The sequence below is a fragment of the Bacillus sp. FSL W7-1582 genome (genome assembly GCF_038593325.1).
GTDB classification, from domain to species: Bacteria; Bacillota; Bacilli; order Bacillales; family Bacillaceae; genus Bacillus; species Bacillus altitudinis.
Genome location: NZ_CP151987.1, coordinates 589,704 through 646,953 on the forward strand (window position 1 = coordinate 589,704; position 57,250 = coordinate 646,953).

At 41.4% G+C, this 57,250-nt stretch carries 57 protein-coding genes, 4 tRNA genes, 3 rRNA genes, 1 pseudogene and 1 other annotated feature (2 of these 66 only partly in view); of the genes and pseudogenes, 40 read left to right on the forward strand and 25 right to left on the reverse strand.

What is annotated here, in order from left to right; translation table 11 throughout:
• From NSQ11_RS02945 to NSQ11_RS02955, 3 genes are all read left to right on the forward strand, one after another.
• Positions 1-300 carry the 3' portion of a nitroreductase family protein gene (locus NSQ11_RS02945; protein WP_008346699.1) on the forward strand. 324 nt of this gene lie to the left of the window's left edge, so the window shows 300 of its 624 coding nt (coding positions 325-624); its start codon lies beyond the left edge, outside the window; the stop codon is at positions 298-300.
• A gap of 17 nt (positions 301-317) precedes the next feature.
• The gene (locus NSQ11_RS02950; RefSeq protein WP_024719164.1) at positions 318-1,370 is read left to right on the forward strand and encodes an LLM class flavin-dependent oxidoreductase; all 1,053 of its coding nucleotides are present in this window, start codon (positions 318-320) and stop codon (positions 1,368-1,370) included.
• A 349-nt stretch (positions 1,371-1,719) separates the two neighbouring features.
• A complete protein-coding gene (locus tag NSQ11_RS02955; RefSeq protein WP_008346693.1) occupies positions 1,720-2,013 on the forward strand; it encodes a hypothetical protein in 294 nt (97 codons plus the stop codon).
• A gap of 43 nt (positions 2,014-2,056) precedes the next feature.
• Here the strand turns inward: NSQ11_RS02955 and NSQ11_RS02960 are convergent, their stop codons facing one another.
• Positions 2,057-2,611: an XRE family transcriptional regulator gene (locus tag NSQ11_RS02960; protein WP_025206820.1), complete on the reverse strand. Its 555-nt coding sequence runs from the start codon at positions 2,609-2,611 to the stop codon at positions 2,057-2,059.
• A 116-nt stretch (positions 2,612-2,727) separates the two neighbouring features.
• Between NSQ11_RS02960 and NSQ11_RS02965 the strand changes: the two genes are divergently transcribed.
• The gene (locus tag NSQ11_RS02965; protein WP_007496397.1) at positions 2,728-3,315 is read left to right on the forward strand and encodes a LysE family transporter; all 588 of its coding nucleotides are present in this window, start codon (positions 2,728-2,730) and stop codon (positions 3,313-3,315) included.
• Positions 3,316-3,319: 4 nt separating this feature from the next.
• On the opposite strand, the gene NSQ11_RS02970 is transcribed toward NSQ11_RS02965, so the two are convergent.
• A complete protein-coding gene (locus NSQ11_RS02970) occupies positions 3,320-3,871 on the reverse strand; it encodes a GNAT family N-acetyltransferase (protein ID WP_008346688.1) in 552 nt (183 codons plus the stop codon).
• Between the two features lie 127 nt (positions 3,872-3,998).
• On the opposite strand from NSQ11_RS02970, the gene NSQ11_RS02975 reads away from it, so the two are divergent.
• Complete coding sequence (locus NSQ11_RS02975; RefSeq protein WP_041092893.1) at positions 3,999-4,184, forward strand: CsbD family protein; 186 nt, start codon at positions 3,999-4,001, stop codon at positions 4,182-4,184.
• A 149-nt stretch (positions 4,185-4,333) separates the two neighbouring features.
• A complete protein-coding gene (locus NSQ11_RS02980) occupies positions 4,334-4,996 on the forward strand; it encodes an O-methyltransferase (protein WP_098680561.1) in 663 nt (220 codons plus the stop codon).
• 35 nt (positions 4,997-5,031) lie between these two features.
• Here NSQ11_RS02980 and NSQ11_RS02985 read toward each other — a convergent pair whose 3' ends face one another.
• The gene (locus tag NSQ11_RS02985) at positions 5,032-5,352 is read right to left on the reverse strand and encodes an AzlD domain-containing protein (RefSeq protein ID WP_008346681.1); all 321 of its coding nucleotides are present in this window, start codon (positions 5,350-5,352) and stop codon (positions 5,032-5,034) included.
• A complete protein-coding gene (locus NSQ11_RS02990) occupies positions 5,349-6,074 on the reverse strand; it encodes an AzlC family ABC transporter permease (RefSeq protein WP_007496390.1) in 726 nt (241 codons plus the stop codon). Before NSQ11_RS02990 ends, NSQ11_RS02985 begins: the two co-directional genes overlap by 4 nt.
• A 296-nt stretch (positions 6,075-6,370) precedes the next feature.
• Between NSQ11_RS02990 and NSQ11_RS02995 the strand changes: the two genes are divergently transcribed.
• Complete coding sequence (locus NSQ11_RS02995; RefSeq protein ID WP_342501256.1) at positions 6,371-7,246, forward strand: DMT family transporter; 876 nt, start codon at positions 6,371-6,373, stop codon at positions 7,244-7,246.
• Between the two features lie 79 nt (positions 7,247-7,325).
• Complete coding sequence (locus NSQ11_RS03000) at positions 7,326-8,345, forward strand: S66 peptidase family protein (protein WP_125590250.1); 1,020 nt, start codon at positions 7,326-7,328, stop codon at positions 8,343-8,345.
• A gap of 38 nt (positions 8,346-8,383) precedes the next feature.
• Here the strand turns inward: NSQ11_RS03000 and gltP are convergent, their stop codons facing one another.
• Positions 8,384-9,634 carry a glutamate-aspartate/proton symporter GltP gene (gltP, locus tag NSQ11_RS03005; protein ID WP_024719154.1) on the reverse strand — a complete coding sequence of 417 codons (1,251 nt, stop codon included), beginning with the start codon at positions 9,632-9,634 and terminating at the stop codon, positions 8,384-8,386.
• 369 nt (positions 9,635-10,003) lie between these two features.
• Here gltP and NSQ11_RS03010 point away from each other — a divergent pair.
• The 12 genes from NSQ11_RS03010 to tsaD all read left to right on the forward strand — a co-directional run bounded on the left by NSQ11_RS03010 (position 10,004) and on the right by tsaD (position 19,253).
• Positions 10,004-10,080 (forward strand) — tRNA-Arg (locus NSQ11_RS03010).
• A gap of 15 nt (positions 10,081-10,095) precedes the next feature.
• A tRNA-Gly gene (locus tag NSQ11_RS03015) sits at positions 10,096-10,169 on the forward strand.
• 134 nt (positions 10,170-10,303) lie between these two features.
• A 16S ribosomal RNA gene (locus NSQ11_RS03020) occupies positions 10,304-11,852 on the forward strand.
• Positions 11,853-12,034: 182 nt separating this feature from the next.
• A 23S ribosomal RNA gene (locus tag NSQ11_RS03025) occupies positions 12,035-14,965 on the forward strand.
• Positions 14,966-15,026: 61 nt separating this feature from the next.
• Positions 15,027-15,142: ribosomal RNA gene (gene rrf / locus NSQ11_RS03030) — 5S ribosomal RNA — on the forward strand.
• The 16S, 23S and 5S rRNA genes sit together here with 4 tRNA genes alongside, the layout of an rRNA operon.
• A 17-nt stretch (positions 15,143-15,159) precedes the next feature.
• Positions 15,160-15,236: transfer RNA gene (locus NSQ11_RS03035), tRNA-Met, on the forward strand.
• A gap of 49 nt (positions 15,237-15,285) precedes the next feature.
• A tRNA-Asp gene (locus NSQ11_RS03040) sits at positions 15,286-15,362 on the forward strand.
• Between the two features lie 279 nt (positions 15,363-15,641).
• Positions 15,642-16,619: a thiamine-phosphate kinase gene (thiL, locus tag NSQ11_RS03045; protein ID WP_099496348.1), complete on the forward strand. Its 978-nt coding sequence runs from the start codon at positions 15,642-15,644 to the stop codon at positions 16,617-16,619.
• A gap of 12 nt (positions 16,620-16,631) precedes the next feature.
• On the forward strand, positions 16,632-17,108 hold the full coding sequence (gene tsaE, locus NSQ11_RS03050) for a tRNA (adenosine(37)-N6)-threonylcarbamoyltransferase complex ATPase subunit type 1 TsaE (protein ID WP_007496038.1): 477 nt from the start codon (positions 16,632-16,634) through the stop codon (positions 17,106-17,108).
• Positions 17,089-17,778, forward strand: a complete 690-nt coding sequence (gene tsaB, locus NSQ11_RS03055) for a tRNA (adenosine(37)-N6)-threonylcarbamoyltransferase complex dimerization subunit type 1 TsaB (protein ID WP_061418121.1) — start codon at positions 17,089-17,091, stop codon at positions 17,776-17,778. The genes tsaE and tsaB overlap by 20 nt, the downstream gene beginning before the upstream one ends.
• Positions 17,779-17,803: 25 nt before the next feature.
• Entirely contained in the window at positions 17,804-18,232 is a 429-nt protein-coding gene (gene rimI / locus NSQ11_RS03060) for a ribosomal protein S18-alanine N-acetyltransferase (protein ID WP_008344382.1), read from the forward strand.
• Positions 18,225-19,253: a tRNA (adenosine(37)-N6)-threonylcarbamoyltransferase complex transferase subunit TsaD gene (tsaD, locus tag NSQ11_RS03065; RefSeq protein ID WP_024719329.1), complete on the forward strand. Its 1,029-nt coding sequence runs from the start codon at positions 18,225-18,227 to the stop codon at positions 19,251-19,253. Before rimI ends, tsaD begins: the two co-directional genes overlap by 8 nt.
• A gap of 468 nt (positions 19,254-19,721) precedes the next feature.
• Here tsaD and abc-f read toward each other — a convergent pair whose 3' ends face one another.
• Positions 19,722-21,644: an ABC-F type ribosomal protection protein gene (abc-f, locus tag NSQ11_RS03070; protein ID WP_342501257.1), complete on the reverse strand. Its 1,923-nt coding sequence runs from the start codon at positions 21,642-21,644 to the stop codon at positions 19,722-19,724.
• Between the two features lie 138 nt (positions 21,645-21,782).
• On the opposite strand from abc-f, the gene moaC reads away from it, so the two are divergent.
• The 4 genes from moaC to tatC are packed head-to-tail and all read left to right on the forward strand — an operon-like array spanning position 21,783 to position 23,921.
• Entirely contained in the window at positions 21,783-22,274 is a 492-nt protein-coding gene (gene moaC, locus NSQ11_RS03075) for a cyclic pyranopterin monophosphate synthase MoaC (RefSeq protein WP_026050052.1), read from the forward strand.
• Between the two features lie 15 nt (positions 22,275-22,289).
• Positions 22,290-22,943 (forward strand): redox-sensing transcriptional repressor Rex, encoded by a 654-nt coding sequence (locus NSQ11_RS03080; RefSeq protein ID WP_008355687.1) that lies wholly within the window; start codon positions 22,290-22,292, stop codon positions 22,941-22,943.
• 27 nt (positions 22,944-22,970) lie between these two features.
• The gene (locus tag NSQ11_RS03085) at positions 22,971-23,150 is read left to right on the forward strand and encodes a twin-arginine translocase TatA/TatE family subunit (RefSeq protein ID WP_008344374.1); all 180 of its coding nucleotides are present in this window, start codon (positions 22,971-22,973) and stop codon (positions 23,148-23,150) included.
• A 6-nt stretch (positions 23,151-23,156) separates the two neighbouring features.
• Entirely contained in the window at positions 23,157-23,921 is a 765-nt protein-coding gene (gene tatC / locus NSQ11_RS03090) for a twin-arginine translocase subunit TatC (RefSeq protein WP_096881072.1), read from the forward strand.
• 39 nt (positions 23,922-23,960) lie between these two features.
• Here tatC and NSQ11_RS03095 read toward each other — a convergent pair whose 3' ends face one another.
• From NSQ11_RS03095 to NSQ11_RS03105, 3 genes are read right to left on the reverse strand one after another with little or no spacing between them, the layout of a single operon-like run.
• A complete protein-coding gene (locus tag NSQ11_RS03095) occupies positions 23,961-24,587 on the reverse strand; it encodes an NUDIX domain-containing protein (RefSeq protein WP_254506420.1) in 627 nt (208 codons plus the stop codon).
• A gap of 57 nt (positions 24,588-24,644) precedes the next feature.
• Positions 24,645-24,839, reverse strand: coding sequence for a YdiK family protein (locus tag NSQ11_RS03100; protein WP_017366710.1), 195 nt, complete (start codon positions 24,837-24,839; stop codon positions 24,645-24,647).
• Positions 24,836-25,570, reverse strand: coding sequence for a CPBP family intramembrane glutamic endopeptidase (locus tag NSQ11_RS03105; RefSeq protein ID WP_045034403.1), 735 nt, complete (start codon positions 25,568-25,570; stop codon positions 24,836-24,838). Before NSQ11_RS03105 ends, NSQ11_RS03100 begins: the two co-directional genes overlap by 4 nt.
• A 228-nt stretch (positions 25,571-25,798) precedes the next feature.
• Here NSQ11_RS03105 and groES point away from each other — a divergent pair, with 228 nt between their 5' ends.
• The 4 genes from groES to NSQ11_RS03125 all read left to right on the forward strand — a co-directional run bounded on the left by groES (position 25,799) and on the right by NSQ11_RS03125 (position 29,236).
• Positions 25,799-26,083 carry a co-chaperone GroES gene (gene groES, locus NSQ11_RS03110; protein ID WP_003214120.1) on the forward strand — a complete coding sequence of 95 codons (285 nt, stop codon included), beginning with the start codon at positions 25,799-25,801 and terminating at the stop codon, positions 26,081-26,083.
• A 56-nt stretch (positions 26,084-26,139) separates the two neighbouring features.
• On the forward strand, positions 26,140-27,774 hold the full coding sequence (gene groL, locus NSQ11_RS03115; protein WP_007496015.1) for a chaperonin GroEL: 1,635 nt from the start codon (positions 26,140-26,142) through the stop codon (positions 27,772-27,774).
• A 375-nt stretch (positions 27,775-28,149) separates the two neighbouring features.
• Complete coding sequence (locus tag NSQ11_RS03120; protein ID WP_008344363.1) at positions 28,150-28,602, forward strand: MarR family transcriptional regulator; 453 nt, start codon at positions 28,150-28,152, stop codon at positions 28,600-28,602.
• A gap of 22 nt (positions 28,603-28,624) precedes the next feature.
• Positions 28,625-29,236 (forward strand): FMN-binding negative transcriptional regulator, encoded by a 612-nt coding sequence (locus NSQ11_RS03125; RefSeq protein ID WP_254506418.1) that lies wholly within the window; start codon positions 28,625-28,627, stop codon positions 29,234-29,236.
• 35 nt (positions 29,237-29,271) lie between these two features.
• On the opposite strand, the gene NSQ11_RS03130 is transcribed toward NSQ11_RS03125, so the two are convergent.
• Positions 29,272-30,150: a D-alanyl-D-alanine carboxypeptidase family protein gene (locus NSQ11_RS03130; protein ID WP_216099561.1), complete on the reverse strand. Its 879-nt coding sequence runs from the start codon at positions 30,148-30,150 to the stop codon at positions 29,272-29,274.
• A 205-nt stretch (positions 30,151-30,355) separates the two neighbouring features.
• Here NSQ11_RS03130 and NSQ11_RS03135 point away from each other — a divergent pair, with 205 nt between their 5' ends.
• Positions 30,356-30,781: a hypothetical protein gene (locus NSQ11_RS03135; RefSeq protein ID WP_335358152.1), complete on the forward strand. Its 426-nt coding sequence runs from the start codon at positions 30,356-30,358 to the stop codon at positions 30,779-30,781.
• 45 nt (positions 30,782-30,826) lie between these two features.
• Here NSQ11_RS03135 and NSQ11_RS03140 read toward each other — a convergent pair whose 3' ends face one another.
• From NSQ11_RS03140 to NSQ11_RS03150, 3 genes are all read right to left on the reverse strand, one after another.
• A complete protein-coding gene (locus NSQ11_RS03140; protein ID WP_041506691.1) occupies positions 30,827-31,177 on the reverse strand; it encodes a DUF4064 domain-containing protein in 351 nt (116 codons plus the stop codon).
• Positions 31,178-31,315: 138 nt separating this feature from the next.
• Positions 31,316-31,783, reverse strand: coding sequence for a hypothetical protein (locus tag NSQ11_RS03145; RefSeq protein ID WP_017366718.1), 468 nt, complete (start codon positions 31,781-31,783; stop codon positions 31,316-31,318).
• 321 nt (positions 31,784-32,104) lie between these two features.
• Positions 32,105-32,779 (reverse strand): hypothetical protein, encoded by a 675-nt coding sequence (locus NSQ11_RS03150; RefSeq protein WP_048002244.1) that lies wholly within the window; start codon positions 32,777-32,779, stop codon positions 32,105-32,107.
• Positions 32,780-32,988: 209 nt separating this feature from the next.
• Here NSQ11_RS03150 and NSQ11_RS03155 point away from each other — a divergent pair, with 209 nt between their 5' ends.
• Both NSQ11_RS03155 and NSQ11_RS03160 read left to right on the forward strand, forming a co-directional pair.
• Positions 32,989-33,357: an RlpA-like double-psi beta-barrel domain-containing protein gene (locus NSQ11_RS03155; RefSeq protein WP_003213878.1), complete on the forward strand. Its 369-nt coding sequence runs from the start codon at positions 32,989-32,991 to the stop codon at positions 33,355-33,357.
• 73 nt (positions 33,358-33,430) lie between these two features.
• Positions 33,431-34,480 carry a hypothetical protein gene (locus NSQ11_RS03160; protein ID WP_035391488.1) on the forward strand — a complete coding sequence of 350 codons (1,050 nt, stop codon included), beginning with the start codon at positions 33,431-33,433 and terminating at the stop codon, positions 34,478-34,480.
• A 214-nt stretch (positions 34,481-34,694) separates the two neighbouring features.
• Here NSQ11_RS03160 and NSQ11_RS03165 read toward each other — a convergent pair whose 3' ends face one another.
• The 3 genes from NSQ11_RS03165 to gabP form a co-directional block, all read right to left on the reverse strand.
• On the reverse strand, positions 34,695-35,069 hold the full coding sequence (locus tag NSQ11_RS03165) for a carboxymuconolactone decarboxylase family protein (RefSeq protein WP_007496965.1): 375 nt from the start codon (positions 35,067-35,069) through the stop codon (positions 34,695-34,697).
• 262 nt (positions 35,070-35,331) lie between these two features.
• Positions 35,332-36,861 carry a multicopper oxidase gene (locus tag NSQ11_RS03170; RefSeq protein ID WP_342501258.1) on the reverse strand — a complete coding sequence of 510 codons (1,530 nt, stop codon included), beginning with the start codon at positions 36,859-36,861 and terminating at the stop codon, positions 35,332-35,334.
• 97 nt (positions 36,862-36,958) lie between these two features.
• A complete protein-coding gene (gabP, locus tag NSQ11_RS03175; RefSeq protein WP_024719380.1) occupies positions 36,959-38,347 on the reverse strand; it encodes a GABA permease in 1,389 nt (462 codons plus the stop codon).
• A 482-nt stretch (positions 38,348-38,829) separates the two neighbouring features.
• Here gabP and NSQ11_RS03180 point away from each other — a divergent pair, with 482 nt between their 5' ends.
• From NSQ11_RS03180 to guaA, 5 genes are all read left to right on the forward strand, one after another.
• The gene (locus NSQ11_RS03180) at positions 38,830-39,729 is read left to right on the forward strand and encodes a cation diffusion facilitator family transporter (protein WP_008344349.1); all 900 of its coding nucleotides are present in this window, start codon (positions 38,830-38,832) and stop codon (positions 39,727-39,729) included.
• A gap of 102 nt (positions 39,730-39,831) precedes the next feature.
• Positions 39,832-40,794, forward strand: a complete 963-nt coding sequence (locus tag NSQ11_RS03185) for a MoxR family ATPase (RefSeq protein ID WP_171465042.1) — start codon at positions 39,832-39,834, stop codon at positions 40,792-40,794.
• Positions 40,791-41,981 (forward strand): DUF58 domain-containing protein, encoded by a 1,191-nt coding sequence (locus NSQ11_RS03190; protein WP_342501259.1) that lies wholly within the window; start codon positions 40,791-40,793, stop codon positions 41,979-41,981. Before NSQ11_RS03185 ends, NSQ11_RS03190 begins: the two co-directional genes overlap by 4 nt.
• 9 nt (positions 41,982-41,990) lie before the next feature.
• Positions 41,991-44,198 (forward strand): transglutaminaseTgpA domain-containing protein, encoded by a 2,208-nt coding sequence (locus tag NSQ11_RS03195; RefSeq protein WP_342501260.1) that lies wholly within the window; start codon positions 41,991-41,993, stop codon positions 44,196-44,198.
• Between the two features lie 184 nt (positions 44,199-44,382).
• The gene (gene guaA / locus NSQ11_RS03200; protein ID WP_342501261.1) at positions 44,383-45,924 is read left to right on the forward strand and encodes a glutamine-hydrolyzing GMP synthase; all 1,542 of its coding nucleotides are present in this window, start codon (positions 44,383-44,385) and stop codon (positions 45,922-45,924) included.
• An 88-nt stretch (positions 45,925-46,012) separates the two neighbouring features.
• On the opposite strand, the gene NSQ11_RS03205 is transcribed toward guaA, so the two are convergent.
• From NSQ11_RS03205 to NSQ11_RS03220, 4 genes are all read right to left on the reverse strand, one after another.
• Entirely contained in the window at positions 46,013-46,489 is a 477-nt protein-coding gene (locus NSQ11_RS03205; protein ID WP_025206842.1) for a YbaK/EbsC family protein, read from the reverse strand.
• A complete protein-coding gene (locus tag NSQ11_RS03210; protein WP_202734676.1) occupies positions 46,471-47,580 on the reverse strand; it encodes an AraC family transcriptional regulator in 1,110 nt (369 codons plus the stop codon). Before NSQ11_RS03210 ends, NSQ11_RS03205 begins: the two co-directional genes overlap by 19 nt.
• On the reverse strand, positions 47,581-49,239 hold the full coding sequence (locus NSQ11_RS03215) for a 2-isopropylmalate synthase (protein WP_322536257.1): 1,659 nt from the start codon (positions 49,237-49,239) through the stop codon (positions 47,581-47,583).
• Between the two features lie 57 nt (positions 49,240-49,296).
• Positions 49,297-49,561 (reverse strand) — a binding site (T-box leader).
• A 226-nt stretch (positions 49,562-49,787) separates the two neighbouring features.
• Positions 49,788-50,675 carry an AraC family transcriptional regulator gene (locus NSQ11_RS03220; RefSeq protein WP_322536258.1) on the reverse strand — a complete coding sequence of 296 codons (888 nt, stop codon included), beginning with the start codon at positions 50,673-50,675 and terminating at the stop codon, positions 49,788-49,790.
• Positions 50,676-50,787: 112 nt separating this feature from the next.
• Here NSQ11_RS03220 and NSQ11_RS03225 point away from each other — a divergent pair.
• Together NSQ11_RS03225 and NSQ11_RS03230 are read left to right on the forward strand one after the other, a co-directional pair.
• A pseudogene (locus NSQ11_RS03225) lies at positions 50,788-51,143 on the forward strand (GMP synthase (glutamine-hydrolyzing)); the annotation flags it as partial.
• A gap of 162 nt (positions 51,144-51,305) precedes the next feature.
• A complete protein-coding gene (locus tag NSQ11_RS03230; protein WP_144495360.1) occupies positions 51,306-52,331 on the forward strand; it encodes a restriction endonuclease PLD domain-containing protein in 1,026 nt (341 codons plus the stop codon).
• Positions 52,332-52,348: 17 nt separating this feature from the next.
• On the opposite strand, the gene NSQ11_RS03235 is transcribed toward NSQ11_RS03230, so the two are convergent.
• The 4 genes from NSQ11_RS03235 to NSQ11_RS03250 all read right to left on the reverse strand — a co-directional run bounded on the left by NSQ11_RS03235 (position 52,349) and on the right by NSQ11_RS03250 (position 56,079).
• Positions 52,349-53,596, reverse strand: a complete 1,248-nt coding sequence (locus tag NSQ11_RS03235) for a DNA cytosine methyltransferase (protein WP_144495363.1) — start codon at positions 53,594-53,596, stop codon at positions 52,349-52,351.
• A gap of 12 nt (positions 53,597-53,608) precedes the next feature.
• A complete protein-coding gene (locus tag NSQ11_RS03240) occupies positions 53,609-54,751 on the reverse strand; it encodes a DNA cytosine methyltransferase (RefSeq protein ID WP_144495366.1) in 1,143 nt (380 codons plus the stop codon).
• Entirely contained in the window at positions 54,744-54,965 is a 222-nt protein-coding gene (locus tag NSQ11_RS03245; RefSeq protein ID WP_144495369.1) for a helix-turn-helix transcriptional regulator, read from the reverse strand. The genes NSQ11_RS03240 and NSQ11_RS03245 overlap by 8 nt, the downstream gene beginning before the upstream one ends.
• A 547-nt stretch (positions 54,966-55,512) precedes the next feature.
• Positions 55,513-56,079 (reverse strand): GNAT family N-acetyltransferase, encoded by a 567-nt coding sequence (locus tag NSQ11_RS03250; protein WP_322536259.1) that lies wholly within the window; start codon positions 56,077-56,079, stop codon positions 55,513-55,515.
• 131 nt (positions 56,080-56,210) lie between these two features.
• Here NSQ11_RS03250 and NSQ11_RS03255 point away from each other — a divergent pair, with 131 nt between their 5' ends.
• The gene (locus tag NSQ11_RS03255; RefSeq protein WP_059376179.1) at positions 56,211-56,780 is read left to right on the forward strand and encodes a hypothetical protein; all 570 of its coding nucleotides are present in this window, start codon (positions 56,211-56,213) and stop codon (positions 56,778-56,780) included.
• A 45-nt stretch (positions 56,781-56,825) separates the two neighbouring features.
• Here NSQ11_RS03255 and NSQ11_RS03260 read toward each other — a convergent pair whose 3' ends face one another.
• On the reverse strand, positions 56,826-56,999 hold the full coding sequence (locus tag NSQ11_RS03260) for a Fe3+ hydroxamate ABC transporter substrate-binding protein (RefSeq protein WP_322536260.1): 174 nt from the start codon (positions 56,997-56,999) through the stop codon (positions 56,826-56,828).
• Between the two features lie 178 nt (positions 57,000-57,177).
• Between NSQ11_RS03260 and NSQ11_RS03265 the strand changes: the two genes are divergently transcribed.
• Positions 57,178-57,250: the start of a sigma-70 family RNA polymerase sigma factor gene (locus NSQ11_RS03265; protein ID WP_041087054.1), read on the forward strand. Its footprint extends 473 nt past the window's final position; the window shows 73 of its 546 coding nt (coding positions 1-73); it begins with the start codon at positions 57,178-57,180; the stop codon falls past the right edge of the window.

A 57,250-nucleotide genomic window follows, 5' to 3' on the forward strand; every position in this document is an offset into this window, starting at 1 on the left:
TATGAGGAAATGGTCAGAGAGACGATGAGTTTTTATGTGCAGAGAGGATCAGACTTTCAGAAAGAAGAGGCGATTCGAAATGCTTCATTATCTGCCATGCTATTTATGCTTGCCGCCAAAAACAAGGGATGGGATACTTGCCCAATGATCGGCTTTGACCCCGAAGCAATGAAAAAGGTGTTAAACATCGAATCAGATTTGGTTCCTGTATTAATGATTACACTCGGAAAAGAAAAAGTAGAGAGCAGACAAGCGAGAGGCTACCGCAAGCCGGTCTCTGAATTTGTGACATATTTATAAGATAGGGGGTTCCATTCATGGAACTAGGAATTAGTACATTTGTAGAAACAACACCTGATTTTCAAACAGGAAAAACAGTCAGCCACGCACAGCGCATTCGTGAAGTAGTAGAAGAAATTATTTTAGCAGATCAAGTGGGTCTCGACGTTTTTGGTGTAGGAGAGCATCATCGTGAAGATTTCGCCGCATCAAATCCAGCAGTCGTATTAGCAGCTGCGGCAACGCAAACAAAGAATATTCGTCTGACAAGTGCCGTAACTGTTCTTTCATCGGCAGATCCTGTTCGTGTGTTTCAAGATTTTGCGACATTAGATGGCCTTTCTAACGGGCGTGCAGAGATCATGGCTGGCCGTGGATCATTTATTGAATCGTTCCCGCTTTTTGGCTATGACTTAGATGATTATGAAGAATTATTTGAAGAAAAACTAGATTTACTGTTGAAATTACAGCAGTCAGAGCGTGTGACGTGGAGCGGTAAGCATCGTCCTTCCATTCAGGATGTCGGCGTATACCCAAGACCTGTTCAAGATCCGCTTCCGATCTGGATTGGCAGTGGAGGAAACAGAGAATCTGTCGTACGTGCTGGATTATTAGGATTACCACTTGTCCTTGCCATTATTGGCGGCAGCCCTAGACAGTTCGCACCGCTCGTGCAGCTCTACAAGCAAGCTGCGATTCACGCTGGACATGACCCTGAGAAATTAACGGTGGCATCCCATTCACATGGATTTGTTGCGGAGGAAACAGAATTGGCAGCAGATCAATTCTTCCCTTCTACACAGCATGTCATGAATACATTAGCAAGAGAACGAGGCTGGGGACCTTATACCCGTTCTACATTCGATGCAGCAAGAACATTAGAAGGTGCATTGTATGTAGGAGATCCAGATGCCGTGGCAGAGAAAGTGATACATCTGCGAAAAAATGTAGGCATTACGCGCTTCATGCTGCACGTACCGGTCGGTTCGATGCCGCATGATCAAGTGCTGAAAGCTATTGAGTTATTTGGAAAAGAAGTGGCTCCTAAAGTAAGAGAAGAGGTTGCCCGCTGGGAAGCCGAACAAGCATAACAAAAAAGTCGATCAAGTGAATAGGCTTGATCGACTTTTTCTTATGCTTAAGGATCAATAACACATGGTTTCACTGTAGGGCATGAAGCAGCAGAAGCAAATGGTGTGGCCGTCAAGGTGAAGAGGAAAACAAGTTGAAAACAGATAAGCCATTTTTTCATGAAATCACCTCCGTTATCAATTGTTTCACTAGAACGAGGTGAGGATAAAAGCATAGAAGTATGTAACACCCTCTATCCAGCATAAGACAATCATATCATAATTTTCAAAAAAATGAAAAAATAACTTACGAAAGTTCTAAATTATGGTATGGTTAATATGTTCAACAAAAAAAGGGAGGGATTTTTGTATGAAAAAGGTCATAACTTCTGTTTTGGTTGGAGCAATTGTTTTAACGGGTGCGGGTGTCACCGCTGTCCCGGTAGAAGCGAAGGGGAAAGTAAACAGTGAAGTTACGGTACAAGCAAGTCGAACCGTCTCGGAAACGAGAACATATACGACGTCAAACATCCCATCAAGTATTACATATGCAAAGGATGGATGGGTCGGTATTCTCTATCAATCGTCAATTGAAGAGTTAGGTTTAGGAAAATATAGAGTTACCTTTACTGGAACGGTTGTACGCGATCCAGGATTTAATTAAATAAAATGTAAAGCTGACAGGTGGACAAGCCTGTCAGCTTTTTTTAATGGGGATAATAAAGAATCATTTGCATCCGTACCATCTGTTCTCCTGATTGTTTATACTCATGGGCACGGTCAGCTTTAAACCGAATCGAGTCGCCAGCTTGTAATGTGTATTGCTCATCACCGATTGATAAATCAAGTGCTCCCTCAAATACGGTAATCAATTCCTCTGTACCGCCGATATGTTCTTCCGCACTTAACGACCCATGAGGATCAATTTCTACCTGATAGACTTCAAATTTTCTCAGGTCATCAAATGGGAACGTCGTATATACCCGATACCTTCCCTCGTCCTCTGTTAAAACTTGTCCTTCTTCTTTTCGCACAAACTTAATCTCAGGCTGCGGTGCGTATATGAGTTCACTAAAAGACACCTTCAACCCATTGGCAATTTTCCACAGAGTGGTGATGGTCGGTGTGGATTCTCCTCTTTCGATTTGCCCAATCATCGTTTTACTCACACTTGTTACCTCAGCCATCTTTTCTAGGCTTAATTTCTTTTGCTCTCTTAGCAGTTTGACATTTCTAGCAATAATCGATTGTACATCCTCCATCAAAAAAAAACTCCTTTCTGAATTTACTTTATAACGACTGAAAAGTACAATAAAACGTAATATATACACAATAAAGACTTTTAAGTCTAAATAACGTATGAGAAGGAGGTAACAGTTTGATTGTTTCCATGTTGATTTATGCTTTTGTTACCAGCTTTACCCCTGGGCCGAATAATATCATGGCGATGGTCTTTACGAATAAATATGGGGTCAAGCAAACATTTCGATTTTGTTTAGGGGTTGGGATCGGATTTTTGGTCATTTTATGTTTGAGCGGTTTCTTCAATATGATTCTTTATCAAGTCATGCCGAAAATCGGCTGGGTCATGGCCTTCATCGGAGCCGGTTACATGATCTATTTGGCTGTTAAAATCATGAGAAGTAAAGGCGGAGATGACGAAACACTAGACCGCTATAATCATTTTATTCCGGGGATGCTGCTGCAATTTATTAATCCGAAAGCCATCTTGTATGGGTTAACCGTCATTTCCACTTTTGTTCTGCCGTATGGACAGTCCAATATGCAATACATGTTGTTGACGTTGATTCTCGCCATCATCGGTTTTTTAGGCACATTTAGCTGGAGTTTATTTGGCTCTGTATTCAAGCGTTTTTTGACTCTTTATCAGCGGCCGTTCCAGTTCGTCATGGGGCTGCTGCTTATGTATAGTGCGATTTCGATGATCTGGAGTTATGTCATGTAAGCGGTCAGGAGACTGGCCGCTGCCTGCCCATCACAACCGTATCATAATACATGCCGTCCGCCAGCCGTTTATCTTTTTTTAACAAGCCTTCAATCTCAAAGCCATAGTGTTCATATAAACGAATGGCTTTTTGATTGGTTTCCATTACTTGAAGTGACATCTTTTGAATGCCTTGCTGATCTGCCCAGTCGATCGATGCAGCTAAAAGTTCTTTCCCGATGTGATAGCCCCAAGCGGCCTTCTGTACGGCGACGCCAAACATTACTTTGTGAGCAGAGCGCTTAAGAGAATGCCCTTCGCATCTTGAAAAACCGACAATGTCTCCTTCAATATCTGCAACTAAAAAGAGATGACGGCATTCCTTGGAATCCTCTTGAATCAACGCCTCGAACCCTTTCTCATCAATAAAAGCTTCACCCGGTTCACGATCTAAATATTCGGTTTCACCATCGATTTTCAGTCTGAGAGCTGATAACTGTTTGGCATCTGCTAATGCAGCAGAGCGAATACGATAAGTCACACCACGTACAGTGAACATACTTTCAGAAATGATCATTGAACAGACCACCAACCTTTCATTCCATTATGTCTATCATACCTGAAACGCGCACACAGCACACTCAGATGTTTTGTCATGTGCAAAAAGGCTAAATAAACAGTATCAAACGTGGAGGTGGAACAAAATGAGTGAACAAAATGGACATATGGATAAAGCGAAAGGAAAAACAAATCAAGTCAAAGGTCAAGTGAAAGAAAAACTTGGCGAAGCGACAGATCATGAAAACCTGAAAGCAGAAGGAAAGAAAGATCAAGTAAAAGGAAAGCTTCAAGATAAAAAAGGTGAGGTGAAAAATAAGCTGAATCAGTAGTTTGCGTATACTTACACTCGCCCCATGTATCCATCATCACATTCCTTTCATCAATAAAATCAATAGGTGTGTGAAAAGAATTGATTATAAATTCTCGCTTCCGTCATGTAGACTTTAAATAGAAGACATGAACAAGGGAGATGGATGACTTGGAGCAAGTATGGGGGAAAGTTGACGAGTATATCAAAGACAAATTGATGGCTAAAGATGACGTATTGGAGCAAACTCTTATCAAGAATAAGCAAGCCGGGTTACCAGAAATAGATGTGTCGCCGGCCCAAGGAAAACTGCTTTATTTGTTAGCAAAAACCAAGGGTGCAAAGCGCATTTTAGAAATCGGTACACTTGGCGGTTATAGTACCATTTGGCTTGCCCGTGCACTTGAATCGGGTGGAGAACTCATGACATTAGAGGCTGTCAGTCATCATGCAGAAACAGCACAGCAAAACATAGACAGAGCAGGCCTAGCAGAACGTGTCACCATTTTACAAGGAAAAGCGTTAGATACTTTATCTCAGTTAAAAGAGCAGGATACGCTCCCGTTCGATTTGATTTTCATTGATGCAGACAAACCAAACAACCCGCAATATCTGAAGTGGGCGTTACACTTCTCAAAAAAGGGAACAGTCATTATTGCAGACAATGTAGTCAGAAATGGAGCAGTTCTTCATGCCTCTGATCAAGATGAGCGAGTGAAGGGAACGCGTGAATTTTTCGATTTACTCAAACAAGAGTCGAGAATTGAGGCAACCGCTATTCAAACTGTTGGCGAAAAAGGCTATGACGGCTTTGTATACGGTATCGTAAAATGAAAAAAGCTTAACCGCATCCGGTTAAGCTTTTTCTATTAGAAAAACCATCTAGCTGTGCCCATCAGCATGACGCCTACTAGAACGGTGAGGGACAAGCTTTTTGTCCAAACAGCGATTAACACAGTTGGAACCAAGACAGCAAGGTACATCCAGTGAATGGTGACGCCTGCTGTAGTATGTATGAATAGATGCTCTGCAATCAAAGCGGTAAATATACAAATGGGGATAAATGATAACCATTTGAGCACCACTTCTGGCATCTGTATACTCCTTACAAATAAAAATGGAACGACTCTTGGGATGATGGTCACAATCATACAGCCAAGAATGAGCCATAACATAAAACTGCTAATCATTTATCTGTCACCACCCCAATAGTGGCAACAAGCACAGTTGCCAACAAAACAGCCACGTGTGAAGGAACAAAATGAAGCAGCACAAACATCGCAACAAACATATATAAAACAAGTGATAAGCGATGGGTGAGCTTATTTTTTGGCACCGTCTGTAAAGAAAGAATGAGCAGCGCAGCAAACATCGCGGATAGGGCAAAATCAAGACCAAGCGCCTCTGGATTTGAAATCCAGTGTCCGAATATTCCGCCAAGTGTACACGCAGCAATCCAGCATAAATAAGCTGTAATGTTCAGTCCATGCATCCATCTGTTATTCAATTTTCCTTGCTGTGCTAATTTATTCATCGCTACGCCAAAGGATTCATCAGTAAGCAGAAGACCAAATCCGATGTTCTGCTTTACAGAGTAGCGTGTAAAATGAGGGGCAAGCGTAAGACTGAGTAACAAATGCCGTAAATTGACAATGAACGTGGTGAAAATAATAGCGGAAAGGGGGCTTCCTGTCACAAGTAATGCACAGATGATAAACTGTGAAGCGCCAGCATATATAAAGATAGATAACAGCGCGATTTCCCATATACTTAACTGCGAACTAATGCCAACAATTCCAAAGGCAAACCCAATGCTCATATAACCAAGCAAGGTTGGCACACAATCTTTTATTCCCTCAAGAAACGGTTCGTTTCCAGCAGTGGGAATGTGTTTCCTAGCTTCAACATCCAAATACCTCTACTCCTTTTCTGTGTAAACATCAATTGTTTTACTTACTATAAGAAAACGAATACATCATGTCAATCCTATTGAACTTCTATTATATGAAGAAACGTGGCGATAAAAAAGGATTGAAGTGAACCAGATTTTGTTATAAAGTAATCAGAAAATAAACACAATTGGGGTGACTGATATGCAATGGAAGCCTTTATTTGAACATGATGTACCAAATCACCTCCGTCCATAACGGAGAGTGATCTCCGTTTGTGGATATCGCAGTGAATATATCCAGTAACGGAGGGGAAAAAATGAATGAAAAATATATAGGAGCCCTTTACTTAACGTTAGCTGCTAGTATTTGGGGCGGTATGTATGTAGTGGTCAAAGTAACAGTTGCGGTGGTCCCGCCACTTGAGCTCGTCTGGATGAGATATGCAATAGCTGGAGTCGTTCTTGTGTTCACGATTTGGCGTTTGGGCTACTCTTTTCGGTTAGACAAAAAGGATATCCGGCTGATTGTGGCGATTGGATTGATTGGCAACTTTCTTTCGATCGTGACCCAAGAAATTGGCACAATGTATACGTCTGCACAAATGGGTGCCGTCATCACATCGGCCACACCTGCTTTTATGGTGCTTTTCGCTTTCTTTCTATTAAAAGAATCTTTCACAATGAGAAAGTGTGTCTCCATTCTGCTTGCTACAGTAGGTGTGCTGACGATGATTGGGCCTGTCGCTGTTCAAACGGATGAGTTTGTTGGTGGTCTTTCACTGGTTATTGCTGCATTAACATGGGCACTCATGTCTGTTCTTTTGAAACGAGTTCCAGGAAAGTATCCTCAAGTAGTGACGACAACATATGCGATCATTGTGGCCTTTATCGTATTAACACCACCTGTCTTGTTTCGTTTGCCTCATCTGGATGTGCATCAAATGGCAAGACCGGAAATATGGGGCGGCATTCTGTATCTAGGTATCATCTCAACGGCCCTTGCTTTCTTTTTGTGGAATAGAGGGCTTCAACTGATGGACGCTTCAAGCGGTGGTCTGTTTTTCTTCTTTCAACCAATCGTTGGTACGGTCCTTGGATGGCTGTTTCTAGGTGAAGAGATGGGCTTACGTTCGTTTGTTGGGATTTTGTGTATTTTCGCAGGTGTATATACTGTCCTGCGTCAGAGAGAGTAAGACGAGATTCCCCTTGAAGAAGGGGAATTTTCTTTACAATGAATAGATGAGAGATTCATAGAAGGTGGAGGTGAGCAGGATGATCCAGTATCCATTTTTGCAAAAAGGACAAACGATTGGGGTGACAGCACCGTCCTCAGGTGTACAACCCTCTTTGCATGAGATGTTTCAACTGTCTTGCGATCGGATGAAAAAAAGAGGCTATGAAGTCATATGTGGAGAGACAGTATGGCAGCAGGAAAAAGCGAAATCAGCCCCTGCAATCAAGCGAGCAAATGAGTTACAGTGGATGATGACTTGTCATGAGATTGACCACATCATCCCGCCATGGGGCGGACAGCTGCTTATTGAAGTGTTAGAGCATCTTGATTTCTCAGTGATGCAAAAAAAGTGGATTCTTGGTTACTCAGATACAAGTCTCCTTCTATTAGCTTTGACATTAAACACAGGCATTGCGACAGCGCATGGACCGAACCTTGTGGATCTTCAGGGGGAAGAGCTTGATCAGGTGACTTCTATGTGGGAACAAATACTTTCCACTCCAGAGAAAAAGGACGTTACTCAATTTTCTTCTGATATGTATCAAAAGGAATGGCAGTATGACCATCCAAGCATTCATGTCTTTCATTTAACCGAACCAACCGCATGGCGTACTGTTGATCACTTAGAGACGACGATGAAGGGAAGACTGATGGGTGGCTGTATTGATGTGATTCGGCACTTAGCTGGCACGCCTTTTGGAGATGTCAAAGCTTTTCAAGAAACATACCTGAAAGGTGAACCCATTCTATGGTATTTTGAAAACTGTGAATTAAATGCTGCGAGTATGAAGAGGTCTCTTGTCCAATTAAAACTAGCAGGCTGGTTTGATCATTGCTCTGGCATCATGTTTGGCAGGAGTGCAGTGGACACTCCTGTGGAAGGATATGAATATACGGATCTATATGAAGAATTGCATAAGGAATTACAAATACCAATTGTTTACGATATTGATTGTGGACACGTACCGCCTCAAATGACCCTCATTAACGGAGCATATGCGGAGGTGCAGTTGCAGCAAGAAGGTAAAGCCGTGCTGAAGCAGACATTTTTGCCATAAAAAAAGGAAAGGGCGACCCCTTTCCTTCATAAAAAACATTACATTCCTTTTGTTTCTTCACCTGCTTTTGGAACTTCCCATGCAGACTCTCGGAATACTTTTTCCCATTTAGAAACAACAATACAGGCAACCGCATGTCCAGGAACATTCACGCCTGTTCGAGCCATATCCATAATCCGGTCAACCCCGGCGATAATAGCGACACCTTCTGCTGGCAGACCTACTGCATGAGCTGTTGCCAAAAGAACGACAAGTGAGCCAGACGGGACAGCTGCAATGCCTTTACTTGTTAAAACAAGGACAAGCATCATGAGGAGCTGCTGTGATAAACTCATATCGACGCCAAACGCTTGTGCAAGAAACACACAGGAAACCGATAAATATAAACTTGAACCATCACAATTAAGAGAAAGACCTGACGGGATGACGAAGGAAACAATTCTTTTCGGACAGCCGTATTTCTCCATCCGTGACATGAGCTGTGGAAGAACAGTTTCTGTACTTGTAGTAGAAAAGGCCACTAAAAACAAATCCCAAATCATTTTCAACACTTCGAAGTAGTTAAAACGGAAGATCAGTGCGACAAGAGGGAACAAAACAAATAGAATAATAAACAATCCTAAGAAGACAGTGCCAACAAGTTTCATCATAGGAATGAGTAAAACAATGCCGTATTGTCCGACAGAAGCTGCCATTAATGCTAAAACTCCAATAGGAGCTGTCACCATGACCATTTGTGTGAGCTTAAACATAATTTGTGCTACTGATTCAAAGAAGGTAAGGACAGGAGCGGAAGCTTTCCCAATGCCGCTTGCGGCTACACCGAATAAAATAGCGAAGAAAATCACTGCTAGTAAATCATTCTGAGCCATGACATCGATGATATTGGTTGGAATGATGTCTAAAACCATCTGTTTAAAATCGACGACCTTTTGAGTATAACCATCGAGTTCCCCAATATCTTTCTTAGCTAATTGAGAGAAATCGAGTCCAACGCCTGGCTTTAACACGTTGGCCAATAAAAGCCCGATTCCAAGAACGATGGTCGTAATGACTTCAAACCAAATGATTGTCTTTAATCCGAGACTACCCATTTTCTTCATTCCACCACTGCCAGCTGCGCCGATGACAATCGTAGAGAAAACAATAGGGACTACAATCATTTTAATCAATCGGATAAAGCCATCCCCAATGGGCCGCAGTGCCATTCCAAAATCAGGGAAGAAGTGGCCGATAAGAGCTCCTATCACCAAAGCGATCATGATTTGAAAAGCGACAAACTTTTTCATCATCTCCTACCTCCTTTAAATGCATGGAAAATATTAAGAATTTTCCAATAAATAAAAATTCTAGGTGACCATGTTTTGTCCTCCTTTGGATTTAGAAAGATTTTATTTAAGAATCATTAGAATTATGAAGAAAGAAATGAAAATAGGGCGATTGAAACTCTATTTATCTAACAAAAGAGCACTTCTTAAAAAACATGAAACTTTTTTAGAAAAATGTATTGACCCTTTTGCGTGATTCATGGTATATTTTTATTCGTCGCTGATGACGCATCTGAAACACTGATGCTCAGACAGATACGATAAACAAACTTCAAAAAGATGTTGACTTAATAAAAACGATATGTTAAGATAATTAAGTCGCCTGATTAAGCGCCCGTAGCTCAATTGGATAGAGCGTTTGACTACGGATCAAAAGGTTAGGGGTTCGACTCCTCTCGGGCGCGCCAATAACATTTAACCACGCGGGTGTAGTTTAGTGGTAAAACCTCAGCCTTCCAAGCTGATGTCGTGAGTTCGATTCTCATCACCCGCTCCATTTTAAAAGATGATCTTTGAAAACTAAACAAGACAAAACGTACCTGTTAATTCGAGTTTTTATAAAAAAATCCTATGATACTTCATAGGTAGTCAGTCAAACGCTGACGAAAAACAAAACTTCGGTTTTGTACTTTTTCGGAGAGTTTGATCCTGGCTCAGGACGAACGCTGGCGGCGTGCCTAATACATGCAAGTCGAGCGGACAGAAGGGAGCTTGCTCCCGGATGTTAGCGGCGGACGGGTGAGTAACACGTGGGTAACCTGCCTGTAAGACTGGGATAACTCCGGGAAACCGGAGCTAATACCGGATAGTTCCTTGAACCGCATGGTTCAAGGATGAAAGACGGTTTCGGCTGTCACTTACAGATGGACCCGCGGCGCATTAGCTAGTTGGTGAGGTAACGGCTCACCAAGGCGACGATGCGTAGCCGACCTGAGAGGGTGATCGGCCACACTGGGACTGAGACACGGCCCAGACTCCTACGGGAGGCAGCAGTAGGGAATCTTCCGCAATGGACGAAAGTCTGACGGAGCAACGCCGCGTGAGTGATGAAGGTTTTCGGATCGTAAAGCTCTGTTGTTAGGGAAGAACAAGTGCAAGAGTAACTGCTTGCACCTTGACGGTACCTAACCAGAAAGCCACGGCTAACTACGTGCCAGCAGCCGCGGTAATACGTAGGTGGCAAGCGTTGTCCGGAATTATTGGGCGTAAAGGGCTCGCAGGCGGTTTCTTAAGTCTGATGTGAAAGCCCCCGGCTCAACCGGGGAGGGTCATTGGAAACTGGGAAACTTGAGTGCAGAAGAGGAGAGTGGAATTCCACGTGTAGCGGTGAAATGCGTAGAGATGTGGAGGAACACCAGTGGCGAAGGCGACTCTCTGGTCTGTAACTGACGCTGAGGAGCGAAAGCGTGGGGAGCGAACAGGATTAGATACCCTGGTAGTCCACGCCGTAAACGATGAGTGCTAAGTGTTAGGGGGTTTCCGCCCCTTAGTGCTGCAGCTAACGCATTAAGCACTCCGCCTGGGGAGTACGGTCGCAAGACTGAAACTCAAAGGAATTGACGGGGGCCCGCACAAGCGGTGGAGCATGTGGTTTAATTCGAAGCAACGCGAAGAACCTTACCAGGTCTTGACATCCTCTGACAACCCTAGAGATAGGGCTTTCCCTTCGGGGACAGAGTGACAGGTGGTGCATGGTTGTCGTCAGCTCGTGTCGTGAGATGTTGGGTTAAGTCCCGCAACGAGCGCAACCCTTGATCTTAGTTGCCAGCATTCAGTTGGGCACTCTAAGGTGACTGCCGGTGACAAACCGGAGGAAGGTGGGGATGACGTCAAATCATCATGCCCCTTATGACCTGGGCTACACACGTGCTACAATGGACAGAACAAAGGGCTGCGAGACCGCAAGGTTTAGCCAATCCCACAAATCTGTTCTCAGTTCGGATCGCAGTCTGCAACTCGACTGCGTGAAGCTGGAATCGCTAGTAATCGCGGATCAGCATGCCGCGGTGAATACGTTCCCGGGCCTTGTACACACCGCCCGTCACACCACGAGAGTTTGCAACACCCGAAGTCGGTGAGGTAACCTTTATGGAGCCAGCCGCCGAAGGTGGGGCAGATGATTGGGGTGAAGTCGTAACAAGGTAGCCGTATCGGAAGGTGCGGCTGGATCACCTCCTTTCTAAGGATATATGGAGCAGCGTACGTTTTTCGTCTTGTTTAGTTTTGAAGGATCATTCCTTCAAACATGTCTCTAGCGAGACAGGATTGTTCTTTGAAAACTAGATAACAATAAGTAATACATTCACATTGAATGCAATGCAAAGTTCATCACACATAGTGATTCTTTCTAAAGTAAGAAATGGTTAAGTTAGAAAGGGCGCACGGTGGATGCCTTGGCACTAGGAGCCGATGAAGGACGGGACGAACACCGATATGCTTCGGGGAGCTGTAAGCAAGCTTTGATCCGGAGATTTCCGAATGGGGAAACCCACTGCTCGTAATGGAGTAGTATCCATACTTGAATACATAGAGTATGAGAAGGCATACCCGGGGAACTGAAACATCTAAGTACCCGGAGGAAGAGAAAGCAAATGCGATTCCCTGAGTAGCGGCGAGCGAAACGGGAACAGCCCAAACCAAGAGGCTTGCCTCTTGGGGTTGTAGGACACTCTATACGGAGTTACAAAGGAACGATATAAGCGAAGAGGTCTGGAAAGGCCCGCCAAAGAAGGTAACAGCCCTGTAACTGAAATGTTGTTCTCTCCAGAGTGGATCCTGAGTACGGCGGAACACGTGAAATTCCGTCGGAATCCGGGAGGACCATCTCCCAAGGCTAAATACTCCCTAGTGACCGATAGTGAACCAGTACCGTGAGGGAAAGGTGAAAAGCACCCCGGAAGGGGAGTGAAATAGATCCTGAAACCGTGTGCCTACAAGTAGTCAGAGCCCGTTAACGGGTGATGGCGTGCCTTTTGTAGAATGAACCGGCGAGTTACGATCCCGTGCAAGGTTAAGCAGAAGATGCGGAGCCGCAGCGAAAGCGAGTCTGAATAGGGCGCATGAGTACGTGGTCGTAGACCCGAAACCAGGTGATCTACCCATGTCCAGGGTGAAGTTCAGGTAACACTGAATGGAGGCCCGAACCCACGCACGTTGAAAAGTGCGGGGATGAGGTGTGGGTAGGGGTGAAATGCCAATCGAACCTGGAGATAGCTGGTTCTCTCCGAAATAGCTTTAGGGCTAGCCTCAAGGTAAGAGTCTCGGAGGTAGAGCACTGATTGGACTAGGGGCCCCTACCGGGTTACCGAATTCAGTCAAACTCCGAATGCCGATGACTTATCCTTGGGAGTCAGACTGCGAGTGATAAGATCCGTAGTCGAAAGGGAAACAGCCCAGACCGCCAGCTAAGGTCCCAAAGTATACGTTAAGTGGAAAAGGATGTGGAGTTGCTTAGACAACCAGGATGTTGGCTTAGAAGCAGCCACCATTTAAAGAGTGCGTAATAGCTCACTGGTCGAGTGACTCTGCGCCGAAAATGTACCGGGGCTAAACGTATCACCGAAGCTGCGGACTGTTCTTACGAACAGTGGTAGGAGAGCGTTCTAAGTGCAGTGAAGTCAGACCGGAAGGACTGGTGGAGCGCTTAGAAGTGAGAATGCCGGTATGAGTAGCGAAAGACGGGTGAGAATCCCGTCCACCGAATGCCTAAGGTTTCCTGAGGAAGGCTCGTCCGCTCAGGGTTAGTCGGGACCTAAGCCGAGGCCGAAAGGCGTAGGCGATGGACAACAGGTTGATATTCCTGTACCACCTCCTCACCATTTGAGCAATGGGGGGACGCAGGAGGATAGGGTAAGCGCGGTATTGGATATCCGCGTCCAAGCAGTTAGGCTGGGAAATAGGCAAATCCGTTTCCCGTGAAGGCTGAGCTGTGATGGCGAGCGAAATTTAGTAGCGAAGTTCCTGATTCCACACTGCCAAGAAAAGCCTCTAGCGAGGTGAGAGGTGCCCGTACCGCAAACCGACACAGGTAGGCGAGGAGAGAATCCTAAGGTGATCGAGAGAACTCTCGTTAAGGAACTCGGCAAAATGACCCCGTAACTTCGGGAGAAGGGGTGCTTCTTAGGGTGTTAAAGCCCCGAGAAGCCGCAGTGAATAGGCCCAGGCGACTGTTTAGCAAAAACACAGGTCTCTGCGAAGCCGTAAGGCGAAGTATAGGGGCTGACGCCTGCCCGGTGCTGGAAGGTTAAGAGGAGCGCTTAGCGTAAGCGAAGGTGCGAATTGAAGCCCCAGTAAACGGCGGCCGTAACTATAACGGTCCTAAGGTAGCGAAATTCCTTGTCGGGTAAGTTCCGACCCGCACGAAAGGCGCAACGATCTGGGCACTGTCTCAACGAGAGACTCGGTGAAATTATAGTACCTGTGAAGATGCAGGTTACCCGCGACAGGACGGAAAGACCCCGTGGAGCTTTACTGCAGCCTGATATTGAATGTTGGTACAGCTTGTACAGGATAGGTAGGAGCCTTGGAAACCGGAGCGCTAGCTTCGGTGGAGGCATCGGTGGGATACTACCCTGGCTGTATTGACCTTCTAACCCGCTGCCCTTATCGGGCAGGGAGACAGTGTCAGGTGGGCAGTTTGACTGGGGCGGTCGCCTCCTAAAATGTAACGGAGGCGCCCAAAGGTTCCCTCAGAATGGTTGGAAATCATTCGCAGAGTGTAAAGGCACAAGGGAGCTTGACTGCGAGACCTACAAGTCGAGCAGGGACGAAAGTCGGGCTTAGTGATCCGGTGGTTCCGCATGGAAGGGCCATCGCTCAACGGATAAAAGCTACCCCGGGGATAACAGGCTTATCTCCCCCAAGAGTCCACATCGACGGGGAGGTTTGGCACCTCGATGTCGGCTCATCGCATCCTGGGGCTGTAGTCGGTCCCAAGGGTTGGGCTGTTCGCCCATTAAAGCGGTACGCGAGCTGGGTTCAGAACGTCGTGAGACAGTTCGGTCCCTATCCGTCGCGGGCGCAGGAAATTTGAGAGGAGCTGTCCTTAGTACGAGAGGACCGGGATGGACGCACCGCTGGTGTACCAGTTGTTCTGCCAAGGGCATCGCTGGGTAGCTATGTGCGGACGGGATAAGTGCTGAAAGCATCTAAGCATGAAGCCCCCCTCAAGATGAGATTTCCCATTCCGCAAGGAAGTAAGATCCCTGAAAGATGATCAGGTTGATAGGTCTGAGGTGGAAGCGTGGTGACACGTGGAGCTGACAGATACTAATAGATCGAGGACTTAACCTATATTCTAATGTGAAAAATGAACATTGTTATCTAGTTTTGAGAGAACATTCTCTCCATCAGGTTTGGTGGCGATAGCGAAGAGGTCACACCCGTTCCCATACCGAACACGGAAGTTAAGCTCTTCAGCGCCGATGGTAGTTGGGGGTTTCCCCCTGTGAGAGTAGGACGCCGCCAAGCTTGTCATTTTATATCGTCGCGGGGTGGAGCAGTTCGGTAGCTCGTCGGGCTCATAACCCGAAGGTCGCAGGTTCAAATCCTGCCCCCGCAACCAAATTATTTTACCTCTTAAATAGGGAGTACTCATTGAGTACAGCCAAAATGGTCCGGTAGTTCAGTTGGTTAGAATGCCTGCCTGTCACGCAGGAGGTCGCGGGTTCGAGTCCCGTCCGGACCGCCATTTTTATGACTTGTAAACGAAAACGTATAGTTTCGTTTTTTTTTTATGTCTTTTTCTTTCAATAAGTATCCTAGATGCAATGAAACTCCTTGTGTTTGGCTACACTAAATGTGATAAGAAAAGATCATGACTTCAACAAACAACGCCTGGTTTTTTTATACCAGGCTTTCTTTATATCGTTTTTAGTTGGAACCGAGGCTCATATTCGCTACACTAATACTAACTGTGTCTGACATCATGTTTGCTCAATCAGTTGATTGTATGAAGGGGCTGTCTTTTATGGATGAATTTGATCTTATTCGCCGAATTACACCAAAAGAAACGCATCAGCGTTCTTTGGTCATGGGCATCGGTGATGATGCTAGTGTTTATCAACCTCATTCACATTGTGAAGAGGTCGTTTGTGTTGATACAATGGTAGAGCATGTCCATTTTCGATTTGATTTTTCCACACCCTTTGAGGTTGGATTTAAAGCGCTGGCAGTGAATATCAGTGATATCGCAGCCATGGGAGGAACCCCTAAGTATTATCTTGTATCAATTGCGATCCCGCCTCATGGGGATGAAGCAATTATCGCAGCTTTTTACGAGGGAATGAAAGCATTGGCTGACACATATCATATGGATTTAATCGGTGGAGATACAGTAGCCACCCGCAGTGACTTTGTCATCACAGTAACGGTCATTGGTGAGATTCCAAAGGGAACAGCCTGTTACCGTCATAGTGCTCAGACAGGAGACATTGTCTTTGTCACAGGTGAACTAGGTTCATCAGCTGCTGGGCTATCCCTTTTAATGAATGAAGTAAATGCTGCACATTCGATTGACACTGCTTTTTTTCTAGAGCGACACAAAATGCCGCAGCCGCATATTGCTGCTGGCCTTATTTGTTCAAGCTTCCCCCGGGTGACCTTGAATGATGTGAGTGACGGATTAGCGAGTGAGCTGAACGAAATAGCGGAGGCCAGTCGTGTAACGCTGGAAATTGAGGCTGATCAACTCCCAAAACATCCACATCTCCCGTTGTTACATAAAGAGTGGATGGAATGGGTCTTGTTCGGTGGAGAGGATTTTGTCTTAACTGGTACGATCCCTGAAACGGATTGGAAGCGATTTGAGACGCAATGTAAAAAAGAACACATTCAGGTCACGCGTATTGGACAAGTCAAAGATGATCGAGCGTCCAGCGTTATTTTAAAAGACCATGATCAACAAACAATTTTAATGAAAAAAGGATATAATCATTTTAAGAAATGAGGTGACTCCACCATGAAGTTAACGTGGACAACAAAAGGTGCGGATGAGACGAAACGAATTGCTGCTGCCTTGGCTACACTTGTGATGCCCGGCGATGTCTTAACATTAGAAGGAGACTTAGGCGCAGGTAAAACGACTTTTTCAAAAGGTTTTGCAGAAGGCTTAGGTATTACCCGTATCGTCAACAGCCCTACTTTTACAATTATTAAAGAATATACGGATGGCAGACTGCCACTTTATCATATGGATGTGTATCGTATGGAAGATGCGGAAGAAGATATTGGACTGGGCGAATATTTTGAGGGGGAAGGTGTATGTTTGGTTGAATGGGCACATCTCATTGAACCTCAATTGCCTTCATCGTATTTAAAAATTGAAATGCTGAGAACAGAACGTGAAGAAGAACGTCATCTCACGTTTTATGCAAAAGGGGAGCGCTATGAGGCCCTTTGTAAGGAGATGAAAGACATTGACCATACTGGCAATTGATACGTCAAACCATACACTCGGAATAGCTCTTGTCCGTGATGACACTGTGGTTGGGGAAAGTATTACGTACTTAAAGAAGAATCATTCAGTCCGTGCAATGCCGACAGTTGAAGCACTGATGAAAGAATGCGGCGTAGCACCGAACGAATTAAGCAAAATTGTTGTAGCCAAAGGACCCGGTTCTTACACTGGCGTTAGAATCGGTGTGACCATTGCAAAAACACTTGCTTGGACGCTGTCTATCCCGATAACTGCTGTTTCAAGTTTAGAAACGCTGGCGGCAAATGCTCGATATTTTGATGGAATGATTTCTCCTATATTTGATGCAAGAAGAGGACAAGTTTATACAGGGTTATATACATTTGAAGGTGGAAAGATAAAAGAAGCGAAACCAGATCAAAATATCCTGCTCACTGATTGGCTTCAAGAGCTGAAAAAGGAAGGGAACTCTGTTTTATTTCTTGGACATGATGTGCATCTTCATCAAGAGAATGTTCTCTCCATACTTGGAGAAACTGCTGTGATCGCAGACGAGGCATTTCATAACCCAAGACCTTCAGTGCTCGCATTTTTAGGGGCAGACCGCCCTGCTGAAGATGTCCATCAGCTTGTTCCTAATTATATTCGTTTGGCAGAAGCGGAAGTGAAATGGCTTGAAGGACAAAAATAATCTCAACACAGTAGAGATGCGAAGAATGACAGTAGAGGACATCCCAGAGGTATATACGATTGAAGTGCATTCGTTTACAGCGCCTTGGAAAAAAGAGTCGTTTGTCTATGAAATTCTCCATAACCAATACAGCCATTATTTCCTCATTGAAGAAGATGGTCAGCCTGTTGGGTATTGCGGCGTTTGGATTGTCATGGATGATGCACAAATTACGAATATTGCGATTCTCCCTGAACACCGAGGAAAAGGATATGGGGAAGCGCTGCTTCGATATGTCATGGAATTTTGCAAAGAAAAAAAGACAGATCATCTTTCACTAGAAGTGCGGGTATCAAATACGCCAGCACAATCCCTTTATGAAAAGCTAGGTTTTAAACCAGCTTCTATTCGAAAGAATTATTATACGGATAACGGGGAAGATGCATTAGTCATGTGGGTGAAGATAAATGAGTGAAAAAAAAGATCGATTCATATTAGGTATAGAAACAAGCTGTGACGAAACAGCTGCGTCCATTGTGAAAAATGGGAAAGAGATCGTAGCGAATGTTGTCGCCTCACAAATAGAAAGCCATAAACGATTTGGCGGCGTGGTACCAGAAATCGCTTCAAGGCATCATGTGGAACAAATGACGATCGTATTAGAAGAAGTCATGACGCAGGCCAATATGACCTTTCAGGATTTAGACGCCATTGCTGTGACAGAAGGTCCGGGCTTAGTTGGTGCACTTTTGATAGGTGTCAATGCAGCCAAAGCATTGAGTTTTGCACAACAAATTCCGCTTGTTGGTGTTCATCATATTGCTGGACACATTTATGCGAACCAGCTCGTTGGTGAACTGGTGTTTCCTTGTTTAGCTCTAGTCGTCTCTGGTGGGCATACTGAGCTTGTTTTGATGAAAGAGCATGGGTCTTTTGAGGTCATTGGTGAAACGTTGGATGATGCGGCTGGAGAAGCGTATGACAAAGTAGCTCGGACGATGGGTCTGCCATATCCAGGAGGACCTCATATTGATCGATTGGCACATGAAGGGGAGCCAACGATTAAGCTTCCTCGAGCATGGCTTGAAGAAGGATCCTATCATTTTAGCTTCAGCGGTTTAAAATCAGCGGTCATCAACACGTTACACAATGCGTCTCAAAAGGGCGAAACCATTGCGCCAGAGGATTTGGCTGCAAGTTTCCAAGAAAGCGTGATTGAGGTGCTGGTTGGAAAGACCTTAAAAGCGGCTGAAGCGTATGGTGTGAAACAAGTCGTTCTAGCTGGCGGGGTTGCTGCCAATAAAGGTCTTAGAGAAGCCCTTACTTCAGCATTTGCGAAGTTGCCTGAAGTGAATGTCATGATTCCGCCATTGTCTCTATGTACAGACAATGCAGCCATGATTGCTGCTGCGGGAACCATTGCATTTGAAAAGGGAATAAGAGGCGACATGGCAATGAACGGTCAACCTGGACTGCCGCTTGTCTCCTATGAATAAGAACTCCTGTGGATATACAGGAGTTTCAGCGTGTAGACAAACCCTCGCATTCTTTGTCAGTCCTGCGTGCTGGTGCTCACGAATGTGAAATTCGCTCCGCGCCAGTACTCCTCCTTCCTAGGGCTGCAAAGGTTTTCTATCACGCTGAAAAGAAGACAAAGGGCTAAAATCAAGTTCATTTTAGCCCTTTGTCAACAATTTGAAACTCCTGTGGATACAGGAGTTTTTTCTATTGAAATGAAAGCGATTTATTCACATGTAAACGTTATATATCCACAATTGTTAGAAAATTCGTTTTAAAATGAAGAGAATGTGTATAAATGTGATCTTTTATGTGGATATGTGATTAAAATACTGTGGATAAAGTGGATAACTTTAAAATATTTAAGAATAATCAAGATGTTATTGTGGGTATTATTGTGGATAAAGATTCTCACCTTAAAAAAAGAGCACCCGTTAGGGCACTCTTTATGCATCTGATAGATCTTCCCATTCCGCAAAAAGTGATTCCATCTCTTGATTGAGCGCATCATTTTCTGTTTGAATGGCTTGTACTTTCTCGTGATCTTGGAAAATAGCAGGATCACATAGAAGCTCTTCGTTTTCACCGAGCTTGTCTTCGATGACAGCGATACGCTCTTCAATTTCTTCAATTCGGCGCTGCTTTTGTCTTTCTTTCTTTTTGAGTTCTTTCTCTTCTGCATAGGAAAGTTTTGCTGTTTCTACTGGTTTTTCTGCTTGTTTTTTATGCGTCTCCTGAGTTTGGAGTGCTTCAAGCTCTAATTGTTCGTTTTTCTTTTCAAGATAATAGTCGTAGTCACCAAGGTATTCTTTTGTTTCATTTGGTGAAAGCTCAAGTACTTTTGTTGCCAAGCGATTGATAAAGTAACGGTCATGCGAAACAAACAAGATGGTGCCTGGATAATCAATTAGTGCATTCTCTAATATTTCCTTACTGTCTAAATCAAGATGGTTCGTCGGTTCATCGAGAATGAGGAAATTGGCTTTTTGGAGCATCAGCTTTGCCAGTGCAAGTCGTGCTTTTTCTCCACCGCTTAATGCATGTACAGGCTTTAAGACGTCATCACCTGAAAAAAGGAAGTTTCCTAAACAAGTCCGAATGTCTTTTTCAGTCATATGGGGATAATCATCCCAAAGTTCATTTAACACTTTTTTGGAGGATGTCAGCTTGGCTTGTTCCTGATCATAGTAGCCAATCGTCACATGAGAACCAAAGCTGATCTCGCCTTTTACTGGTTTTAACGTATCCGTTAAGGTTTTTAAAAGAGTTGATTTCCCGATACCGTTAGGACCGATGAGTGCCACGCTATCTTCACGTTTAATATGAAAAGAGAGTGAGGAGAGGAGCGGCGTTTTTTTATCGTAACTAATATCGAGATCATGCACCTTCAGCACGTCATTTCCGCTTTGCCTCATAATATCGAAATGGAAGTTTGCGGATTTTTCATCTCCTAACGGCTTATCTAAACGATCCATCCGTTCCAGCTGTTTCCGCCTGCTTTGAGCACGCTTTGTGGTGGAGGCTCTTGCTAAGTTGCGATCCACGAAATCTTGAAGCTTCGAAATTTCTTCTTGTTGTTTTTCATACAGCTTCATATCACGCTCTAGCTGCTCAGCTTTTTGGTCAAGATACTTACTATAGTTCCCAGCGAACTTTTTCATCGCTGTTCTTGAGACTTCATATACATGGTTCACGACTTTGTCTAAGAAGTATCGGTCATGGGAAACGATGAGGATGGCTCCTGTATAATTTTGCAAATACTGCTCAAGCCATGATAAGGTATCAATATCTAGATGGTTGGTTGGCTCATCCAAAATCAAGAGTTCTGGTTTCATCAATAATAGCTTTCCAAGCGCTAGACGGGTTTTCTGACCGCCGCTTAAGGATTGGACGGTTGTATGGTCTTCAAAATGACTAAAGCCGAGTCCGTGTAAAATGGAGCGGACATCCGCTTCATATTGGTAGCCGCCTTGATCTTTAAATGCTTGCTGCAGTCTGTCATAGGTTTTCATTAGAGAATCTAATTCTGTTCCTGTGGAAGAAGCCATTTTCTCTTCTATGGTTCTCATCTCTTTTTCCATTTCTTTTAAATGATTGAAAACCGATAGTAGTTCGTCTTTTAGCGTACGTGTAGACGTCACATCTGTATGCTGTGCTAGATATCCAATGGATAGGTCTTTCGGTTTGATGATCTCACCTTGTTCGTAAGACATTTGACCGGCAATGATTTTTAAAAGCGTGGATTTTCCTGCACCGTTACGACCGACAATGGCAATACGATCCCTCGCTTTGACTTCCAATTTTATATTCGTTAAAACGGTATCAGCGCCAAACGATTTGGACAGCTGATTCACTTGTAGAATCATCATGTAACTTCACCTCTGCTATAATATGTTAAGTGTAGCTTATCAGCAGTAAACCGGCAAATCTTACATACGGCTGCCATGGTCAAATGAAAGACAGATAGGAAAAAATAGTGTATGATTTGAGTGAGGGAGCGTTGAAAGATGAGTCAATTTAGCCACTTTAACGAACAAGGAAGAGCAAAGATGGTCGACATTAGTGACAAATCGTCTACAGTGAGAACTGCCGTTGCTGTTTCAAGCGTTCGTATGATAAAAGAAGTATTTCATCAAATACAAAAGCATGACATTGGAAAAGGGGATGTGCTGTCTGTCGCACAGGTAGCTGGCATCATGGCAGCAAAGCAAACGTCCAGCATCATTCCAATGTGTCATCCGCTTGCATTAAAAGGTGTCGATATCTCCTTTGATTGGGAGGAAGACGGAAATGCGTACATTCTGAACATACAAGTACAGGTGAAAACAAAAGGAAGTACGGGTGTGGAGATGGAAGCGCTCACTTCTGCCTCAGTATGTGCACTGACCGTTTATGACATGTGCAAAGCAATAGACAAAGGGATGATCATCGGCCCGACCTATCTAGTAGAAAAAACAGGCGGGAAAAACGGTGATTTTCACAGAGCATCTGATATTTAAGTTGGAGGATCTTATATGAATATAGACCAGTCAAAAATTCCACAAGCGACAGCCAAACGTTTGCCGCTTTACTACCGTTTTTTAAAAAATCTGCATGCATCAGGAAAACAAAGGGTGTCATCGGCAGAGCTTAGTGATGCAGTCAAAGTGGATTCTGCCACCATTCGCCGAGATTTTTCTTACTTTGGTGCACTTGGGAAGAAAGGGTATGGCTATAACGTCGATTACCTCTTGACCTTCTTTAGAAAGACCCTTGACCAAGATGAAATGACGAATGTCATGCTCATCGGTGTCGGGAATTTAGGGACTGCTTTTTTACACTATAATTTCATTAAAAATAATAATACAAAAATTTCAATGGCTTTTGACGTCAATGAGAGTAAAATAGGAAGTGAGATAGGCGGCGTGCCTGTCTATGATTTGGATAAGCTTGAAGAGCATGTGCAAGAGGTAGGAGATATTCCTGTTGCGATTTTGACAGTGCCTGCCGTAGCAGCTCAATCCATTACAGATCGTTTGATTGCCCTTGGCATCAAAGGAATCCTTAACTTTACGCCGGCTCGATTGAATGTGCCGGAACACATTCGAATTCATCATATAGATTTGGCGGTTGAACTTCAGTCTCTTGTGTATTTCTTAAAGCATTACTCTGTTACACAGGAGGACTGACGAAAAGGGGTAAAGGGGGTGGAGCAAATGGGTCCGATCGGTCCTGGAAGTTTGGTTCTGATTGCGGTTGTTGCGCTCATTATTTTTGGGCCGAAAAAGCTTCCTGAATTAGGAAGAGCAGCAGGAGATACATTACGTGAATTCAAAAATGCCACAAAAGGTTTAGCTGATGATCAGGAAGAAAAAAAGAAAAAAGAAGATCAGTAGAATAGGATGAGCTTCATGAATGTCAAAGATATGCCGCTTATGGAGCATATTGTGGAACTGCGAAAACGTTTAGTGATCATTGCGATGTTTTTTGTCACCTTTATGGTGGCAGGTTTTTTTCTCGCTAAGCCGGTCATTGTGTATTTACAAAATACCGATGAAGCGGCCACACTGACATTGAACGCATTTAAGCTCACAGATCCACTGTACGTGTTTATGCAGTTCGCTTTTGTCATTGCTCTTGTTTTGACGTGTCCCGTGATCTTATATCAGCTTTGGGCGTTTGTGAGTCCTGGCTTATATGAAAAAGAAAGAAAGGTGACACTTGCTTATATTCCGATTGCACTGCTTTTATTTCTGAGCGGTGTGGCTTTCTCTTATTTTATTTTGTTTCCATTTGTCGTCGATTTTATGATACGGATGTCAAATGATTTACATGTGGAGCAAGTGATTGGGATTCATGAGTATTTTACATTTCTGATGCAGTTAACACTTCCATTTGGCTTTTTGTTTCAGATGCCTGTCGTGTTGATGTTTCTCACTAGACTTGGTATCATTACACCGATGTTTTTATCAAAAATACGGAAGTATGCCTATTTTGTCCTCCTTGTCATTGCCGCACTGATTACACCGCCAGAGCTCGTTTCTCACCTCATGGTTACCTTGCCAATGCTCGTTTTGTATGAAGTGAGTATTGTCATTTCAAGAGTGACCTATCGCAAAATGCAGCAAACAGAGACAGAGGAGAAAGAAAATGATGTTGTCTCATAAAAAAGCATCGTGATCCAAATAGGGGTCACGATGCTTTTTCTATTGTGAAAGAAATTGATTGATTGCTTGAAAGAGATGCTCATAATAGGCAGGTTCATGCGGGACAAAATCATGTACATGGACCTCTCTCTTTTCCTCACGTCGCTTGCCGTCTGCATCCACTTCAAAGCCCTCGATGTTCATTTTTTCGCATTCTCTATTTAAATGCTGCTGTGCATCCATCAGCCTTGCTCTATAAAGTCCAGCAACTTCTTCTTTCTGTAGATGGACATCCATGTGCTCTTTTTGATCCATATAAAGATACACATGGCAAAACTCACGATCGGTAAACGAAGGCATATGGATTTCATCTTTAATGACACCAGCAAAGGTAAGATTCTCAAACGAGATGGAGAGACCAAGCTCTTCTTCGACTTCTCTGATGCCATCAGAAGGCTGTTCATCTGCGAGAAGGTGGCCTGCTGCTGTGATATCAAATAGAGAAGGGAAATCCTTTTTGGAGGGACTCCTCAGCTGAAAATAGAGAAACACTGTGTCATCTTCCTTTTTTAATAGCCAGAAATGAAAGGTTTCATGCCAAAGGCCCTCAGCATGGATATCAGAACGAGCGGCTGTACCAATCGTTTCATGCTGATTGTTCATGATGTTCAGTTTTTCGTGTTCCATGAAAACATGACCTCCATAAAAAAACCATTTTCCAAACGGCGGAAAATGGTTTTTGCTTTATTTTTGCTGCTGTTTTTTCATTTTGACAGAAAAAGCAAACATTTTTAACGCGATATTGATATTATAGGCCGCAAACACCATCAGCAAAATGCTGTAAAATGACCACATGTCACCTGGATTTTGAATGGCCATATAGGTGAACGCCACACCTACGGCAAAATAAATAATGCCCCATACGACAGGGTTTCTCATGAGAAAAAGCCTCCAATAATCATTTGCATTGTTTGAGATTGTTCTTCAATCATTTTTCTTACTGGCTCAATCTGCACAAGGATAACGAGTGAATTCATCAGCATATGAGCACCGATGGGCACAATGATTCGTTTTGTTTTCGCATATAAAAAGGCAAATGTAAAGCCCATTGCGGTATAGAGCAAGATATGTGGGAAATCATTGTGTACAGCAGCAAAAACCACTGAACTGACAAGTGCGCCAATGAAAAAATTCGTTTTTTCATAAACCACACCAAAAATGATTTTTCGAAAAATGATTTCTTCTAATATCGGTCCAATCAGAGCGATGACGATGACAAGCCATGGAACTGCATCCATAATGGCTAAAATGTTTTGGGTATTTTCGGATTCTCGGCTAATGCCAAATGCATATTGTTCAATCGCCCCCGCAATGGATTGTGCAAAGAGGGAAAGAAAGAAACCGCCAATGATCCAAGCGATTGCCACGCCGACTGATGCCGGTGCTTCATTTCGAAGTGATGTTTTTGGCACAGTCCGAAGGATGAGCAGAATAATGATTAATCCGACACAGAAGCTAATGATTGTCCAGGTTCCTGACAATTCAGAGAGCTCTGCTTGTGTCATCGGTGTCTGAATGTATCCTAACCATTTCATAATGAACACATAAGGAATCGCAGAAACCTGCACCAATATATACGTTAAGATGATGTACCAATATTGTTTTTTCAAGTAACGAAACCCCCTTTACTAAAAGAACTAGATTTATTGTAACACAAGTCTTCTTTTTCGTTGAAAAGGAAAGAATCGGTGATAAAAAAAGATCATGAAAGCGTAAAAATTTTTAAAGGTTTTTACTTGAAATTACAGAAGACATTCTTTATTATAATAAATGTGTTAGCACTCGTTGATGATGAGTGCTAAAAAAACTACATATAAAAATTGAGGAGGTTGTTTCTTATGTTAAAGCCATTAGGCGATCGCGTAATCATTGAACTCGTTGAATCTGAGGAAAAAACCGCTAGCGGTATTGTCTTACCGGATTCTGCAAAAGAAAAACCGCAAGAGGGTAAAATTGTTGCAGCAGGTTCAGGTCGTGTACTTGAAAGTGGTGAGCGCGTTGCGTTAGAAGTAAACACAGGCGACCGCATTATCTTCTCAAAATATGCAGGTACTGAAGTGAAATATGAAGGAAAAGAATATTTAATCCTTCGTGAAAGCGACATTTTAGCTGTTATTGGTTAATCACATAAACAAAGATTGAGATATATTTCTAAAAAGACTGAGGAGGTTTCGTTATTATGGCAAAAGATATTAAGTTCAGTGAAGAAGCACGTCGTGCGATGTTACGTGGTGTAGATGCACTTGCAGATGCTGTAAAAGTAACTTTAGGACCTAAAGGACGTAACGTGGTTCTTGAGAAAAAATTCGGTTCTCCACTTATCACAAATGATGGTGTAACGATTGCAAAAGAAATCGAATTAGAAGATGCATTTGAAAACATGGGTGCAAAACTTGTGGCTGAAGTTGCAAGCAAAACAAACGATGTAGCTGGTGACGGTACTACTACTGCAACGGTTCTAGCTCAAGCGATGATCCGTGAAGGTCTTAAAAACGTAACAGCTGGTGCAAACCCTGTTGGCGTTCGTAAAGGAATCGAAGAAGCAGTGAAAGTAGCACTTGAAGGCTTGCATGAGATTTCTAAACCAATCGAAGGTAAAGAATCAATTGCTCAAGTTGCGTCTATTTCTGCAGCAGATGAAGAAGTCGGCAGCCTCATTGCTGAAGCGATGGAGCGTGTAGGAAACGACGGCGTCATCACAATTGAAGAATCTAAAGGTTTCACAACTGAGCTTGAAGTGGTTGAAGGAATGCAGTTTGACCGTGGATACGCTTCACCATACATGGTCACTGATTCTGATAAGATGGAAGCGGTTCTTGAAAATCCTTACATCTTAATCACTGATAAAAAGATCACAAACATTCAAGAAATCCTTCCTGTACTTGAGCAAGTCGTACAACAAGGAAAACCATTATTGATCATTGCTGAAGATGTGGAAGGCGAAGCACTTGCAACACTTGTTGTGAACAAACTTCGTGGAACATTCAACGCAGTGGCAGTAAAAGCACCTGGATTCGGTGATCGTCGTAAAGCAATGCTTGAAGACATCTCTGTTCTAACAGGCGGGGAATTAATCACAGAAGACCTAGGACTTGACCTGAAATCAACTGAAATTGGTCAGCTTGGCCGTGCGTCTAAAGTGGTTGTCACAAAAGAAAACACAACGATCGTAGAAGGATCAGGAGATTCTGCTCAAATCGCAGCACGCGTGAACCAAATTCGTGCGCAAGTAGAAGAAACAACTTCTGAATTCGATAAAGAAAAATTACAAGAACGTCTTGCAAAACTAGCTGGCGGCGTTGCTGTCATCAAAGTTGGTGCTGCAACTGAAACAGAACTAAAAGAACGTAAACTACGCATCGAGGATGCACTGAACTCAACTCGTGCAGCAGTTGAAGAAGGTATCGTATCCGGTGGTGGTACAGCACTTGTGAATGTATACAACAAAGTCGCTTCCATCGAAGCTGATGGTGACGTTCAAACAGGTGTGAACATCGTTCTACGTTCTCTTGAAGAGCCAATTCGTCAAATCGCTCACAACGCAGGTCTTGAAGGATCAGTCATCGTTGAGCGCTTGAAAAACGAAGAAATTGGCGTAGGCTTCAACGCAGCAACAAACGAATGGGTAAACATGATCGAAAAAGGAATCGTTGACCCAACAAAAGTCACTCGCTCTGCACTTCAAAACGCAGCTTCTGTAGCAGCTATGCTTCTTACAACTGAAGCAGTCGTAGCTGACAAACCAGAAGAAGGCGGCTCAGGCGGCGGAATGCCGGATATGGGCGGCATGGGCGGAATGGGTGGAATGATGTAACACCCTTCGAAAACCCCTTGAAATATAGGGGTTTTTGTTTTGTCTATTTTTTGGTTAAGAGCGTTAAATGAATTGAAACTTTCACCGCTTTACATCCGTTAACTAAAGAGACAGTGATTTTTTTGGTTTTATCTAACATAAAGAGATGAGATGATTTTAAAAGAAAAGCGGTGATCATATGGGCTTTACGACTTGGGTGGCGATTATTGTTGCACTGGCTGTCGTGTTTGGATTGTTTGGATCGAAGAGGCGTGATAAATAAGAGGTTAAACCCACTTCCAGAGAGGAAGTGGGCTTTTTATTGCATATACAATATTCATGAGCTATACTAATTTTTAAAATTTATGTAAATACAATAAAAAAGAGGCGTGATAAATGAGAGAAATTTTGCGGGAGATCGGCGTGATTGCTCGCGCGCTTGATTCCATTAGTAATATTGAATTTAAAGAGTATGATTTAACGAAGGGGCAGTATTTGTATCTTGTGCGTATTTGTGAGGAGCCTGGCATCATTCAGGAAAAACTAGCGGAAATGATTAAGGTGGATCGAACTACGGCTGCTCGGGCTATTCAAAAATTAGAGCTGCATGGTTTTATTGAGAAAAAAGATGACACAGTGAATAGGAAAATCAAGAAGCTGTTTCCAACTGAGAAAGGAAAAGCCGTCTATCCAATGATCAAACGAGAACATGATCATTCAAATCGGGTAGCGCTGGATGGGTTTTCTGAAGAGGAAGCGGAACAGATTTATGAGTATCTTCTAAGGGTGCGAAAGAATATCGAAAAAGATTGGGAAGATGTGAAAAAAGGCAAAAAGAGAAGCTACTAATTAAATAAGGGGGGAAGGGAACATGCATATACCATCATTTTTTCAAGTGAAAGATATGGAGAAAATCAAATCATTGATTCAATCACATTCATTTGCTACAGTTGTGACGACAACGAATGAAAAGCCCATTGCGACCCATATTCCAGTGAGTTTTCATCAAATTGGCGATTCGTATGTGGTCTCAGGGCATATGGCGATTGGGAATCCTCAGTGGAAAACGTTTGAAGAAAATGAGAAGGTGCTCGTCATTTTTCAAGGGCCGCATGCTTACATATCCTCTTCATGGTATGAGAAAGAAGCCGTACCGACGTGGAATTATCAAGCTGTACATGTATATGGAAAGGCTGCACTGCTCGAAAAATCAGAACTGGTCAAGGAATTAACAGCGATGCTGGAGACATATGAAAGTCATAGAGATCAGCCAGTGCTGTGGGATACGTTGTCTGAGGAACTGCTAGAGAAACAAATGAAAGGGATTGTGGGCTTCAAAATCATCATTGATGAAGTTCAAGCTGCTTTTAAGTTAAGCCAAAATCGCCATGAAAGAGATTATGCTCGTATTATTGAACAGCTTGAAGCAGAGGGTGAAGTGGAAATGGCGGCTGCGATGAAAAAGAGAGAAGAGAATATATGAAAAGAGCACTCTGAAGAAAAAGAGTGCTTTTGTTGTTATCCTTTTATGTTCAAATATTCTTCAAGGGTTTTGCCGCTCTTTTTCACTTTTTTCGCATTTTTTGATCCGAGGTATCTGAGGTGCCATGGTTCATATTGATAGCCTGTCACTTTTTCTTTACCTTTCGGATAGCGGGTGATAAAGCCAAATTCATGGGCGTGTTTGGCCAGCCATTTCGCTTCTTTCGTATTGGCAAAAGAATCTTCAGCCCAATGTTTTGAATTGGCACCGCCGATATCAAAAGCAAGGCCGGTTTGATGTTCGGAATAGCCTGGTCTTGCGCTAAATCGATCTGCTTGTTTTGTGCCATGAGAGGCGACGTAATTGTTGTACAAGACACGCTGGCGGTCGTATGAACGGAAGGTGCTAAAAGCGGTGAGTCGGATGTTTGCTTTTTTGGCTTTCGCGATCATAGCGTTTACTGCTTTTCTCGCTTGTTTGTTTTCTCCGGGATTGTATGAAGACGGGAGTCTATGTTTCTTATTCACAACCAATATCCCTTTTACATACGTACCTGGCGTTTTAGTGGAAGGAGCAGCATATGAAGCTGGTGAGCTTTTGCCTGCTTTTTTGATATATTGAGAGCTGACGTAACCCGTTTTTCCTTTATACTTTGTTTGAATCCATGAACCATTCTTTTTAAGATAAGGAATCCTTTTCCCTTTTGGAATGGTCAATATCACTGAATATTTTGTTCCAGGTCCCTTGCGAAGATGAACATTCGCTGTTGTCACGTATTTCGGTGTAGCTGCTTTTGCGACTGGTGTCGCATAAGTCATGTGTAAAAAGGGCAGCTGGACAGGAAAGATTCCAAGCCCAAGTACGAGAACCACACTGACAATAATTCCTTTGATCCACGGGTGTTTCATCTTCATTTCTCTCATCCCTTTCAATCTACTAACATACATATATTGAGATAGATTGAAATAAAGTGCAATGGTTTTTTTATGCCAATTGAGATTGAATCATATCATTAGGTTCTTTTTTTTGTTTAAAATTACATAAAAAATCCACTATTTCCATAAAAAATTAGCTGAATTCCTTATAATAAAAGTATCTGAGAACGGGGAGTGAGTCGAGATGGACCAATACGTACTGCAAATGGATCAAGACAGATCAGAGAATGAATTCGCGGTTCTTAATATATCTTCTAAAGAGATTGGTGCTCTATCAAAGGGAGTAGCGGAGCAGATTTTACAAACGGGAGATACGGACCGTATTCATCAGCTGATGTACGTTTCGATTGAAAAGAAAGAAGATTTGAATTGGCTGATCCAATGTGTTGGGGAGGCGCTAAAGAATGAAGTTGGTGATGACGTTGCACTAGAAGTAGCTGATTTGCTCTATTTCTTTGTCATTCCGTATTATGGGAAGTATATGTTGAAAGATCGTCATTTGTATGAGGATATCGATCATTTGCTGGTACGATTAGCATCTAGAGCTCACTCGGATATTGACACGCTGATTGATATCATAAGAGAAGATTTAAATGAAAATATACAATAAAAGAAGCTTGTAGAGTGGCTCTCTACAAGCTTTTTTATATCAACTTTATTCAGCTGGAACTGTTTTGACAGGCTCTTTTCTAAACACACCCATGCATCCTGCGATGAGGATTAATACAGCTGGAAGGATAAAGAACATAGAAATAGAAATAATACCACCAATAGCAGATACTAATAATAAAATCCCGCCAAGCTTTGCTTTTTTCTTCACGATAACAGATGCCACAATCGCAAGAATAGAGAAAAGCATCGCTGCCCAGCCTAATCCTGTGATTTGACTCGTACCTGATTCACTAAATGCGGCATCGAGTCCTCCAAAGGCAATGGCAAACATTGCACCGAAAAATCCAAAAATTCCTCCAATTAAGCCTAAAACAAATTCCGTTGTTCTTTTCATGATACTTTCCTCCGATATGTAAATAAGAATTATTGGTACTTAAGAACCAACACAATCTTACTCATCGGCATTCTTTTCACAATGTTAATAGTTTTGTTAAAAAAAACAAGAAAATCCATAAAGAATTTTCTTGTCCAATTACTGGGCTCTCTCCCAGGTAATCTTTGTTTCATTTGTTGTTTTCTTTCCTTTTGCCAGTACTTTTCCGTTTTCCTGTTTCACGGTAATGTTTAGGTCATAAAAGGAGTAGAGGGCGCCGAGGCTGTCATTTTCCGGTTTATGCAGGTTGTTTTCCTTTTCAGTGGATGCACCAATAGCTAGTGTTTTGGCAAAGTTCAAACCAATGACTTCAGCGTAATCACTATTGGTCTCAGATGAAGCCGTCACGTTTAAGGAAATGACTTTTTTCTTTTGATCAACGGTGATCGCTGTGTCTTTTACGAGCTTAGACTGCTCCATGACCTCTTTCGTTTCATTTTGAATGCGTTCATTAATCGTTGGAAGTGCCGTAGATTCTGTTTTTTCTTCTTTTGCCGTATTTGAGCAAGCTGCTAGGATAGAGAAGGTTGCAACAAGACTCATGAAAACAAGTAGACTTTTTCTCACGTTCTTTCTCCTTTGTTCTTCAAAGTATGTATGCTTATGTTACCACGAATTGATGTTTTGATTAAAAGAGAAGTGTTGATAAGCTGTGAACAATCAAAAGCACCCAAAGTTGGGTGCTCCAGCGTGTAGACAAACCCTCGCATTCGGTGTCAGGCCTGCGCGCCGGTGCTCACGAATGTCAAATTCGCTCCGCGCCGGTGCTCGCCCTTCCTAGACTGCAAAGGTTTTCTTGCACGCTGAAAAGAAGACAAAGAGCTAAAATAAAATCATTTTAGCTCTTTGTCAGCAATTTTGAAGCACCCAAAGGTGGGTGCTCGTGTTTTATTGTGCTGAAAGGGTTGTACTAAGTGGAACAGAAGAAATGACCGTGAATTTTGGAGCCGGAGCACCAGATTCTAGATTTTTGCGTAAAAGAGATGATTTGACGGTGCCGTCCCATTTTTTATAGACACTTCCAGATGTATTTGCACGAAGCTGTACATTAGAGAAACTTGCTTGCGAGTAGCTGTTTGTTCCATTATCCTGTACGCCGTGTACCATTTTGACAACATCAAGGTTTTTCAGACGGCTAGGGTTGTAAACAGGCTGCTTATAGCGCAGTTTCCCGTTGACGTATAGTGACACTGTGCCATCACCATTGTTGATGAGCTTTAAGTTGACACGTGCACCATCTTTAATACTTGAATCGTATTCACTGTTCCAATATTGACTGCCGCCTTGGGAGCCGGTGCCCAGGAATACCTTATAGCCAGAAGCTGTTTTTGAAATCCCGCTTTCAACAACGGCAGAACCGAGACCAAGATACCAGTCGGCATAGCCATTTTTAATGGTTGCTGTTTTTGGCAGCACAATATCAGCCGTGATACCTGACCATTTGGCTTCATCCGTTTGTGTCACGATGGCGCCGTGACGAGGACCAGCCGCAGAGGCAGGAATACTTGAAAGCATCAAAACGAAGGTCAAACTTACACTCAAAACGATGAACCACTTTTTCATGAAAATTCCTCCTTATCTTTGATTCATTTCTATTATATAAAACGAAAGGGGAGGTCTACTTACGATGTTCTGGCTGTTTTTGGTGAAATTTATGAACAAAATCGGTCATTAAGTGGTCAACTTGTATTCGAATTGTAATGTGACTGTAAAATAACTGGGTGCATCTTCATGTATAATAGGGTCAGAAACCAAATACGGAGGATTTTTTAATGAATAAAAAGCTTATCGCGACAATCGTAACAGTAGCTAGTTTATTTTTAGCGTTTAGTTTCTCACATGGAGCAAGTGCAAAAAAAGTAAGCGGCAATATTACTTGGTATAATGGTGTCGGTAAAAAAGGCGCAGATGGAAAAAAACTCGGTCATTGGGATGCAGCAACGAAAATGGGATTTGACGTACCGAAAAAAGGTACAAAACTAAGAGTGACAACAAAAGCGAAACCACATAAAGTGATTACAGTATATAAATATGATGTAGGTAGAATGCCAAACGCAGTATTAGACGTAAGTCCGAAAGCATTCAAAGCACTTGGGTATAAAACAAGTAAAGGTGTCGTCAAAGGGCATTACACTTATTAATACATAGGCATGCAAAGAAGCGGGAAAAGTTCATTTTCTGGCTTCTTTTCTTGTGGAGAGGGTCTGAAAATCAATGAAAAAATCAACATGGTGGATCGTCACAGTGATTGGAGTCGCAGCAATTGCGGCCGTCATCTTCTTCATGATGAAGCCGGGGCAAGAGGCAAAACATGCAGGAAAAGTGAAAACAAATCAAGATGCAAAAGACGAATTGCTTGTTTCATTTACGGATCAAAAGTTAAACAATACTTATTACTTGCATGACAAGGCGCTTCATACAGAGAAACTGACAGCATATCCTTCAATTGCTTATGATCAGGCAAAACAGCTTTTATACTACACGTATACAGATGAAGACACACAAAAAGTAAGTATACGGGAATTGAATGTGAAAACGGATAAAGAAAAAACGCTCTTTACGAGTGACGATTCAATCGACAGTATGAGACTTTCTGGTGACGGAAAACAGTTATATTTAAGGTATAACAAGGATTCAGGTGAGCAATTTTATGTAGCGTCTTTTGATTTGAAAACACAGAAAGTGAAAGTGTTATATCCAGAAAAAAGTGATGATGATACGGTGAGTTCTTTTGCTTATGATCCAGCATCAAATCTGTTGGTCATTCAGCATTATTCGTTAAAAGAGGATTATAAAAAGACGGATGAGGCAAATGAAAAAGGAATGGATCCTGAACCAACGACCATGAAGATTACCCTACAAACAGGTGAGAAGGGAAAGCGAATTGCACGTATTTCTCAAACCATCAATGATATTTCTTTTTCACCAGATCATAAAAAACTCATTTATACAGAAGTGAAGGTTCGAAATGAAAAAGAAGTATCATCTATTAAGGTGATGGATGTAGATACAGGAAAAACGAAGACACTTGTTAAAAACAGTCAGGATGTACGTATTTTAAGTGCTGCCCAGCCGCAATTTTCTGCGGATGGTACATCTGTTTATTTCTTAGGTGTTGCAAAGAACGCAAAGGAATTAAAGGATGACACAGGACGAAAGGCGAAGGTCAGAACCATTTTTGAATATGATATTAAGAAGAAAACAGTAGAAACCGCTTGGGAGAAAGAAGGCGGGATTGTTAACAATTTCACTGTCAATCGGTAAAAGGTGCGCGTTCAGTTATTTCATATAACTGGACGTTTTTTTATTTTGTCATGGGATGTGTTGGTGAAAAATGCGGATTTGTGAAATCAACATCACTTTTTAAGCAAGGAAATGAGTGGTATTTTGATATTTTGCTACTGTGACAGAATCAGCGTAAGAGAGTAAAGTAAGTGGAAATAAAAAAACGAGAGGACAGAAGACTTCTCGTTTTCTCTTATTTATTGTTTTCATCTAGTAAGTTTTGAAAAATAAACAAGGCATTAATGGAATGAGGGAATCCCGCAACCTTTGTACAGTGCTTAATGATCTCCATAATCTCTATAACAGAGAGCCCGATATGTAATGCTTGTACAAAATGAGCTTTTAACTCTTCATCACAATCACCTTTTGCAATGAGAGCCGATAATGTGCTGATGGCCTTCTGTTTTTCATCTAATATGAAGTGATTGAATTCTTTTTGTTCACCGAGTTCAATTGTTAGTTGTTCAATGTTTGATCGAATGCTCTCGTTTTCATGAATTGAAAGCTTCTCCCTGTTACCTGCCACTGTTTCTTGCTTGACCTGGCAAGTCTCTTTTTCTTCATTCAAATTGAACTCCTCCGTTTTTTATGACGATTTTCTATTTGTTTGTGCATGGTTTCTTAAGTGCCTTTTGATAGAGGTAATGGGTATATAGTAGTATTATCGGTTTACTTCGTCAACTTTTTAAGTGTGTAATGTTCAAAAAAATGCCATTCATGCGATACATTGTTCGTTTTTTCTCATGGAGATTGAAAAGAAAATAGAGGGCTAATATATAGAAGCTGTTAGCCCTTTTCATATTACGCAATTAAGAGAGGTTTCATATTTACTAAATGATATCCATCGGCCGCATCATGTCATAATCCTCGTGTTCTAAAATGTGACAATGCCACACATATCGTCCGCTATATGGGACAAACCGAGCCATGATGCGAATGACTTCACCGGCATGCGCCTGAATTGTATCCTTGTAGCCTTGTTCATGCAAAGGAGGCGCTTCATTTGGTCCCGTGTACACGATTTCACCTGTTGATTGATAGATGTCTGTATCGAATGGTCTTCTATCAATCACTCGAAATTGAACAAGATGTAAATGAATAGGGTGTGTACCTCTTGTTGGATTGACGATGTTCCACACCTCTACACTGCCAAGTCGAGGATTTTCTGTGACAGGATCATTCCAAAACTGGTTATCTAGTAATAAAATCGGGCGCCCATATTTATCTTGTGTGCCAGTAAGCGTTAGCGTCCGCTCGTTATCAGCTCGGCTCGGCCGGAGCGGTGGCAGTGGTTTGAAGATCGGACGTAATGTTTTAGCTGCTCTTCCTTTGAGCGGACGAGTGACTTTAAATTGCATAATGTTCGCATCTGTTTCTGGATTGACATCCTGACCGCAGCCTGCCGTATTTTTTAAAATAATCGTTTTGTTTTCGTAAGCTGAGAAGTCGATGATGACATCAAAACGTTCAGCAGGTGCAATGCTAAAAGATTGGTGATGAACAGGTCTTGGCAAAAAGCCGCCATCAGATCCAATTTGTAAGATTGTGGCGTCGTTATCTAGATGAAGCTCGTAAGTTCTTGTATTGGACGCGTTTAAGATACGAAAACGATATTTTCGAGGCTCTACTTCTAAATACGGCCATACTTTTCCATTGACTAAAATCGTTTCCCCGCAAAAAAATGGCACGATGGAGGGATCTGGAAGGTCACTATCTTCTGGTGTGTTATTTGGTCTACTTGGGTAAAACAGTGCGCCATCCTCCTGGAATGTCCGGTCCATGATCATTAAAGGGATATCATATTCATCTTTCGGTAATTCGAGTGATTTTTCAAACGCATCTGAGATCAAATAAAAGCCAGCCAATCCGGCGTATACATTTAATCGTGTCAATGCCATGGCATGATCGTGATACCACAATGTGCATGCTTGCTGGTGATTAGGGTATTCGTAAACCTCTCGTTCAAAGAAGGGGCCGGTCGCTTCAAAGTCTCGCGAAAACCAAGCCTCCGGATAACCGTCACTGCTTGCAGGTGTCACGCCCCCATGCAGGTGAACGACTGTTTTGACTTCGGGTTCATCATGATGTCCAGCGTGAATGGTATGATCGACAGGCAGGAAGTGTTTCAGCGGCAATTTGTTCATCCATTTCACTTTGACCTTTTCATTTCGATTCGCTTTAATGGTTGGACCCGGCAAACTGCCATTATAGGTCCATAGCTTGGTTGGGGGCAGATCTCTATGAACTTTTAGGAACACCTCCTCCATAGCGATTTCATAATACGTTTGTCTTGGGTTTTTTTTGACGGGCTCTGCGACTTCTGGAATTGGCAGCTCGTCAACAAACTTTTCTAGGTTCATGTTGACTAATCCTCACTTAAAATCAATTTGATACATTATAAGTGCGGACATCCAAATAGGTGAATAAAATAAAAAAACCCGCTTTTCAGCGGGAGAATTAAGGGTGTTTATTTTCAAGCGCTGCACTTGCAGGCACTTTTTTATTCGGTTTAAAGATGAAGTAGGCGGCTAGTACACCGATGGTAATGATGCTTGTCAGTATGAGCTGAGGTCTCATCGATTCGATAAACAGCATAGAGGCCAAGATGGCGCAGATGACCAAAATGGTAAAGTACGTAAGGTATGGGAACAGCCACATTTTGATTTTGAGTTGCTCTGGATTTTCTTTTTCAATTTTACGACGCATTCTTAATTGTGAAACGGCAATGACCAAGTAGACAAGAAGTGCAATGGCACCAGAGGCATTGACTAGAAATAGAAAGATGGTTTCAGGGTAAAAGTAGTTCATCATGACGGCAATATAGGAAAAGAAGGTACCTGCGACTGTCGCTGCTACAGGGACACCGCGTTTGCTGATTTTCATAAAACGTTTTGGTGCTTCGCCTCTTTCAGCTAATGAATAAAGCATTCTGGACGTTGTGTATAGGCCGGAGTTTAAACAAGAAAGAACGGCTGTTAAAACAATGACGTTCATGACTTGAGCGGCTGATGGGACACCGATGTATTCTAATACTGCAACGAACGGGCTTGTTAAAATATTCGCTGAATTCCATGGGAGTAAAGTGACAACGACGGCGATCGACCCGACGTAGAACACAATAATACGCCATACAACTGAACGGGTAGCTGTTGTCACAGATTTGACAGGGTCTGCTGATTCACCTGCGGCAATTGCCACAATCTCGGTTCCCATGAAGGAAAAAATGACAACGACAATCCCGAGGAGCACAGAGCCGAACCCGTTTGGAAGGAAACCGCCATTTCCCGTTAAATTAGCAAGACCTGCAGTATGATGACCGCCAAAACCAAAGATAAATGCAAAACCAATGAGTAGGAATAGAATAATGCTGACGACTTTAATCAATGAAAACCAATATTCAAATTCGCCAAAAGATTTAACAGAAAAGATATTTGTCAAAGTTAAGAGGATTGTGAGGATAAGACTTGTGAGCCAAACAGGTGCATCTCCATACCAATATTGAATAATGGCAGCACCGGCAATGGCTTCGATGGCGATGACGATGACCCAGAAGAACCAGTAAAGCCAGCCGATTGTAAACCCGGCCCACGGGCCGATGGCGTCGCTCGCATATTGTGAGAAAGAGCCGCTTGTCGGATAGGCACATGCCATTTCTCCAAGCATTCTCATAATAAAGATGACCAGAAGTCCGGCAAATGAATAGGAAAGAATCGATCCAGGCCCTGCAGAATGAATGACAGCACCACTACCAACAAATAGCCCTGCCCCAATGACCCCGGCAATGGAGATCATTGAAATATGTCTTGTCTTAAGGTTTTTTTGAAGACCGTTTGTCATGTTGGACATTTCTTTACCTCCAAACATTTCTCTTTTATTCGAGAGTTTGTTTTTAGAATATTTTAAATTTTATCATACTGAATTGTCATTCAGCATTGGACAGGTTATCAAACTGACATTTCAAACCTCTTAACATGATGTTAAAAAGTATAAAGGATTTGAGAGATTATGTTCCCTCATTTTCCTCTGCCCATTCTTAAAAATAGCATAAGAAGGAAGAAAGAAAAGTTGTGTTTTAAAATAAAACTATTCTGATAATTTAGCAACAGAGTGATTTTGTTCTTTTTCATTTTTCGGGGTGGTTTTGAAAAACGTTGATGGGAGTAGGTCTTGAGGTCAATTGACCTTATAAAAATAAGTTTGCTTAGGTCAACACATTTCTATGTCTCCTATTTTGCTGATTCAAGCGAATCATGTTGCTGTAGACCCACACGGGCTTGGCTTTGTAAGATAAATATAGAAAAGTAATTTGTGAGGAGGCGCTGTTCGGTATGGAGCGCTACAACGAATTAAGACAAGGTGAAACAGGTGCTTGGGTCAGCATTATAGCCTATGTGATCTTATCTGCTGTCAAACTGATCATTGGGTATGTGTTTCATTCAGAAGCCCTTTCCGCAGATGGCTTGAATAATACGACAGATATCATTGCTTCGCTTGCCGTATTAATTGGGTTGCGTATTTCTCAGAAGCCACCTGATGAGGATCATCCATACGGTCATTTTAGAGCTGAAAATATTGCGTCACTTGTGGCTTCCTTTATTATGATGCTTGTCGGGCTTCAGGTTTTGCTGAGTGCAGGCCAGTCGCTTTTCTCATCAGAGCATCAAACGCCTGATATGATTGCAGCTTGGACGGCAGCAGGAAGTGCGGTTGTGATGTATGGCGTGTATATGTATAACCGTAAACTGTCTAAACGAATTAATAGCCAGGCCCTATATGCGGCAGCGGCTGATAATAAATCAGATGCTTATGTGAGTATCGGGACGTTTGTCGGAATTATCGCCTCTCAATTTCAGCTGGCGTGGGTTGATACGCTTGCTGCGTTTGTGATTGGCTTAATTATCTGTAAAACGGCGTGGGAGATTTTCAGAGATGCGTCTCATTCGTTAACGGACGGTTTTCATATAAAAGATATGTCTAAATATAAAGAGACGATTGAAGCGACACCAGGAGTGGGCGATTTGAAAGACATTAAAGCTCGTTATCTTGGAAGCACCGTCCATGTGGATGTGGTCGTTGAAGTAGAACCGCATTTAAACATCGCAGAAAGCCATGATATTGCAGATGAAATTGAACGCAGAATGAAGCAGGAACATGATATTCTACACTCTCATGTTCATATGGAACCAGCAAGTGAGCCTAAAGAGGAGCAGAAGTCTTTTCCGTCGTGAGAAGGCTTCTTTTTTCTACGTGTTGATGTTTCATGCAAATGCGTGTTGTATGGTAAAGTTAGACTATATGAAAATTGACGGAAACGTGATAGGAGGATCAGGATGGCATTTGACGAACCGATGCATTCAGATTTACAAAAAATCGTAGATAACATCAATAAAGTGATGGTGGGGAAAAAAGATATTACGATATTAAGCCTTGTTGCGATTTTGGCGAAGGGGCATGTGCTATTAGAGGATGTGCCTGGCGTTGGGAAGACCATGATGGTTCGTGCTCTGGCAAAATCCATTGGGTGTGAGTTTAAGCGAATCCAATTTACGCCTGACCTTTTGCCTTCAGATGTAACAGGTGTGTCGATTTATAATAAAAAGACAAACGAGTTTGAATTTAGACAAGGACCGATTATGGGGCAGATTATTTTGGCTGATGAAATCAACCGAACCTCTCCTAAAACACAATCAGCCCTTCTTGAAGCGATGGAAGAAGGCAGTGTCACAGTGGACGGAGAAACGATGCCGCTGGCAGATCCTTTCTTTGTGATGGCTACGCAAAATCCAGTGGAGTATGAGGGAACCTATCCACTTCCAGAGGCGCAAATGGACCGTTTCTTGTTCAAGCTGCAGATGGGGTATCCAACCATGCTGGAGGAGCTTGAGGTGCTGAATTTGCAGGAGAAACAATCGCCCATTGACACGCTTCAGGCAGTCATGACAAAAGATCATATCCATGCTTTGCAGCAAGCGGTTCAGACCGTACATGTGGATGCATCGATTAAAGAATATATTGTCGAAATCGCCCAAGCGACGCGAAATCATCCGTCTGTCTATTTAGGCGTGAGCCCAAGGGGTTCAATTGCATTGATGAAAGCGGCTCAGGCGTATGCGCTGTTGAACAGGCGGGATTATGTGATTCCTGATGATGTACAGTATTTGGCGCCTTACACATTGCCGCATCGCATGATTTTGACATCAGAAGCAACATATGAAGGGAAGAAGGCGGAGACACTGTTGCGACAGATGATTGAGCATATTGGCGTACCAGTTCAAAAGTCGATGACTCAATGAAGTCACGTGACCGTTTCGCTTTTTCACTATGGTTACGGGTGTTTATGCTCCTTCTCCTCACAGCAGCAGCCTTTAGCTATGCCATGTTTCAGGGCGGCTTTGTGAGCTGGTTTCTTTTCTATGCATTTTCACCATATGCTTTGTATGCTTTGCTGTTTGCCCTTGTTCCACTTCGTGCAACAGCCAAAAGGACATTACAGCATACCCGGTTAAAGGCAGGGGATGTGCTGTCTGTTGACCTTGAAATCAAGCGGACGAATCTATTTCCGTACGTGTACGTCATACTTGAGGATGACCCGCCGGATACCTTCCATTTACAGGAACAAATTGAAATGAAGCGAATGATCTTTCCTTGGTTTCGGAAAACGTGGCGATTTTCGTATCAATTCAATGACATCATGCGGGGAGAGCATCAATTGACGGCGGTTAGAATCAAAACGGGTGATATGTTTGGGTTTGTGGAAAAAGAAGTAATTCTTCCATTAGAGAAAAAATTACTTGTGTATCCGAAAATGTTGGATATTCCGGTTGAATCTGCTGCATCGGTGAATGAAAATGGAGGCAAAGCGGTGCATTCTTGGTTAAATGAACCGACAAATGTGACGACAGGTGTGCGTGAATACAAGCAAGGAGACCGTTTCGCTTGGGTGGACTGGAAGACAACTGCTAGAAGAGGTCAGCTTATGACGAAGGAGTTTGAACAGAATCAGACAAAGGATCTGGTGGTGTTTGCTGATTTTACAGATGAAGCCGCTTTTGAAACGATTGTGTCTATGGCCGCATCGGTTCTGCAAACGGCTGTGAAAAAAGGGGTGCCGGTAGGCCTTGTCCCGCTTGGCGATCAGCACTTATTTCGAGTGGATCAAGGAGAGTGGCATTTACAGGACATGCTCTACTATTTAACAAAGGTGCAGTATCAGCCTTCTCGTTTACCTGATTATCAATCATTAACAGCGAGTGAGCACCAGCAGACAGGAAAGTATGTGGTGACAGGTCATCTGCAAGAAGAGCTTGCTGCCATTTTACTTGGGAATCGAAATAGAAAGATCATCACCGTTCTTTTAGTGAAGAGAGCCGTTGATCGATTGACGGCAAAAGAAAAACAGCTTGTGGACCGGCTTAAAGCTTCTGGGATACACACGACCCTTTTATTTGAGGACCGGCTGCACGAAAGAACTGTGAGGTGACAAACATTTATGCTGCATATGCATCAGCGGCAAAGCCGTTTTGAGTTGTTCATCTATTATGCTGTCGCATTTCTGCTGCTTTGGGAGTGGCTTCGTCCGCTTCAAGATTTTACAGAGACGAGTCATACGTCTTATTTCATCATTTTTATAGGGCTTACGTGTTTGTTTACGTTCTTTCGATTGAAGTGGTATGTGACGTTTCCTATTTGTGCTGGATTGATCTTGCTCGCATTATACTTGATTTTTTATCAATCAGAGCCAAGTTATCTGCCTGCGCTGTTTGCTGATATTCAAGATAATATTTCTTTGATGAGCATGGGCATGTGGAGTGACATGTATCCGTCTTTCCGCACATTGTTGTTCTATATTTTGCTTTGGCTGCTTGTTTATTTGCTTCATTATTGGGTTGTGTATCAGCAGCGTATCTTTTTCTTTTTACTGATGACGATTGTATATGTCACGATTCTTGATACGTTTACGCCTTATGATGCGACTTTTGCGATCGTTCGAATTATGGTATTTGGCTTTTGTTTGCTTGGCCTGCTCTATTTCGACCGGCTTCGTTCGGCTGAAGGTGTGCGGGTGTCACAGAAAGCGCGTCTCAATTGGTTCTTACCCATGCTGGCGCTTGTCCTTGTATCAGCATCAATCGGTGCTTCTTTGCCAAAATCTGATCCGAAATGGCCTGACCCTGTCCCGTTTTTTAAAGCGGTCACGAATCAAGATGGTTCTGCCGGGCAGAATAAGGTGGGATATAGTGCGGATGATTCGTCGCTTGGGGGACCGTTTAGTGAGGACCGTACACCGGTATTTAAATGGAGCGGAAAAGAGCCGTCTTATTTTCGTGTAGAAACAAAAAGTATTTACACGGGGAAAGGCTGGGAGGATGCTTCAAATGATACGAAACCTACTCGGTTAAAAGGGAATGAAGTGCCGAACCGGTGGTTTACCAATCGCGTGAAAACAGAGGAGCATGAAACAAGAGTCGGTATGGAATCAAATTATCGATTTAATCATGCTGTTTATCCGATTGGTACGGTTATGCTGACGCCAATGGAAAACATTCCACTGCAAATGATGGGCAAAACGGAGAAAATTGTCCCATCTACTCAAAACCCGCCCAAAAATTTAGGGAACTATCGAGTCAGCTTCTTATCACCTACATTTATCCTAGAGGATTTACAGCGGATCAAAGTACCGACCAAGCAGCAAGTGAACCAGCAGGTCGGACGTGAATACTTGCAGCTCCCATCCTCGCTGCCAGAGCGTGTGAAAACATTGGCGAACAGCTTAACGGAAACGAAGGATAATATGTATGATAAAGCAAAAGCGATCGAGGATTATTTAGGATCTGCGAAGTTTTCATATGAAACCCAAAATGTCGCTGTGCCTGGGCGTAACGAAGACTATGTGGATCAGTTCTTATTTGACACAATGATTGGCTATTGTGATAACTTTTCAACCTCGATGATTGTCATGCTTCGCTCGATTGGAATTCCGGCGAGATGGGTGAAAGGGTACACGTCAGGTCAATTATATGAAACACAGATGGATGGAAACAATGTGTATGAAGTGACCAATAACAATGCCCATTCATGGGTAGAGGTGTATTTTCCAAACCGTGGTTGGGTGACTTTTGAACCGACAAAAGGGTTCACGAACCCAGAGACATTTACGAATGAAACCACGGCTAACAACGACCAAGCAGATGATCAAGAGGATGAAAAAGATCAGCCCGCATCTGATCAACAAGAAAACGAGCAGACACAGCAGCCGCAGCAACAAGAACCAGAACAGGTGGCAAAACAAGAGGAACAAGCAGCTAAAGCAAAGCCAAGTATGGTTCATGTTGGTTCAATCTTGGGCTACGCAGCAGGTGCGATTGTCCTTCTTGGCTTCATTGGCTGGGTGCTTTACCGGTTCAGAGCAAGATGGCTGCCAATCTTTATTGTGAGAAAGGTAAAACGTCTGCCAGATGAGGAAGCTTTTTTCTACGCATATGCTGCTCTATTAAAGCAGCTAAGGCGCAGAGGGATCGAGAAAAAGCCAGGCATGACGCTAAGAGAATTTGCTTCTTTGATCGATGACAAGGATGGAGATCATCACATGTCAGAGCTGACGAAGCTTTATGAACGTGCGCTTTATCGGCGAGAGGATGCGTCGGCGCTTTGGCGGCAGTCGGTGAAGTTATGGGAAAATTTAATAAACAGGAGATAGTCTTGACCACATACCTTCCTGTTGTTAGAATAGGTGAATATTAAAACCTTCTAAAATACATGAAATTGAAGCGTTCGGATGTGAGTCTGGGCGCTTCAAAAGCGTGATTTACACTGAGAGAGGTTTTCTCCTCTCATTTTTTCTGTGCGTTTATAAAAACTATATTGGACATAGAGGTGACACCATGACAAATTTAGTAAATGAAATGATTTTGGTTCTCGATTTCGGTAGTCAGTACAATCAGCTGATCACTCGCCGTATTCGTGAATTTGGTGTGTACAGTGAGCTTCATCCGCACACTTTAACTGCTGAAGAAATTAAAGAAATGGCCCCTAAAGGAATCATCCTTTCTGGTGGACCAAACAGTGTTTATGATGAAGGATCTTTCCGCTGTGATGAAAAGATTTTTGATCTAGGCATTCCGGTTCTAGGCATTTGCTACGGCATGCAGCTGATGACTCACTATTTAGGTGGGAAAGTAGAAGCGGCTAGCCAGCGTGAATATGGAAAAGCAGACATCCATATTAACGGAACACCAGCTTTATTCAAAGACCTTCCAACGGATCAAGTCGTTTGGATGAGCCATGGTGACCTCGTTGTTGAAGTACCAGATGGCTTTACAGTCGATGCAACAAGTGCACATTGTCCAAACTCAGCCATGAGCTTAGCTGAGAAGAATTTCTATGGCGTTCAGTTCCACCCAGAGGTTCGTCACTCTGAGTATGGAAATGACCTATTGAAAAACTTTGTCTTCGGCGTGTGTGATTGCGATGGCAAATGGTCAATGGAGAACTTTATTGAAATCGAAATGCAGAAAATCCGTGAAACAGTAGGCGACAAACAAGTATTGTGCGCACTAAGCGGCGGTGTAGATTCATCTGTTGTGGCGGTATTGATCCACAAAGCCATCGGCGATCAGCTGACATGTATTTTCGTTGACCACGGTCTTCTTCGCAAAGGCGAAGCAGAAGGGGTAATGAAAACATTTAGCGAAGGTTTCAACATGAACGTGATTAAAGTAGATGCGAAAGATCGCTTCTTAAACAAGCTAAAAGGTGTGTCTGATCCTGAGCAAAAACGTAAAATCATCGGTAACGAATTCATCTATGTATTCGATGACGAGGCGGACAAGCTAAAAGGAATCGACTACTTAGCACAAGGAACGCTTTACACTGACATCATTGAGAGTGGTACAGCAACGGCACAAACAATCAAATCTCACCACAACGTTGGCGGTCTTCCAGAAGACATGCAGTTTGAATTGATTGAGCCACTTAATACGCTATTCAAGGATGAAGTCCGTGCTCTAGGGTCAGAGCTAGGTATTCCAGACGACATCGTATGGAGACAGCCATTCCCAGGTCCAGGACTAGGAATCCGTGTACTAGGTGAAATTTCTGAAGAAAAACTAGAAATCGTCCGTGAATCGGATGCGATTCTACGAGAAGAAATTGCCAACTTCGGCCTTGAGCGCGACATCTGGCAATACTTCACAGTCCTCCCAGACATCCGCAGCGTAGGTGTCATGGGTGACGCAAGAACATACGATTACACAATCGGTATCCGTGCTGTTACGTCTATTGACGGTATGACGAGTGATTGGGCAAGAATCCCTTGGGATGTACTTGAAAAGATCTCGACTCGTATCGTGAATGAAGTGAAGCATATTAACCGCGTGGTGTATGATATTACGAGTAAGCCGCCTGCTACAATAGAGTGGGAATAATTGTAAAAGAGCTAGAAACCTTTGTGTATCAAGGATTTCTAGCTCTTTTTTATTTTCAACTGCAATTTTTCCTCCCGTCTTCATGTGTTCATTCATCATTCCATCCCTTACACACATCAATCCATTGTGAATAACCGGAGTGTTTTTCTAATTGTTTTATTGTGAGTTCAATAGCACTGTTACTGCTCCCGCAGGCTGGATAGACTGTCTCAAAACGTTTTAGTGAAATATCTAAATAAACAGAAACGCCATTCTTTATAGCAAAAGGACATACTCCGCCAATTTCATGACCGACCAAGTCAACGACCTCATGAGGAGAAAGCATTTTAGCTTTTGTTTTAAAATATTCCTTGAATTTTTTGTTATCAACTTTTGCATCGCCAGAGGTCACAACTAAAATAGCTTGTCCATTTACTAGAAAGGAGAGTGTTTTTGCGATTCTTTCAGGTTCGCAGCCCAGTGCAGAAGCAGCCAAGTCTACGGTTGCACTAGATACTGAAAATTCTTGAACTCGAGTATGCATATCATATTGTTTAAAGTAATCTTTTACTTGTTTGATTGACATGATGATTTCTCCTTTTTATTTGTATTGATTTGACATGATCTATTTTTTAAACGATATTGATGTGGTGTTAGGTGATACTTTTTCTTAAATAAACGAATGAAATGCTCTGCATTTTGATAACCAACGGCTGCCGCAATATGATCTACTTGTGAATGGCTGCCAGTGAGCATTTCGCAGGCTTTTTCCAATCTTATTTCTTGTCGAATCTCACTAAATGATTTGCCAAGCTTACGAGATATATATTTTGACAGGTAAGACTGTGAAAGGTTAAATTCCTCTGCCATCTCCTGGATGGTTATATGCTCACAACATTGCTGAATATATTGGAGCATTTGAATCATACGTATATCACTATATTGTTTGACCTGATTTACGTTCATATGACTTGGTTTGAACCTTAATAAGAGACATAATAATATCTCAAACAAATTATTCATAATCAACTGGTAACTAGGGAACCGATTATAATTTTCTGTAAATAGTTGAAGAGAGCAGTCTAGCAAATGTTTATCCAAGTGACTATGGAAAATAAGGATATTTTTATTCTCTTTTATATACAATGCATTTAAAAAGAACTCAGAAATGACATTGTTTCCTTTTAACATTTTAAAAAACACTTTTTGAAAAGTACTCTTACGGATCATGATTTGCATGGCGATTGTATTCTCCATTACAATTGGCTTGTGTATGGTGTCAGGTGGAATAAAGGCAATATCTCCTGATTTTAAAGTCATTTTTTTGTCTTCCACTTCTACATACATCTCATTCTCCAGAACATAGATCATTTCAAAGAAATCATGGATAGCCGACAATTGAGGCATAAAACGGCTATACTTTCTCACTTCGATATCTTTCTCCTGACCTAACCACATGATATCCTCTTTTTCAAATTCGTTCTGCCCTTTTTGCAAAAATTCTTCTATATATATTTGCTTATGCATTAAATTGTGTTTATTATAATCCTTCAAAAATAATTGCAATGATTGATTGTCATGCTTTTTCTGTTGGTATTGTTGATAAAAGATTTCTTGCTCGTTATATTCTCTTAAATATTGCATCACTTCATGTTTTTCAAGTTTATCTTTTTCCATTTACATCCAAACCTCTAGTTTATTTACTGCCACCACCAGGGCCTTTACTGTTGCTTCTATAATATCTTTATCAATTCCAGCGCCCCAATGCATTTTTCCTTGAGATGAAATTCCAATCTGTGCACAGGCTTTTGCTTGGGAATCCTTGCCCAAAGAATTCTGTTCATAGACTTCCAAAACATACTCGAGATGAAAATATGCTTTTAACGCATTACTGATGGCATCTAAGCTTCCAGTGCCAGTTCCTTGTATGTCAATTTGTTGATCTCTCAGCAAAGTTAAGGTGACTTCCTGCTTCTCTCCTTTATGAAATTGATAATCAAGCAGCTGGAAATGAGGGTGAAAATCAACATACTGTTCTTTAAAAACATGATATATTTCTTCGACAGACAATTCCTTACTTGTCTGATCAGATACTTTCTTCGCTTCATATCCCATGGCTTCATTCATTTGATAAGGAAGTTGAATGCCATAGTTTGTTTCTAGTATATAGCCTATGCCGCCTTTTCCAGACTGGCTGTTGATGCGAATCATATCCGTTTGATAATTCCTCCCCAAGTCAACGGGATCTACTGGGATATACGGAACGTCCCATTTATCAACTTTATTTTCTTTTCTATATTTCATACCTTTAGATATCGCATCTTGATGTGACCCAGAGAATGCGGTGAAAACCATCTCCCCAGAATAAGGCTGCCTCTCAGGAACAGTGATTTTTGTTAGTTTTTCATATTTTTTACGAATAGCTTCTAGGTTATTGAAATTTAATTTTGGATCATAACCTTGTGAATACATATTCATCGCCAAGGTAATTAAGTCTACATTCCCTGTACGTTCACCGATACCAAATAATGTACCTTCGACTCTTTCTGCGCCAGCTAGAACACCAAATTCTGCATCACTCACCCCAGAGCCGCGGTCATTATGAGGATGAACAGATAATGTCACACTGTCTCGGTAAGACAGATTTTTGTGTATATACTCAATCTGACTTGCAAAGATATGAGGCATTGAATATTCAACTGTTGTCGGAATATTGATGATTGCTTTATGAGTTGGTGTCGGTTTCCAAATATCTAAAACACTATTACAAATATCTAACGCATAATCAACTTCTGTTCCTGGAAAGCTTTCAGGACTATATTGAAAATAAATATCGCTATTTGTTTTTTCGGCAAGTTCTTTTACTAAAATAGCTCCATCCATTGCAATTTGTTTAATTTCATCTTTTGTTTTCTTAAATACTTGTCTGCGCTGAGCTTCTGAAGTCGAATTATATAAATGAACAATCGCTTTCGGTACCCCCTTAATGGCTTCGAAGGTTCGGCGGATAATATGCTCTCTCGCTTGTGTGATCACCATAATCGTGACATCGTCTGGAATCATATGATGATCAATCAGTGTCCGTAAAAACCTAAACTCCGTATCAGAAGCAGCTGGAAATGCGATTTCAATTTCTTTAAAACCTATCTCTATTAGTAACTGAAACATTTCCAATTTTTCTTCTAAGTTCATAGGAATAGGTAATGCTTGATTTCCATCCCGTAAGTCCACACTGCACCATATCGGAGCACTTTCTAATGTTTCTTTCTTCACCCAATCATACGTAAGGTTCGGTGGCAAAAAGTATTTCTTTTCGTATTTTTTGTGGTTAAACATCATCGATTCCTCCTAGAAAATAGAATATAAAAAAAGCCTTTCATCCCCAAGATTTAACTTGGAGACGAAAGACTTCTTCTTACGCGGTACCACCCCTGTTTCATGATAAACAAACATTATCATGCCCTTATTCGGATACAGATTGTTTGATCTTATATCCTTCCCATATAACGGTGGGGTGCCGACCTTAACTACATCAATACTTTTCATTTCACTAAGGCTACTCTAAGGTGAGTTCCCTGCCTTTTTGTTATTGCTTCTCATCAGCCAGCAACTTTCTGAAAACATTTCGGCAAGTACTATTCCTTATCATCGCATTCTCATTTTTCTGATTTTTTCTATTATACCAAGTCTACAAAAAAGAGATAGTGATTGGGATATCTTTTTCAATTGATTTTTTTTGTCCTATGGATGTCTTATCTTCATTTTTAATCCTCTTCACCAAATAAAAATCCAAGGCCACAAATAAAGGTGAGTGAATTCATAGCGAACAATAAAATCGCACCAATTTTTTTCATGGCAATGAACCTCCTCTCAAATTCAGTCAGCTAGCCTTCAAAATTTAAATTCACTGGTTCATCCTCTAAATGATCCACAGTATTTTGTTCTGTCACTGGCACACTTTCATCTACCGTTTTAAAACTAAGTTCGTTCATCCAAATGTGACCTGGACCTTGTAGTAAAATGCCAAACGCAATGACTTCACTTTTGACTGGAACATCCAATACTACACTAAAATGATTCCAGCCGTTTGTTCCTGTAATGGGGCGGTTCATCATGTTGTCAAACGCAAGAACTTCACCTGAAGAATGGTCAATCCTCATCCATAAACCAGCTGAACCTTTCACATCTTCGCTTTTGACAAAAGCAGAAAATTGAAGGCGTTCTCCACGGTAACGATCAGACTTAATTTGCTGCATCAAGGTCGAGAATCCTCGTGCTTTTTCATCCTTTGATTTCAGGTAAGCGGAGTACGTACCACTGTGTACAATTCTGTTATCTAAACCTGTTTCATAGTCAGATGGGGTATCCCCCGTCATAATCCAGCCAGTAGGTGTGTTCTGATGATCAGCCATATTTGTTTCCTCCTCATCAATGACATTCCTTAATAACTTCCGATAACGTGCGGGTGACATGTCATATATCTTCTTAAAGGCTCTAGTGAAGGATTCCTGTGAACCAAAACGATACTGCAATGCGATATCTATCGCCCTTTGGTCCGTATGAATTAAATCCTTCGCCGCTTGGGTCATCCGTCGTTCCCTTATATAATCCACAACTGATTTCTTAATCACTCTTTTGAAGATACGGTGAAAGTGAAACCTAGAATAACCAGCGTGTTTCGCTAGAGTTTGAAGCGGTAAATCATCTTTCAGATGCTGTTCAATATAATTTAATGTTTCTTGAATCGATTTCTCATGTTCTTGATAGGACAACCGAGCACCTCCCTGCCTTACGAGTTTAGTATAGCCGAAATGCTCTTTAGGAAACTTGACTTTTTGTGCTGTGTTGTAATAGTAGAATGGATATTTGGATATTCCTGTCTCAGGTTCAGGACTAGGTATCGGTGTACTAGATGAAATTTCTGAAGAAAAACTAGAAATCGTCTGGAATCGGTTTCGATTCTTCGCGAAGAAATTGCTAGCTTGGACCTAAGTGCGACAGTTGGAAATACTCCACGGTTCTTCCAGACGTTCACAGAGTATAGTCATGGGGGACGTAAGAACATACGACTACACAATCGGTATCCATGCTGATACTTCGATTCGATTGATGGTATGACGAGTGACTGGGTTAGAATCCCCAGGGATGTGCTTGAGAAGATTTCAAGTTGTATCGTGAATGAAGAGGAGTATATTAACCGTGTGGTGTATGATATTACGGGGAAGTCGCCTGCTGAGTAAATTGCGACTCTAAATTAAAGTGAGAAAGCGTATTTCACATCGTTTTCTTAGAATAAAAAACAGATAATAAACACTAAAAATTAAATAATTTTCTATTTTACAAACTCTTCTTTTTTGCTAAACTTATTGTAAATAGATTTAAAGAGATGGAGAAAATATACTATGCTATATTACAAAGATTTAGAAAATATAATTTTTAATAAGCATGAACTAATAGAAGAACCTGATGAACTTATTGTAATTAGTGGTTATTTGGGGCCTGCTCCAGTTAAAAGACTCAAAGAACTACCGATGTTAGTTACAGTAGTAGGTGGGATGTATCCAGATGGAATTGATGCTAGACTTCATCATTCAATAGAACAACTGAAAAGGGAAAATGCAAAACTAACTGTCAAATATTCAACTCAGGAAATTCATTCCAAAATTTATATTTGGAAACAAAAAGGAAGGACCCTATCAGCTTTAATAGGCTCAGCCAATTTTTCATCGAATGGACTAAGAACTGACTATAGAGAATCCTTAGCTGACGCAACTAGAGACACATTTTCATCGTTAGATGAGTACTATCAATTTATTTTAGATAATTCTAATGATGTACCTGTAATAAAAAAGAAGCAAGTAGAAATTGATTTATCTACTCCAATGAAAGATTTTAACCAGGATACGCTAAATGTTAATTATAAAGTAGATATTCCTTTATATTCCACAGAGAAAGGAGTAAATGTAGTCAAACCAAAAAGCGGTTTAAACTGGGGGCTTAGCAATGGTCACGTGGCACCAGGAGATGGATATATTCGAATTCCAAAGTCAATATATAATAAGCAACAAAGCCTTATTAAACCTTTTGATGAAGACTTCAAAACACCAAAAGGAAAAAGAAAAAGAAATTCGGATCCCATAGAATTGATTTGGGATGATGGTGTAATAATGCCTGCTTCATTCGAGGGTGTTCAATCTGTTAATGGAAAATCTTGTCCTAAACAACTAGCTTCATATAGTCCTGAACAACCTTATTTAAATGGAGAAAGGATATCAAAAAAAAGTATTTTGGGACGTTATATTCGTAAACGTCTAGGCGTTGGAATTGATGAGGTTATCACATACGAGACGTTATATAGATACGGGCGTACAACCATTACACTTTCACTAATTGAAGAGGGGGTTTATTTCGCAGATTTTTCAGTATAGCACAAAAAATGCGGAGGCTATATTGCCAATCCCGCATTTTTTTTTTCCTCTATTTCAATTTCTTGAATGAAAACTGGTAAAAGCATGCCAAGTTTTTTTGCAAAAAGAGGCGGCACAGCATTTCCAATCATTTCATAATTAGCGACCATGGATTCATTAAATTCAAAGTCATCAGAAAAAGTTTGTAAGCGTGCAGCTTCACGAACTGTAATTGATCTTTTTTGTTTAGGATCAGGATGAATGTGGCGTAAACCATCTTTTTTTAAATGTGCAGGAATTGTATTACTTGGTTCATCCCATCTCAGCACATGATATTTATGAACATTAGTGCGTTTTCCAGTTTTCTTGAAATAAAGTTCAATTAGCTTCTCTGTTGTACTATATTTATTGGTTTTGTTTTGAATATCTAAGGCCAATTCAGAAAATATTTCTTGATCGCGCAGACTATGAAAACGACTAATATGACCATTAATACCTGTATTATTTGAATAGGCATTTGCCTTATTTATAGGGTTTTCAATAGGGTAGATTACAGGCAAATCGCCAATTGCATCTCTAACAGTTTTTATTTTCTTTACTTTAACTGTTGCGAGAGTTTCATTATAGAATCGATGTAGTAAATTTTGATAATCGACATTATCATTATCTCGCCTTATTCCAATAATGATAACTCGTTTTCGCTTTTGCGGAACTCCAAATTCTGTTAAATCTTGCAGAGCATACTTTCTAAGATCATCTACAATTTCATAACCTATTTCATCGAATCCTTTTCTAACTAAATCAGTAATTAATTCTCCAGAAGGTATCGCTGATAAAATTCCTTCTACATTTTCAAACACAAAAAGCCGAGGCCTATAATGATTTACAATGCGTAAATAGGCTTCAAAAAGATAATTTCTATAATCTTCTTTCATTCCATTGGCATCCCGAATTCTTCCAGCTAAAGAGTATGCTTGACAAGGTGGCCCACCTGAAATAACATCAACTTTATTATTTCCTACAAGTGAGTCTAGACCTGTGTTAAATCCAAATTCTTCATCTTCCCATCCATTAAGTAACTCATCAGTTCTTTGTATATCAAAGTTTAAAACTTTCTCATGGGCATATTGATCGCCATATTTTGTTTCTAACCGGTTAATAAGTGTTCTTACTTGGGGTCTTAGCCATTCAACAGCACCTAGTAATTTATATTTACCAGTCTGTTCAAATCCATCTAAGAGCCCCCCAGCTCCTGCAAAGAGCTCAATATTAGTTAATTTGTTCAATTTGTTATCCTCCTATATACTCAACTCGAATTGGTCTACGTGGTGAACAACACTTTTACTGTCTTTTGTGACAAAACCGTTTTCTAAGTGTAAAAGCATTTTATCTCCAATCGCTTGAGCAAGTAGTGGAGGAACTGCATTTCCTACCTGTCTATTTTGTTGTGTTTTAGTACCTAAAAATTCGAAATAATCTGGGAATGATTGCAACCGTGCATTTTCACGAACAGTTGGGACTCTATTCCATTTATAGTGAAAATGATTTCTGTGACCTGTGTCAATTGTTTTTGATGGTTTTTGACTATGGTAACGCGTCCAAGCTTCATTGAATTTTCGAGATTCTCCAACTCCTTCTGGTAAATCTTTATGATTTCCACCCTCTGGTACTTGGCTAATCACCCATTTTACTTCATCTGTATGATTAGTAGCGACATGATTATAAATACAAGAACTATTTTTGCGCATTAATTCTTGATAAGTGCTTTGTGGTTTTTGTGAATAAGGCATTACTTCTTGACCTAGTGAATCTTCCAAGGAGGGTAAATCAGAAATTGCTGCAGCTGTTCCGATATAACTATTTTTATCAAGATAAGCTTTTGGAAACTCAAAATAGTCATAATTAAGATCTTTTCTAAATCCAACAAAAAACATTCTTTTTCTCATCTGGGGTACACCATAATCAGCTGCTAAAAGAGGCTTATCTGTTACAGATACCGAATATCCTATATCTTCAAATGTATTAATAATTTGTTGCTTTATAGCTCCTTTATATAAAGTTGCCATTCCGGGAACATTTTCAATTAGAAATGCTTTAGGTTTGAAATGATTGACTGCATGAACTACTGCAACATAAAGTTTATTACGAGAATCATTTATATCGCGAGCACCTGTCAAACTAAACCCTTGACAAGGTGGTCCTGCAATAATAACATCAATGTTTTTTCCCTCTAAATTTTTTTCAATATTTTTAATAGATTTTTCTTCATCAAACAAGTCTTCTTTTAATGCTTTCGCGCCTTTAATATTATGACCATAAGTACGAAGAGCTGCGTCGTCAAAATCTATTCCTGCTAAAACATCAAAACCTGCTTGAACAAATCCTTGACTTAGTCCTCCTGCGCCAGAAAAAAGGTCAATGACACTATATTTTTTACTCATTTACAATGACCTCCTCATCAATATACTCTACGATATCGCTAATATCACAATTAAGTGTGCGACAGATACGTGCAAGCGAATCCATACTCACAGTTTCATTTTTACTTAATTTTGATAAAGTGGTATTTGTAAGACCTGCAATATCGCGTAACTGTGTCTTATTTATTTTTTTATCAATTGATAATTTCCATAGTTTATTATATGAAAATGACATATCCAAACCCCTACACATATTTAGAGTTATATTCTACAAATGTAGAACATTTCTATTATAACATACGAAAGTACGTTCGTGAATAAATTGAATTTTTTTGTTGATACCAGATTAATAATGTACACAAATTTATTTTTTAATTTCTTATGGAAAATAAGATGAAAAAGAATAATGAAGACTATAAATTATTAAATAACATTGATTTTTAAGAGATTTCTCTGGATTACTCCCTAGGATGGTATATTGTAGCTTTATTTTTAAATCAATCACACACTGTTTAAAAGTGTCCCAAAACGAATTCGTGGTTCTCCCAGGTTCTTTCTAAATAACAACTTGATTCAAGCTTTTTATCACAATCAGTTTCTTAGAGTTTTCACATTTTACATTCTAACATGAGCCATTGGCGTGACAGTATTTATCGATAGTTAGTATAACTTTTTTTAAAATCCCATTCCAAAGGCTTTAATTCAAGATTTTCGTACTTTTTAAACCAGTCTTCTATCCATTGGTAATTCGTCGTTTTTTTCTTCTCTGTTCAATTAGGGTTTTATTCGTAATCTCTCTTCAAAATCGAATACATAAACACATCATCAAACCCATTCTGACCAAGATCGTACTCTCTCAATAAACCCTCTTGTACAAAATCAAAGTTCTCCAATAATTGAACAGAAGATATGTTTGCTGGATCAATGATCGCTTCAATCCGATTCAGGTTCATTTCCTGAAATCCATATCGTAACACTGCAGCAATCGCTTCGCTCATGATGCCTTTTCTCCAATGATCGTGATGCAATTCATAGCCAATTTCCGTGCGACAGTGCTGTTTTTCTAGGTTGAGAAAGCCGCAGCTGCCGATGATGGCTGGATTGTCTTTTAGAGAAATGCCCCAGCGGATGCCTGTTTGTTCTTTGAAGATGTTGTCATACCACTTGATTTCTTCTTTTGTGTCTTCAATTGTTTCATGAGCATCAATGCCCATGTAGCGGCACACGGTTTCATTGGATAAGTAGATGTGCATATCCTCAGCGTCTTCGATCGTCGCTTGTTTTAAGATTAGTCTTTCGGTATGTATTGTTGGAAATGATTGCGGGAATATCAGTTCACGTCTAGTCATATTTTTCTCCTTGTGCAATTTTATTTAAATTATACCTGTACTGGTCGATTTTGTGTAATGCTTTGGTGTAATATGAGAATATGATTGTGGGAATAATTCACAAACGAATTCGATAAAAGAGGATAATTGAAATGGGCATTTTTCTAATTATGATCGTCATCGTGATGATCATCGTATCTTTAGCGATCTATTTGTTTAAAAAGGGAATCATCCATTCTAAAGTGTTAGTGATTGTAGGTTCTGTTTTAGGAGGAACCGCACTATTTGTTTGGGTGGCTATGTTTTTTAATTTTCACTCTGTATCTTTAATAAATGAATCGCTAGGTCATTTTAAGATCGGTGAAAAATTTGAGGGAGATCATACTTTTGCGGAGAATACTCAATTCTCTCATCCTAAACAGAGGGTCTATATGGAAAAAGAAAATCAAGATTTTGTAGTATCAGTTGATCAACATCATCGAGTTACATCTATTTACAATCAGTCAAAACAGAAAAATCTTCAAACATCTAAGGGAGTTAAAATAGGAGAAGATTATTCATCTGTGATACAAACATATGGAGAGCAATTCAAGAAGCTCTGGTTTGTCGAAGGGTATAGCAAAGGTATACAATATCAAGATCAATCAAACGGTATCATTCTAGAGTTCTTTTTCAATGACAATAAACTAGCACTCATTGAACTTCGTAGTAAGCGGAAATAAAAAAGTAGAAAGTAAAAACAAGCATTTTAATTGAAATGCTTGTTTTTATGTTGCTTTTCCATAACATGCCTTACAATAAAAAAACCCTTCATTCCTCAGCCAAGCCTTTACCTCTGTCATTCCACGTCTCTTTGGATAGACGAGCTTGACGTACACTTCTTCGTTACCTTCTATCTTCTTCTGACAGCTAGCACATACGGGTTCTTCAAATAGAAACAATCGGCATACTCCTTTTAGTAGATATTTCTTCCATTATATCAAATGTTCAACATAATCTTTGCTGCTCGTTCTTCACTTTTTCTATTTTTGTCCGACATATGCTACGTGAAAGAAATTTCCGTTTGTGAAACCGTTTGAGAGAAACCTTGCTCTAACAGGTGTAGGAGGTGTGAGTGAGATGAAGCAAGTGCGTCTAATTAAAAAAGCACAAAAAGGGAATGTTCCGGCATTTGAGAAATTAATGCTGATGT

Bases quoted from the DNA above. Each gene is read 5' to 3' on its own strand.
- NSQ11_RS02950 (WP_024719164.1), top strand. From the start codon at position 318: ATGGAACTAGGAATTAGTACATTTGTAGAAACAACACCTGATTTTCAA.
- NSQ11_RS02955 (WP_008346693.1), top strand. From the start codon at position 1,720: ATGAAAAAGGTCATAACTTCTGTTTTGGTTGGAGCAATTGTTTTAACG.
- NSQ11_RS02960 (WP_025206820.1), bottom strand. From the start codon at position 2,611: ATGGAGGATGTACAATCGATTATTGCTAGAAATGTCAAACTGCTAAGA.
- NSQ11_RS02970 (WP_008346688.1), bottom strand. From the start codon at position 3,871: ATGATCATTTCTGAAAGTATGTTCACTGTACGTGGTGTGACTTATCGT.
- NSQ11_RS02975 (WP_041092893.1), top strand. From the start codon at position 3,999: ATGAGTGAACAAAATGGACATATGGATAAAGCGAAAGGAAAAACAAAT.
- NSQ11_RS02985 (WP_008346681.1), bottom strand. From the start codon at position 5,352: ATGATTAGCAGTTTTATGTTATGGCTCATTCTTGGCTGTATGATTGTG.
- NSQ11_RS02995 (WP_342501256.1), top strand. From the start codon at position 6,371: ATGAATGAAAAATATATAGGAGCCCTTTACTTAACGTTAGCTGCTAGT.
- NSQ11_RS03000 (WP_125590250.1), top strand. From the start codon at position 7,326: ATGATCCAGTATCCATTTTTGCAAAAAGGACAAACGATTGGGGTGACA.
- gltP (WP_024719154.1), bottom strand. From the start codon at position 9,634: ATGAAAAAGTTTGTCGCTTTTCAAATCATGATCGCTTTGGTGATAGGA.
- thiL (WP_099496348.1), top strand. From the start codon at position 15,642: ATGGATGAATTTGATCTTATTCGCCGAATTACACCAAAAGAAACGCAT.
- tsaE (WP_007496038.1), top strand. From the start codon at position 16,632: ATGAAGTTAACGTGGACAACAAAAGGTGCGGATGAGACGAAACGAATT.
- rimI (WP_008344382.1), top strand. From the start codon at position 17,804: ATGACAGTAGAGGACATCCCAGAGGTATATACGATTGAAGTGCATTCG.
- tsaD (WP_024719329.1), top strand. From the start codon at position 18,225: ATGAGTGAAAAAAAAGATCGATTCATATTAGGTATAGAAACAAGCTGT.
- abc-f (WP_342501257.1), bottom strand. From the start codon at position 21,644: ATGATGATTCTACAAGTGAATCAGCTGTCCAAATCGTTTGGCGCTGAT.
- moaC (WP_026050052.1), top strand. From the start codon at position 21,783: ATGAGTCAATTTAGCCACTTTAACGAACAAGGAAGAGCAAAGATGGTC.
- NSQ11_RS03080 (WP_008355687.1), top strand. From the start codon at position 22,290: ATGAATATAGACCAGTCAAAAATTCCACAAGCGACAGCCAAACGTTTG.
- NSQ11_RS03085 (WP_008344374.1), top strand. From the start codon at position 22,971: ATGGGTCCGATCGGTCCTGGAAGTTTGGTTCTGATTGCGGTTGTTGCG.
- tatC (WP_096881072.1), top strand. From the start codon at position 23,157: ATGAGCTTCATGAATGTCAAAGATATGCCGCTTATGGAGCATATTGTG.
- NSQ11_RS03095 (WP_254506420.1), bottom strand. From the start codon at position 24,587: ATGGAACACGAAAAACTGAACATCATGAACAATCAGCATGAAACGATT.
- NSQ11_RS03100 (WP_017366710.1), bottom strand. From the start codon at position 24,839: ATGAGAAACCCTGTCGTATGGGGCATTATTTATTTTGCCGTAGGTGTG.
- groES (WP_003214120.1), top strand. From the start codon at position 25,799: ATGTTAAAGCCATTAGGCGATCGCGTAATCATTGAACTCGTTGAATCT.
- groL (WP_007496015.1), top strand. From the start codon at position 26,140: ATGGCAAAAGATATTAAGTTCAGTGAAGAAGCACGTCGTGCGATGTTA.
- NSQ11_RS03120 (WP_008344363.1), top strand. From the start codon at position 28,150: ATGAGAGAAATTTTGCGGGAGATCGGCGTGATTGCTCGCGCGCTTGAT.
- NSQ11_RS03125 (WP_254506418.1), top strand. From the start codon at position 28,625: ATGCATATACCATCATTTTTTCAAGTGAAAGATATGGAGAAAATCAAA.
- NSQ11_RS03130 (WP_216099561.1), bottom strand. From the start codon at position 30,150: ATGAAGATGAAACACCCGTGGATCAAAGGAATTATTGTCAGTGTGGTT.
- NSQ11_RS03135 (WP_335358152.1), top strand. From the start codon at position 30,356: ATGGACCAATACGTACTGCAAATGGATCAAGACAGATCAGAGAATGAA.
- NSQ11_RS03140 (WP_041506691.1), bottom strand. From the start codon at position 31,177: ATGAAAAGAACAACGGAATTTGTTTTAGGCTTAATTGGAGGAATTTTT.
- NSQ11_RS03150 (WP_048002244.1), bottom strand. From the start codon at position 32,779: ATGAAAAAGTGGTTCATCGTTTTGAGTGTAAGTTTGACCTTCGTTTTG.
- NSQ11_RS03155 (WP_003213878.1), top strand. From the start codon at position 32,989: ATGAATAAAAAGCTTATCGCGACAATCGTAACAGTAGCTAGTTTATTT.
- NSQ11_RS03160 (WP_035391488.1), top strand. From the start codon at position 33,431: ATGAAAAAATCAACATGGTGGATCGTCACAGTGATTGGAGTCGCAGCA.
- NSQ11_RS03170 (WP_342501258.1), bottom strand. From the start codon at position 36,861: ATGAACCTAGAAAAGTTTGTTGACGAGCTGCCAATTCCAGAAGTCGCA.
- gabP (WP_024719380.1), bottom strand. From the start codon at position 38,347: ATGTCCAACATGACAAACGGTCTTCAAAAAAACCTTAAGACAAGACAT.
- NSQ11_RS03180 (WP_008344349.1), top strand. From the start codon at position 38,830: ATGGAGCGCTACAACGAATTAAGACAAGGTGAAACAGGTGCTTGGGTC.
- NSQ11_RS03185 (WP_171465042.1), top strand. From the start codon at position 39,832: ATGGCATTTGACGAACCGATGCATTCAGATTTACAAAAAATCGTAGAT.
- NSQ11_RS03190 (WP_342501259.1), top strand. From the start codon at position 40,791: ATGAAGTCACGTGACCGTTTCGCTTTTTCACTATGGTTACGGGTGTTT.
- NSQ11_RS03195 (WP_342501260.1), top strand. From the start codon at position 41,991: ATGCTGCATATGCATCAGCGGCAAAGCCGTTTTGAGTTGTTCATCTAT.
- guaA (WP_342501261.1), top strand. From the start codon at position 44,383: ATGACAAATTTAGTAAATGAAATGATTTTGGTTCTCGATTTCGGTAGT.
- NSQ11_RS03205 (WP_025206842.1), bottom strand. From the start codon at position 46,489: ATGTCAATCAAACAAGTAAAAGATTACTTTAAACAATATGATATGCAT.
- NSQ11_RS03210 (WP_202734676.1), bottom strand. From the start codon at position 47,580: ATGGAAAAAGATAAACTTGAAAAACATGAAGTGATGCAATATTTAAGA.
- NSQ11_RS03215 (WP_322536257.1), bottom strand. From the start codon at position 49,239: ATGTTTAACCACAAAAAATACGAAAAGAAATACTTTTTGCCACCGAAC.
- NSQ11_RS03230 (WP_144495360.1), top strand. From the start codon at position 51,306: ATGCTATATTACAAAGATTTAGAAAATATAATTTTTAATAAGCATGAA.
- NSQ11_RS03240 (WP_144495366.1), bottom strand. From the start codon at position 54,751: ATGAGTAAAAAATATAGTGTCATTGACCTTTTTTCTGGCGCAGGAGGA.
- NSQ11_RS03245 (WP_144495369.1), bottom strand. From the start codon at position 54,965: ATGTCATTTTCATATAATAAACTATGGAAATTATCAATTGATAAAAAA.
- NSQ11_RS03250 (WP_322536259.1), bottom strand. From the start codon at position 56,079: ATGACTAGACGTGAACTGATATTCCCGCAATCATTTCCAACAATACAT.
- NSQ11_RS03255 (WP_059376179.1), top strand. From the start codon at position 56,211: ATGGGCATTTTTCTAATTATGATCGTCATCGTGATGATCATCGTATCT.